Origin of the sequence: Caballeronia novacaledonica (assembly GCF_900258035.1) — a bacterium.
In the GTDB taxonomy this organism is placed as follows: domain Bacteria; phylum Pseudomonadota; class Gammaproteobacteria; order Burkholderiales; family Burkholderiaceae; genus Caballeronia; species Caballeronia novacaledonica.
In genome coordinates, this window is the sequence record NZ_OGTP01000006.1 from 57,672 (window position 1) to 113,394 (window position 55,723).

The window sequence follows — 55,723 nt, forward strand, 5'->3', positions numbered from 1 at the left end:
ACGCCGCCACGCTCGAAGCCGCGCAACTGGAAGTCGTCAAGGCGAACAATCTGGAAACCTGCTACATCCGCCCGATCATCTGGGTCGGCTCGGAAAAGCTCGGCGTGTCGGCGAAGGGCAACACGATTCACGTCGCCATCGCCGCGTGGCCGTGGGGCGCGTATCTCGGCGAAGACGGCCTCGCGAAGGGCATCCGCGTGAAGACGTCGTCGTTCACGCGCCATCACGTGAATGTGTCGATGGTCCGCGCGAAGGCGTCCGGCTGGTACGTGAACTCGATTCTCGCGAATCAGGAAGCCGTCGCCGACGGCTACGACGAAGCCCTGCTGCTGGATGTGGACGGCTACGTCTCCGAAGGCTCCGGCGAGAACTTCTTCCTCGTGAATAACGGCAAGATCTACACGCCGGACCTCGCCTCGTGCCTCGACGGCATCACGCGCGACACGGTCATCACGCTCGCGCGCGACTTCGGCATTCCGGTCATCGAGAAGCGCATCACCCGCGACGAGGTCTACACCTGCGACGAAGCGTTCTTCACCGGCACCGCCGCCGAAGTCACGCCGATCCGCGAACTCGACAACCGCACCATCGGCTCCGGCAAGCGCGGCCCGGTCACGGAGAAGCTGCAAAGCGCGTTCTTCGACGTCGTCGGCGGCAAGAACGAGAAGTACGCGAGCTGGCTCGCGAAGGTTTAACCGACCTCATGCGGCGCGGCGAGCCGAACGCTCGCCGCCCGCTGGACATCTGACAAGAGATAGCAATGAGCGACCTGAAGGAAATGCCGCTGGTGGAATTGTCGGCGAAAGATCTGCCCGCCTTCTGCCCGAACCCGAAGATGCAGCGCTGGAGCACGCATCCGCGCGTGTTCATCGACGTGACGCACGGCGAAGCGCGCTGCCCGTACTGCGGCACGCGCTACAAGCTGAAAGACGGCGAAGTGCTCAAGGGCGGTCACTGAAGCACCGCAGGCGCCGGCCGCGCCCTGCACTTTTGCGCTACGCAGCCGCCGGCGCATCTAACCCACACCCACCGACGACCCGCCCGAAGGCGGCGGGCCGCGTTTATTTTGAGATCGGATAACGACAGATGCGCCATGCGCTGGTAATAGCACCGAACTGGATCGGTGACGCATTGATGGCGCAGCCGCTCTTTACGCTCTTGCGCAAACTGCATCCGCGCATCGCGATCGATGCCGTCGCGCCCACCTGGGTCGCGCCGGTGCTCGAACGCATGCCGGAGATCCGCGACGTCTACGCGACGGACCTCGCTCACGGCAAGCTGCAACTGCTGCGCCGCTGGCAGCTCGCGAGCGATTTGCGCGATGTCGGCTACGACGCCGCCTACGTGCTGCCCAACTCCGTCAAATCCGCGCTGATTCCGTGGATGGCGGGCATCAACTTGCGCATCGGCTATACGGGCGAGAGCCGCTACGGGCTCTTGAACGTACGGCACGCGAATCCGCCGAAGACCGAGCGTCCGCCGATGACCGCGCATTACGCCGCGCTCGCCTACGCGCCCGGCGCGAAGCTGCCGTTCGTCGACAGGTTCGCTCAGCCCGAAGCGGCCGCGGCGCCCGAGGCGCAGACGCTTCCCGTGCCGCGTCTCGAATCCGATCCGAACGAAGCCGCGCGCGTCTCCGCGCGCTTCGATCTCGACACGCGGGCGCCGCTCGTCGTGTTCTGTCCCGGCGCGGAGTACGGTCCGGCCAAGCGCTGGCCGCCGGAGCATTTCGCGTCGCTCGCGCAGTTCATCGCGCAGTCGTTTCCGTATGCGCGCATCATCGCGCTCGGCTCGAACAAGGATGCGCCGATCGCGCAGGCCATCGCGGAGCGCGCGCCGATGGTCCGCAACCTGTGCGGCCAGACCTCGCTCGGCGAAGCGTGCGCGCTCATTTCGCGGGCGAGCGCGATCGTCACCAACGATTCCGGCCTGATGCACGTCGCGGCGGCGTCGCGCCGGCCGCTCGTCGCGGTCTACGGCTCGACCGATCCGCGCCACACGCCGCCCTTGTCCGATCTCGCAAAGGTACAATGGCTGCATCTTGAATGCAGTCCGTGCTTTGCCCGCGAGTGTCCGCTCGGCCATCTGAACTGCTTGCGCGAACTGTCGGCCGAACAGGTCTTCGGCGATTTGCGAGGGATGCTGCTCGCGCATCGCTGATGTTGCGCTCACGCGTCGAAAACGCGTGTCCAACTCGACGGTTCCAGCCGTGTGTGCGGGTGCGGACACGCGAATGTCTCCGAACGGAGGCATGCTTTGACCAATGACCGATGCAGCGCGCCGTTCCGTCTGCCGCCTTCAGCGGCTTCGCGCGGTGCGCAGCACCGAATGCCAGAGACCCACAAGCCATGCCACGTTTCGCCCGCCTCTTCGAAGCCGCCGCCGATACTCTCAACGCTTACTATCAGGCGGTCGCGGACAACAGCATCGACAGTGTGATGTCGTTGTGGATCGACGAGGAGTTCGCCACCTGCATCTGTGCGGACGGCACGCATCTGCACGGGCTGGAAAGCATACGCGCCGGTCTCGGCAAGCAATTCGAAACGCAGGCGGTGAACATCGAGCCGCTCGATATCCGCGTGTACGACAGTCTGGGAACGGTCGTGTATGCGATCGCCGAGGCGCATCAGCCGGCCGCGCCGGCGAGCGTGCCGCGCATGATCTACACGACCTATGTGATGGTCCACGAGCGCGGCGAGTGGCGCATCGCGCATATTCACGCGAGCGAGATGCCGCTGGAAACGGCGGGCCAGTTCGCGGCGAAGCTGCGTCACGGTCAGGGACCGCTGCACTAAAGATTTTGAAGCGCTGAAGAAGACGTCTGTCGGGGAGGGGCCATGAAGCGCGATCCGTTGTTGAAACACGATTCGTCATTCGTGGACAAAGCGCCTGCCGTGGCACTGAAGGCGACCGCGCGCATGCCGGGGCTGCCGGGCTCGGAATGGCTGTATGACGCCCCGCGCTGGCTGCCGACGAGCCACGCGCAGACCATCGTCCCGGCGCTCTTCGGCCGCAAGCCCGCCGTGCGCTACCGGCGCGAGCGCTGGAATACGCCCGATGGCGATTTCATCGATCTCGACTTCCTCGCGCACGATCCCGCCGACGAACCCGCCGCGAACGCCCCGCTCTTCGTGCTCTTTCACGGCCTCGAAGGCAATTCCGACTCGCACTACGCCCGCACGATGATGGCCGCCGCCCGCGCGCGCGGCTGGCACGGCGTCGTGCCGCATTTCCGCAGTTGCAGCGGGCCGCTCAACCTGCTGCCGCGCTTCTACCATCTCGCGGACAGCGCCGAAGTCGACTGGATCCTGCACCGGCTCGCGCAAACGCATGCCGGGCCGATCGTCGCGGCGGGTGTATCGCTCGGCGGCAACGTGCTGCTGCACTGGCTGTGTCAGAGCGGCAAGTCCGCGTCGATCGTCAGCGCGGCCGCGGCCATTTCCGCGCCGCTCGACGTCCACGCGGGCGGCCTTGCGATTTCGCAGGGCTTCGGCATGGTCTATACGCGCAGCTTCCTGAAGTCGCTGAAAAAGAAGGCGCTCGCGAAGCTCGGCCAGTATCCCGGTCTTTACGATCGCGACGCCGTGCTCGCCGCGCGCACGCTGTATGAGTTCGATAACGTCGTCACCGCGCCGCTGCACGGCTTTCGCGACACGAACCACTATTGGTCCACGGCGACCATCCGCGCGCATCTGAAGTACATCGAAGTGCCCGCGCTGCTGCTGAACGCGCGCAACGATCCGTTCCTGCCCGAGTTCGCGCTGCCGTCGGCGGCCGAGGTGTCGGAGCGCGTCACGCTCGATCAGCCGAATCACGGCGGGCACGTCGGCTTCATGACGGGACCGTTTCCCGGCCGGATCGACTGGCTGTCGCTGCGCGTGTTCGGTTATCTGGAGAACTTCGTTTCGTGAATCGACATGGATGAAATCGTCAGGCAGGCGCTCGCCAAATGGCCCAACGTTCCACATTGCACGGGCTGGCTGCTGCTCGACCGGCGCGGCCAGTGGCGCATGCGCGACGACGCCGCGCAGGCCGCCGGCGAACTCGGCACGCCGATCCGGCATGAAGCGCTGCTGGGCTTCATCAACCGCAACTACGAAAGCGATGCCGACGGCCAGTGGTTCTTTCAGAACGGTCCGCAGCGCGTGTATGTGGAGCTGACGTACACGCCGTGGATCGTCCGCCTTCATGCGACGGACGGCGCACTGCGCCTGACGGATCACTCCGGCGCGGCGTTCGAGCCTGCGCAGGCGTATCTCGACGACGAAGGCGGCATCCTCTTTGCCGACGATGCATCGCCCGCGCGCGTGGCCGCGCTGCACGACCACGATCTCGAAGTGTTCGCGAATCACGCGTCGCTCGACGATGCGGCCAACGGCGGTGTTTTCCACTGGCGCGATGGCGTCGATCTGCCCGTGCAGCCGGTGGCGCGCGCCGACGTCGAGACGCGCTTCGGCTTCGTCGCGAGTCCCGCCGCCCGCGCCGCCGCCAAAAAAGACTGACCTAGCTGTTCTTCTCCAGGTCGCGCTCTTCCTTGTAGCGCGTCTCGAAATCGCGCAGGCGCGCGGAAATCGTCGAGAGATCGTAGAAGCTCGCGGTCTTCACGTCGCGCGCCTCCTTCAGTTGCCGGATCGCGGATGGCCAGGCGCCGTCGAGCGCGAACTTCTCGGCCATCGCCTGATGCTGTTGCAGCGGATCGTTGAGACCCGCGCTCGCCTGCGCGAGATAAAACCACCAGTCGGGGCGCGTCGGTTCGGCGCGCGTTTCGCGGCGTGCGAGAACCTGCGCTTCGGCGAAACGGCGTGCGGAAAGCAGCGCTTGCAGATGCACGTCGATGGCCGCGTGCGATTCCGGCCAGCGTTTTTGCGCGATATCCGCGAGGCGGATCGCGTCGTCGTTGCGGCCCGCGCGGCGCGCGATGTCGGCCGCGAGCACGTCGAGGCTCGGCGTGCTGCGTAGCGCCGCCGGTGCGGGCGGCGCGGGCTGCGGTTTCGGCGGCGGCGATCGGCCTTCGACGTGAACCGTCGGGAGCGCGATGTCGCTCGCCACGCGAGCCGGCTGCGCCGGCGCCGGATCGGGCCGCGGCGCGTTGCCGAGATTCAGCGCCGCGCGCGCGTTGTCGAGCGGCGTCGCGGTCATCGACGCATCCAGGCTGCGCGGCGACGACGCGGGCGGTTTCGTCGCGACGACTTCCTTCGGCGTGCGCCCGCGATCCTCCTGCTGAACCTGCGCCGATGCCGCCGCCGCGCTCGCCTCCTCGCCCTCGAACAGCTTGCGCGCCTTGGCGAGCGCGTCGCTGGCGGCGTCGTAGTTGCCCATCAACGATTGCGCGAGCGCGATCCCGTACCAGTTCGACGCCGGATTCAGCGCGGTTTGATCTTCGATTTCCGATTTGAGCCGGCTCGCGACCTCGCGATAATCGCTCGCATAGTTCACCTGCAACACGCGCGCGCGGGCGCGCACGAACGCGTATTCGGCCGATTGGCGCGGCTGCCGGTACGGCACGCGCCGCGCCCGGCCTTCCATGTCGGCGATGCGATCGGTCGTGAGCGGATGCGTGCGCACGTAGGGCGGCACGCCGTTATCCGACATCGACGAGCGGTCGAGGCGCTCGAAGAACGCGACCATCGCGTACGGATCGTAGCCGGCGGCGGTGAGCATCTGGAAGCCGACGCGATCGGCCTCGTGCTCGGCCGCGCGCGAGAAGCGCAATTGATTGTCGACGGCGAACGCCTGCCCGCCCATCGCGATGCCCATGCCGAGGTCGCCGCTATGCGCGAGCAAACCCGCGAGCATGCCGGCGACCATCGCGGCGAGCGCCGCGTAGGTGCTCTTTTCCTGCGTGCCGAGCATGCGCGCGATGTGACGCTGAAGCACGTGCCCCATTTCGTGGCCGATCACCGACGCCAGCTCCGACTCGGTCTGCGTCACGGCGATCAAGCCCGTATTCACGCCGATGAAGCCGCCCGGCATCGAAAACGCGTTGATCTGCGGATCGCGCACGGCGAACAGGTCGAAATCGGGACGATAGCCGCCCAGATACTGCGTGGCCGCGGCGGCGGAGAGCTTCGACGAGATCGAATCGAGATAGTCGCGCAGCAGCCAGTCGTCGAGATAGTCGGGATCGGCGCGGACTTCGCGCATCATCCGCTCGCCGACCTTGCGCTCGGCCTGCGGCGTGAGCGCGCCGCCGGAGCCGTCGCCGAGATCCGGTAGCTGTACCGACGAAAGCGGCGCGCGCAGACCGGACATCGTGCCGGGCCGGTTCGCGAAACGGCTTTCGGCGCCGCCGTACACGCCGAACACGCCTTCCGCGACGTTCGCGGGCACGTCGTTGCCGGCGTTTTCCTGCGACGAACGCAGTTGCGACGCCGCGAGCGTGCCGGTCGCGTTGGCTGAAGACGAGCTCGATTGCGCCAGCGCCGCGGGCGGCATGGCGAGGACGATGCACAGCAGGGAAATGAGCACGCGGCTCGGACGTGTCGGATGCATGGCGCGAAACGGTCGAAGCGCCGATGGTCGGCTCGAAAACTAAAACCAGCTTATCGTATCAAGTGTGGCGAGTGTCGCGCGTGGGGCGTTTCGTGAAAAACTGCCCGAAATCACGCTGGTATGATAGGCGCCCATTCGAAGGAGACGCTATGTCCGGACTCACCCATTTCGATGCCGCCGGCGAGGCGCACATGGTCGATGTCGGCGCTAAGAGCGAAACGCGGCGCGTTGCCGTGGCGCGCGGCTCGATCGCGATGCTCGACGCCACGCTCGGGCTGATCCGCGAAGGCCGCGCGAAAAAAGGCGATGTGCTCGGCGTTGCGCGCATCGCCGCGATTCAGGGAGCAAAGCGCACCGCCGATCTGATCCCGCTGTGTCATCCGCTGGCGCTGACGCGTGTCGCGGTGGATTTCACGATCGATCAAGCGCTGCCCGGCGTGCATTGCGAAGTGCGTGTGGAGACGGTCGGGCGCACGGGCGTGGAAATGGAAGCGCTGACCGCCGTGCAGGTCGGATTGCTGACGATCTACGACATGTGCAAGGCCGTGGATCGCGGAATGACCATCACCAACGTGCGGGTGATGGAGAAGCATGGGGGGAAGTCCGGAGATTGGGTGGCGGACGATCACACACCGCCGACACCCTGATCTTCCTCACTCCTCGTCATCTTCCGACGAAGACTCCTGGCTCTGCGCCGGCACCCCATACAGTTTCACCAGATCCGCCCTGAACGGGGCCAGCGACGTGCCGGCCTCGTCCGCGAGATCGTAGACGGCGGCAAGCTGCTTCGGCCAGTCGTGCAATTGCGTTGCGAAAATCTTCAGGCGCGCCATCGTGTCGAGCGCTTCGGCGCGCTGTCCCGCCAGCGCCTGCAAAACCGCGTATCGGCGCAACACCGTTTCACCGGGCAGCAACGCGATCGCCTTCCGATGCGCGGCGAGCTTTTCCTCGACGTTCTGCGCGTTGATCGGCAGCAGCGTCGCCGCACCGTACTCGCCCCACGCCGTGAACAGGAACGAAGGATCGTCGCGATATTGCTCCGCCGGCCGCGAGCCGTAATAGAGCACTTCGGCGCGGTTGTAGTCGCGCATCGTCGGATAGAGCGCCGCAAGCCCGCCGAGCACGAGCACGACATACACGCCATACGACAGCGGACGCGCGACGAGCCGCAGCGGCCGCGTCTCCAGCAAGCCGATGACGAGCATCGCCGGCATCAGGAAGAACATGTACTGCTGCGGATACTCGACGAGCGCGTGCATCATCAGCACGCCGAGCAGCGACAGCCCGAAAATGCGCGCCGGCGTCTGCGGCGCGCGCAGCACGCGAATCAGCCAGAACACGATGCCCGCGACGAGAATCGCCATGCCGAGCGCACCGGTTTTCGCGAGCAGGTCGATGAAGATGTCGTGCGCATTGTTCGCGATCTCCACGCCGCCGAGATCGCGGACGAGATCGAACTGATAACGCGGAAACTCGCCCCAGCCGACGCCCAGCAGCGGATGCGTCTTGAACATCGTCCAGCCATATTTCCAGAGCGCGAGGCGCGGCGCGATCTGACTCGCTTCCTGCATGCGCTCCGCCGCCGATTGCGCGAGGCCGAAGTCGTAGCGCACGTTCGCCCAGCGCACCGCCGCGTTCACGGCGAAGAAGACGACCGCAAGCAGAATCGGGACGATCCACGCACGGACATCGCGCCGGCCCGGCCCGTCAAAGCCTTCGGACGCGACCGCACGCCCGAGCACGAACGCCATCCAGAATCCGGCGACGACGATCACAGCCGTCTGCAGCCACGGCCCGCGCGACACCGTGAGCGCGAGGCCGAGCGAATACACCGCCGACAAGATCACCCACAAGACGATCGGGAGCCGCCGCGTCTGCACGAAATACAGCGCACCCGCAAGCGCGAACGCAATCACGGTCGCGAGGTGGTTCGCCTGCGCCATGTTGCCGAACGGACGCCTTTCGACCATCACGTTGTACGCCACCACGATCGGCGAAAACTTCACTTCCAGATGCAGCAATTGCACGATCTGGCAGAAGACCGCGAACAAACCGCCGACCATCAGCGCCGCCGCGCCGACTCTCAGCGCCTTCTCCGCAAGCCCCGCGCGCACGAATCCGAAGCCCGTATGCACCGCGATGAACGACGCCAGCAGATACGCGCCACCGAGCCAGTTCATCGACGGTTGGGCGACCGGCAGCAACAGCGTCTGCGCGACGAGCAGCACGCCGAACGCAAGCGGCATCAGCGCGACGACCGGCGATGCGAACGACACCTTGGACTCCGATACACGCACGAGCAGCGCGACCGTCGCGCCGAGCGCCAGATAGAGCGCGAGCGCGCTGTATTCGGCGTAGAAAGTCGGAATCGGATACGTGTGGTTGACGACCGCGAAAGGAATCGTCAACGCAAGACACAGGACAGCAAAGCAGAGAATACGGGCGTATTGGGAAGGCATGAGGGACAGGGAACGTCGGCAACCGGCGCACTATACAAAACTTTGCCCGCGCTGTCCGTCGAACAGCCGGAATTGCTACGAATTCGCTGCTTTTCGCGCAAAAACGACGCTGCGACGACGCGGCGGCGCCGTAAATCGTGCCGCCGCGCCGTTCTCATACGTCGAGGTCTTTCGCACCGCTTACGTGCGGCACTCCGGCGGCGCGAGGCTCGCACGAAGCGTCGGCGCCTGCGCGGGCAACGGGCCGGCGCCCGGCGCGGGCAGCGACGAATCCGTCTTCGCAGCCGCAAAGCATTCCCATGTCACCGAGCCCGCTTGCACCGTGCCGCGACTGAGCGCGACGCGCGCGGTCGGGGCGTCCGCGTTATCGGGCGCCGAGGGGACGAGCACGAGCGTGTTCGAACCGGCGGGCGCGACGCGCGTCGTGTAGGCGATCGTGATCTGCCCCGTGTCGCTGTCGACGTGAATCGACTCGACGTTACGCGTGCCCGGCGGCGATGCAAATCCGCCCGAAAGATCCGCGCCGCTCGACGCGTTCTCCGCCACCGCGAGCCGCGCCCCGGCCGCGAGCGTGATGCCCTCGCCCACGCGACTGCGCGCGAGATAGTCCTGATAAGCGGGTATCGCATACGCCGCGACCACGCCGACGATCGCGAGCACGATCATCAGTTCGATCAGCGTGAAGCCGCGCGCCAGCGCTTCTTTCGCGCGCGTCCCGAACCACCATGCGCGCCGTTCGCGCGGCGCGTTCAAACCAAAAACCATCGTTGTCATTGCTGCTCCAGGAAAACAAGAAAGCGCCCTTCCGCGCAATGCGGTCAGGACGCTTCGATCGTATTCAAGGAGTGACGCAGCCGACAGTCAGCCGAACGGCCTAGGAGATTTCGCCAACGCGAACGGTCAGCCCGTCGCGCGGCTGCCGCCGGCGAGCGCGCGGCGCTTGAGCAGCCAGCCCAACGCAATGACGAAGAACGCCCCGGCGACGCGCGCCGCGTAAGCGGCGAACTCGGTGTTGAGCGCGGGCCATCGGTCGATGAACGGATCGTCGATGATGAGTCCGCCCGCGATCCAGCCGAGCAGACCCGCGCCGAGCAGCACGACGACCGGAAAACGGTCCAGCAGCTTCAGCACCAGCGTACTGCCCCACACGATGAGCGGAATGCTCACGATCAGCCCGAAGATCACCAGTGCGAGCCGATGACGCGGATCGGCGGCCTCGGCCGCGCCGGCGATCGCGATCACGTTGTCCAGGCTCATCACGGCATCGGCGATGATGATCGTCTTCACCGCCGCCCACAAACGGTCCGACGCGTTGATCTGATGCTCGTCATGGTCGGGCTGCATCAGCTTCACGCCGATCCACAGAAGCAGCACGCCGCCGCAGAACTTGAGAAACGGAATGTCGAGCAGCATCACGGCAAACGCGATCAGCACGACGCGCAGAATGATCGCGCCGAGCGTTCCGAACACGATGCCGCGCGTGCGCTGCCGGTCCGGAAGATTGCGGCACGCGAGCGCGATCACGACGGCGTTGTCGCCGCCGAGCAGGATGTCGATCACGATGATCTGGACGACCGCGCCCCAATGGAGCGTCGAGAAAAATTCGAACATGAGGCAAAAATAAAAAAAGCGAGGAAGCAATGCTCCCTCGCTTGGGTCGGCTTATACGAAAGGAATCAGTAAGAGTACCAAACCCTCGTGTACTTTGCCCGCTCGATGTCAGAGAACCGACTTCAAGAGACGCGCCATCTCCGAAGGATTCTTCGTGACCTTGATGCCGCACGCGTCCATGATTTCGAGCTTGGCGTCCGCCGTGTCCGCACCGCCCGAGATCAGCGCGCCTGCGTGGCCCATGCGCTTGCCCGGAGGCGCCGTGACGCCGGCGATGAAGCCGACGACCGGCTTCTTCATGTTGTCCTTGATCCAGTAAGCGGCGTTCGCCTCGTCCGGACCGCCGATCTCGCCGATCATGATGACGGCGTCCGTGTCCGGATCGTCGTTGAACATCTTCATCACGTCGATGTGCTTGAGACCGTTGATCGGATCGCCGCCGATACCCACCGCCGACGACTGGCCGAGGCCCAGCGCCGTCAGTTGGCCGACTGCTTCATACGTCAGCGTGCCCGAACGCGACACCACGCCGATGCGGCCCTTCTTGTGGATGTGACCCGGCATGATGCCGATCTTCAGCTCGTCCGGCGTGATCGTGCCGGGGCAGTTCGGTCCGAGCAGCAGCGTCTTGCGGTTTTCGCGGCGCATGCGGTCCTTGATTTCGAGCATGTCGCGAACCGGAATGCCTTCCGTGATGCAGATCGCGAGATCGAGATCGGCCTCGACGGCTTCCCAGATCGCGGCGGCTGCGCCCGCGGGCGGCACGTAGATCACCGAAACGGTCGCGCCGGTTTCGGCCTTCGCTTCCTTGACCGATGCGTAGATGGGAATGCCTTCGAAATCTTCGCCGGCCTTCTTCGGATTCACGCCCGCGACGTACGCCTCACGGCCGTTCGCGTATTCGCGGCACGCGCGCGTGTGGAACTGGCCGGTCTTGCCGGTGATGCCCTGCGTGATGACCTTCGTGTCTTTGTTGATCAGAATCGACATGTAGTGACCTCTGTTCGTTTGGCGTCGCCCGGGCTCGCGCCCGGCGACCGCCATTCGTATCTGGTGGAACGCTCTCTTAGGCTCGGTAAGCGAAAATGCGCTTACTTGCCTTCGGCTGCCGCGACGACCTTCTGCGCGGCTTCTTCCATGCTGTCCGCCGAGATGATCGGCAGGCCCGAGTCGGCCAGCATCTTCTTGCCGAGGTCTTCGTTCGTGCCCTTCATGCGCACGACGAGCGGCACCTTCAGGTCCACGGCCTTCGACGCCACGATCACGCCTTCCGCGATCACGTCGCAGCGCATGATGCCGCCGAAGATGTTCACCAGAATCGCCTTCAGGTTCGGGTTCTTCAGCATCAGCTTGAACGCTTCGGTCACCTTCTCCGTCGTCGCGCCGCCGCCGACGTCCAGGAAGTTGGCCGGCTCGCCGCCGAACAGCTTGATGGTGTCCATCGTTGCCATCGCGAGGCCCGCGCCGTTCACGAGACAGCCGATGTTGCCGTCGAGCGAGATGTACGCGAGGTCGAACTTCGACGCTTCGACTTCAGCCGGATCTTCTTCGTCCAGATCGCGATACGCGACGATTTCCGGGTGACGGAAGAGCGCGTTCGCATCGAAGTTGAACTTGGCGTCGAGCGCGATGACCTTGCCTTCGCCGGTCAGGATCAGCGGGTTGATTTCCGCGAGCGATGCGTCGGTTTCGAAGAACGCCTTGTACAGGCCTTGCAGGATCGCGCGCGCTTGCGGGATCGATGCGTCGGGAATGCCGATCTTTCGTGCGAGGTCATCGGCGTCTGCGTCTTGCAGGCCGGTCGACGGCTCGACGGCGAACTTGTGCAGCAGCTCGGGCGTCTTTTCCGCGACTTCTTCGATGTCCATGCCGCCTTCGCTCGACGCCATCACGACGATCTTCTGCGAAACGCGGTCGAGCACGAGGCCGACGTACAGTTCCTTCTTGATGTCCGCGCCTTCTTCGATCAGCAGGCGATTCACCTTCTGGCCTTCGGGGCCGGTCTGGTGCGTGACGAGCTGCATGCCGAGGATCTGGTTCGCGTATTCGCGGACCTGTTCGATCGACTTCGCGACCTTCACGCCGCCGCCCTTACCGCGGCCGCCGGCGTGAATCTGCGCCTTGACGACCCAAACCGGGCCGCCCAGCTCTTCCGCGGCCTTGACCGCATCATCCACCGAGAACACGGGTTTGCCGCGCGGGACCGCGACGCCGAATTTCCGCAGGATTTCCTTACCCTGGTACTCGTGAATCTTCATGCGTGATTCCTTCAGTCTGAGAGTTGGAGTGAACTTCTGTGTGCTTGAACCGCTGATTTTCGATTCTTCTTTGAATTCCGTGCGTGCGCGCACGCGCTGCCTGCGCGCTACGAGGCGGACTTTGTCTCCGGCCTGTCTTGTACCGTTGTGCCGCTATCCGTTTGCCCGGCCGGCGCGTGGCCGAACCAGCGCGGGTAATACTCCTTGACTGCGGGACCGTCGAAACGCAACGCGTGGCATCGGCCGAGCTGAAATGGCGGCTCGTCCGGCGTGGTCGCGGAGGGATCGGCGGCGTCGGAATGATTGAACGGATTGCCGTCCTCGATCTGCCAGACGTCGCCCGCGAATGCCTGAATGGCTGCGGTCGGCAGGACGCCACACAATTCGGTGAGATGCGTGCACCCGGCCGCGCCGCGCAGCAGCTTGCTGGCTTCGCGGCGAAAACTTTGGAGCAGGTTGAGCCCGATGAGCTTGCGATAGACCGGATTGGACTCGGCGCACAGCGCGCCATACGGCGACCAGTTCGACGATGCTTCGACGTCGACGATGGTGAGCTTGCGGTCGATGGTGATGCGCAGCCAGAGTTCATGGATCGGCAGGCCGTGTGGCCGGACGCCCGTCGCGAGGCGAAAGTCGCGCGGCTTCTCATCGGTTAGACAGGCTTCGATATCCCACAGGCTGTCGTCACGCTCGAACGCTTCCAGCCGAATCGCGCGACGATGGCGCAATTGTCGGGGAGCGGGAGGCGAGAGAGGCATGCTGGAAGTGAGCCGGTGCGGAGAAAACCATGGAATTTTAGCATATTGGGTATTTGGAGCCGGGCATGGACCTTGCCGCAGAGGGATCGGCGCTCAGTCGTCGACGATCTCTTCGCTCCAGTCTTCGTCGCCGCCCTTCAGGATCTTGCCGATCGTGCCGCTGGAAAAGCCGCGCGCGGCCAGGAAACGCGCATGCTTCGCCCGCTCGGCGGGCGTCTCCGGCGGCACGCCATACTTCTTCTCCCACACGGCCTGGGCACGCGCGGTTTCGGATTGCGCGAGTTTGTCGGCGGTTTCGCTGATGAGCGCATCGCCAACGGCATGGCGCTTCAGTTCGTTGATGATCCTGCTGCCGCCCATGCGCGACGCCCGCCGGTGCACCACGCTCTCGACGAAGCGCTCGTTCGACAGCCAGCCATCGCGTTCGAGGCTGTCGAGCAACGATTCGAGCGAATCGGCTTCTTCGACGTACGGACGCAACTTGCGCGACAACTCCGCGCGGCTGTACTCGCGCCGCGAGAGAAAAGCGAGCGCGCGCCCCTTCAATGAGCGTTGCGGGCGTTTGGGATTGCTGGCTTCGCTTGCCGACGTCTTTCGGGTGCGCTGGCTCGAGCGGCTATAGACCGGTTCGCCCGATTCGGCGCGTGGTGGCTCGGACGGCGCGCATTGCTCGAACGGCTCGAAAGGATCGGCGTCTTCGGATGGGTCGGTGAAGTGATTGGGTTCGGAGGGCTTGCTTGGTGCGGAACGCGCTTTCGGCTGCTCGCTGGCCTGCTTCATCAAAGCGCGCGCTTGCTCCAGTCGCGCGGCGCGATCGCTCGCGTTCGCACCGCCGTCGCCGTCTTTGGCAGGCTCAAAAACGCGACGCGCCGACGCGAATGAATTCGCGTCGGCGCGTCGCCTATTACCGTGTTTGAGGCCACCGGGCTTCGACGATGCACCACGTCGCTCGCTGCTTCGTTCGTAGCGATCGGCGGACTCGGAACCGTTGTCGGCTCCGTCATCCGCCGTGTCAGCCTTCGATCCGAACCGACGCTTCTGCATCGCCCTTCAAGCCCGATGTTTATTCGTCGTCAGCCGTTTCGGCGCGTGCGACGACCGCCTCGCCCAACGCGGCCACACCCAGCGATGCGCGAATCTTGTTCTCGATCTCGCGTGCGATGTCCGGATTCTCACGCAGGAATTCGCGCGCGTTGTCCTTGCCTTGACCGATGCGGTCGCCGTTGTAGCTGTACCAGGCGCCGGCCTTGTCGACCAGCTTCGCCTGCACGCCGAGATCGATGATTTCGCCCTGACGCGAGATGCCTTCGCCGTAAAGGATGTCGAAGATGGCTTCGCGGAACGGCGGCGACACCTTGTTCTTCACGACCTTCACGCGCGTTTCGTTACCGATGACTTCGTCGTTCTTCTTGATCGAGCCGATACGGCGGATATCCAGACGCACCGACGAATAGAACTTGAGCGCGTTACCGCCCGTAGTGGTTTCCGGGTTGCCGAACATCACGCCGATCTTCATGCGGATCTGGTTGATGAAGATCACGAGGCAGTTCGTGCGCTTGATCGTGCCGGTGAGCTTGCGCAGCGCCTGCGACATCAGACGCGCTTGCAGACCCGGGAGCGAGTCTCCCATTTCGCCTTCGATTTCCGCCTTCGGCACGAGCGCCGCCACGGAGTCGATGACGATCATGTCGATGGAGCCGGAGCGCACCAGCGCATCCGCGATTTCCAGCGCCTGCTCGCCCGTGTCCGGCTGCGAAATCAGCAGTTCGGGCACGTTCACGCCGAGCTTGCCCGCGTATTGAACGTCGAGCGCGTGTTCCGCGTCGATGAACGCCGCCGTGCCGCCGACCTTCTGCATCTCCGCGATCACCTGCAGCGTGAGCGTGGTCTTGCCCGACGACTCGGGACCGTAGATTTCCACGACACGGCCGCGCGGCAAACCGCCGACGCCGAGCGCGATGTCCAGTCCGAGCGAACCGGTGGAGACCACCTGAATGTCTTCGACCGCCTCACCTGCGCCGAGCCGCATGATCGACCCTTTGCCGAATTGCTTTTCGATCTGCGAGAGCGCGGCGGCCAGGGCCTTGCTCTTTTCCGCAGTCATTCCAGCCGGGCCTTTCTTGCTTTCTTCCATGAATCGTCCTTTGCTATGATGAACGGCGTCTGAGGCAGTGTTCACGGGTCTTTCCGTTGCTCGATCGAGCATACAAAACCGCGCTTACCACTCACGCAGACACTGTATAAAAAAACAGTAGTTTTTGCAAGCATGTCACGACGTGGCGCGGCTTTTTTTCCACGCCGCGCACGCCGCGCGAAAACTACAAAACACCTGGAGACCGCCGCGCCGGGCGACAAACGGTGCCGGCAATATAAGGCGCACACGACGATGCGAATCCTCATTGCCGAAGACGACAGCATACTCGCGGACGGCCTCGTCCGATCACTCCGCCAATCGGGATACGCCGTCGACCATGTGAAGCATGGCGTCGAAGCGGACACCGCCCTTTCGCTGCAGACGTTCGACCTGCTGATACTCGATCTCGGCCTGCCGCTCATGTCCGGCCTCGAAGTCCTGCGCCGCCTGCGCGCGCGCAACTCGCAGATGCCCGTGCTGATCCTGACCGCCGCCGACAGCGTCGATGAACGCGTCAAAGGCCTCGATCTCGGCGCGGACGACTACATGGCCAAGCCCTTCGCGCTGAACGAGCTCGAAGCACGCGTGCGTGCGCTCACACGGCGCGGCGCGGGCGGCGGCCCGACGGTCGTGAAGCACGGCTCGCTGTCCTTCGATCAGGTCGGGCGGATCGCGACGATCGGCGGTCAGGTCATCGATCTGTCGGCGCGCGAGCTCGGCGTGCTCGAAGTGCTATTGCAAAGAACCGGCCGGCTCGTGTCGAAGGAACAGCTTGTGAATCATCTGTGCGAGTGGGGCGAAGAAGTCAGCAACAACGCGATCGAGGTCTACGTGCATCGGCTGCGGAAAAAGATCGAGCCGAGCGGCGCGAAGATCATCACGGTACGCGGCCTCGGTTACACGCTGGAGAAAGCGGGCGCGGCGAACGGCGCGGGCACGCAACACGCCGGCGAGTCCGCCAGCCATCACTATAAGTAGGCCGCATGGCGTCGCCCGTTTCCCACGAAACTCAGCGAAACGCGCAAGCGAACGACGATTCCGACGCCCTGCGCGACGCGCGCTACGCCAATCCCTTCGCGCCGCCCGACGAACTCGAACCCGACAGCGAGACGCATCCGCGCTCGCTCTTCGGCGAGATTCTCGACTGGATGCTCGCGCCGCTTCTGCTGCTCTGGCCGATGAGCATCGCGGTGACGTATCTCGTCGCGAAATCGATCGCGAACGGGCCCTTCGACCGCGCGCTCGAAGCCGACGCCTATGTGCTCGCGCGCCAGATTCAGCCGGTCAACGGCGTCGCCGAATTGCGCCTGCCCGATGCGACGCGCGATTTCCTGCGCGCCGATAACGTCGACAGCGTGTTCTTCCAGGTGCTCGGCACGCGCGGCGAGCTGGTCGGCGGCGACCGCGACATGCCCTTGCCGCACGACGACGATCGTCCGCAGCCGGGCATCGTCGAATTTCGCGACGACGTGCTGCGCGGCAACGACATTCGCGTCGCGTACACGACGGTCGATCTGCCCGATCTCGCGCCCGGACGCGATCCGGGCAGCACGCAGCCGGTGCTCGTGCAGGTCGCCGAAACGCTCGACAAGCGCAGCCAGCTCGCCAACGACATCATCAAGGGCGTGATCCTGCCGCAGTTCGTGATCCTGCCGCTCGCCATCATCCTCGTATGGTTCGGGCTGTCGCGCGGGCTCGCGCCGCTGCATGCGCTGCAGTCGAACATCCGCGCGCGCCGCCCCGACGATCTCTCGCCGCTCCAGGCGGGCAGCGCGCCGCCGGAGATCGCGCCGCTCGTCGCGTCGTTCAACGATCTGCTCACGCGCCTCGAACAGAACATGGAGTTCCAGAAACGCTTCATCGCCGATGCCGCGCATCAGATGAAGACGCCGCTCGCGGGCCTGCGCATGCAGGCGGAACTGGCGATGCGCCAGGACGTGTCGGCGGAAGTGCAGCGCTCGCTCGAACAGATCGCCACGAGTTCCGAGCACGCCGCGCGCCTCGTGACGCAACTGCTCGCGCTCGCGCGCGCCGAGAATCGCGCGACGGGGCAGATATTCACGCCCATCGTGCTGACGGATCTCGCGCGCCTCGCCGTGCGCGACTGGGTGCAGGCCGCGCTCGCCAAGCGCATGGACCTCGGTTACGAAGAGCCGCCGTTTCCGGTCGAAGTGGAAGGCAACGTGGTGATGCTGCGGGAGATGCTGTCGAACCTGATCGACAACGCGATTCGCTACACGCCGGCGGGCGGTCGCATCACGGTGCGCGTGCGGACCGACGACACCGATCTCGATCTCGTGCATCTCGAAGTGGAAGACACGGGCCTGGGCATTCCGGCGGCCGAGCGCGCGCGCGTGGTCGAGCGCTTCTACCGCATTCTCGGGCGCGAGGGCGACGGCAGCGGGCTCGGGCTCGCGATCGTCAAGGAGATCGCGACGATGCATGGCGGCGCGCTCGCCATCGAGGATCACGTGTATCAGCAGAGCCCGAAACTCGCCGGAACCCTTGTGCGGGTCAGCCTCCAGCGGGTTTTTCCTGCCCGGGACAAACCCTGAGCGCAAGCGTCGCGGGATCTTTTTCGTCGCGCAAGAAGAGCGACATTAGAAGAATTTAGACGAACGTTCGAATAACATGGCGATCAGTTCCGCGCAAATCGCCTTATAACACTGAATTTGCCCGTTTATGCGCCGCGTCAGAACGCCGTAAGTTTTCGTTCCAATAATCTTTGCACCGGAGCCGCCTAGTTGCGGACCGATGTATTCGAAAATTCAAATCAGGAGACGATACATGGCTACGGTTGAGGGGCGCGTGTCACACGCACCGATGACGGCGGAGGAGAAGAAAGTCATCTTCGCCTCGTCGCTCGGCACGGTGTTCGAATGGTATGACTTCTATCTGGCGGGCTCGCTCGCCGTCTACATCAGCAAGACCTTCTTCTCGGGCGTCAACCCGACGGCCGGCTTCATCTTCACGTTGCTGGGTTTCGCGGCGGGCTTCGCGGTGCGTCCGTTCGGCGCGATCGTGTTCGGCCGGCTCGGCGACATGGTCGGGCGCAAGTACACGTTCCTCGTGACCATCGTGATCATGGGTCTGTCGACGTTCCTGATCGGCTTCCTGCCGGGATACGCGACGATCGGCATCGCGGCGCCGGTCATCTTCATCGCGATGCGCTTGTTGCAGGGGCTCGCGCTCGGCGGCGAGTACGGCGGCGCGGCGACGTATGTGGCAGAGCACGCGCCTTCGAACAAGCGCGGCGCGTGGACGGCGTGGATCCAGACCACGGCCACGCTCGGCCTGTTCATCTCGCTGATCGTGATTCTCGCGGTGCGCACTGCCGTCGGCGAGGAACAGTTCGGCGCGTGGGCGTGGCGCATTCCGTTCCTCGTGTCGATCCTGCTGCTCGCGATCTCCGTGTGGATTCGCATGAAGCTGCACGAGTCGCCGGTGTTCGAGCGCATCAAGGCGGAAGGCAAGACCTCCAAGGCGCCGCTCACGGAAGCGTTCGGCGAGTGGAAGAACCTGAAGATCGTGCTGCTCGCGCTCTTCGGTCTGACGGCGGGCCAGGCGGTCGTGTGGTACACGGGCCAGTTCTATTCGCTCTTCTTCCTCACGCAGACGCTGAAGGTCGATGGCACCAGCGCGAACATCATGGTCGCGGTGGCGCTCCTGATCGGCACGCCGTTCTTCGTGTTCTTCGGCTCGCTCTCGGATCGTATCGGGCGCAAGCCGATCATCATGGCGGGCTGCCTGATCGCCGCGCTCTCCTTCTTCCCGCTCTTCAAGGCGCTCGCGCACTACACGAACCCGACGCTCGAAGCCGCGACGCAGAAGTCGCCGATCGTCGTGATCGCGAATCCGGACGAATGCTCGTTCCAGTTCAATCCGGTGGGCACGTCGAAGTTCACGTCGTCGTGCGATATCGCGAAGAGCGCGCTGTCGAAGGCGGGCTTGAACTATGAGAACGTGGCGGCGCCGGCGGGCACGCTCGCGCAGATCAAGGTCGGCGAGACGGTGGTGAACACGTACGACGGCAAAACCACCGATGCCAAGGCGCAAGGCGCGGCGTTCGACAAGACGCTGGCGGGCACGCTGAAGAGCGCGGGCTATCCGGCGAAGGCCGATCCTGCGTTGATCAACTGGCCGATGGCGATCGTCGTCCTGACGATCCTCGTGATCTTCGTGACGATGGTGTACGGCCCGATCGCGGCGATGCTGGTCGAGATGTTCCCGGCGCGGATCCGCTATACGTCGATGTCGCTGCCGTATCACATCGGCAATGGCTGGTTCGGCGGCTTCCTGCCGGCGACGGCCTTCGCGATCGTCGCGGCCAGGGGCGATATCTACTCGGGCTTGTGGTATCCGATCGTGATCGCGCTGGCGACGTTCGTGATCGGCATGTTGTTCGTGAAGGACACGCGCAAGTCGAATGTCTATCACGAGGATTGATCGGCGTTCGGCGAGGATCTTTTAACAAATCGCGTAGAAGGGGTTGACAGCCCGTTCGCCGCTCGCCATAATCTCGTTCTGTTTCGGCGAATTAGCTCAGCCGGTTAGAGCGACGGAATCATAATCCGCAGGTCCGGGGTTCGAATCCCTGATTCGCCACCAAGTTGTTAAAAAAGCCGCTGTTTCTCACGAAACAGCGGCTTTTTGCTTTCCCCTCTCTCGCGCGTTCCCCGCCGCGCTCATGCTTAAATAGCACGTCCGCCTCATCCCGACTCCAACGTGCCCACCTTCGACCAACTCGCCGCGTCCATCCGCGACCGTTTCCCCGGCCTGAGCCCGCAGTTCCAGGCCGGCGCCGCGTTTCTGCTCGACTATCCCGATGAGGTCGCCGTCCTCTCGATGCGCAAGGTCGCCGAACGCGCGAAGGTGCAGCCCGCCGCGATGGTCCGCCTCGCGCAACAACTCGGCTTTCCCGGCTGGAACGAACTGCGCGAGATCTTCGTCAGCCGCGTGCGCACGCGTCCCGAACCGCTGACGACGCGCGCCCGCTCGCTCGTCAAAAGCGGCGCCGACAATCATCTGGGCCGCGATCTCGCTCAAGCGCAGTCGCACAATCTCGACCTCACGCTCGCGCAAAACGCCGAGAGCGTCGTCGACGCGGCGAAGGCATTGAAGAAAGCGCCGCATGTCCACGTCGCGGGCTTTCGGTCGTGCTATCCGGTCGCGTTCAGCCTGCTCTATGGTTATCGCTTGTTCCGTCCGTCCGTGAGCCTCGTCAGCGGTGAAGCCGGCACGCTCGAAATGCAGTTGCGCGGCATCGAAAAGCGGCACGCCGTTGTCGTCGTCAGCTTCGCGCCGTATTCCGTCGAAGCGGTGCGCGTCGCGCAGGCGGCGAGCGAGCGCGGCGCGAAACTCGTCGCGCTCACGGACAGCGCCGTGTCGCCCATCGCGTTGAACGCCGATCACACGCTGATCTTCTCGCACGAATCGCCGTCGTTCTTTCCGTCGCTCGTCGCGGCGTCGGCGCTGGCGGAAATGCTCGTCGCGCATCTGCTCGCGCTCGAAGGCAAGGACGCGGTCGCCAATCTCGAGCAGGCCGAAGCCGCGCTGCATTCGCAAGGCGCCTACGCGGCGAGCTAGCCTTTTGACAACATATGTTGTTTTCGAGCTAGAATGACGCATCGCGTGTTGCGAACACATTCAAGAGGCACGAGCCATGTCCACGGTATTTCATCGCGCGCCGCGCGCCAAGCTTCCTGTCGCCGTGCGCGGCGACGGCATCGAGATCGTCGATTCGACGGGCAAGCGCTACATCGACGCATGCGGCGGCGCGGCCGTCTCGTGTCTCGGTCACAGCCATCCGCGCGTGATCGGCGCCATCCAGCGTCAGGTTCAGCAATTGCCCTACGCGCACTCGTCGTTCTTCACGACCGAACCCGCGGAAGCACTCGCGGATCTGCTCGTCGAGCAAGCGCCGAAAGATCTCGGTCACGTCTATTTCGTCTCCGGCGGTTCGGAAGCGATGGAAGCCGCGCTCAAGCTCGCGCGTCAGTATTTCGTCGAGAAGGGAGAGCCGCAGCGGCGGCATTTCATCGCGCGTCGCCAGAGCTATCACGGCAATACGCTCGGCGCGCTCGCAATCGGCGGCAACGCATGGCGGCGCGAACCGTTCCTGCCGATGCTGATCGAAGCGCATCACGTCACGCCCTGCTTCGCATATCGCGAGCAGCAGGCGGGCGAATCCGATGAAGCCTTCGCGCAACGCCTCGCCGACGAACTCGAAGCGAAAATTCTCGAACTCGGCGCGGAATCGGTGGCGGCGTTCGTCGCGGAAACGGTCGTCGGCGCGACGGCGGGCGCGGTGCCGCCGGTGCGCGAGTACTTCCGCAAGATCCGCGCGGTCTGCGACAAGTACGGCGTGCTGCTGATCCTCGACGAAGTGATGTCCGGCATGGGCCGCACCGGCTATCTGTTCGCGTGCGAGGAAGACGGCGTGTCGCCCGATATTCTCACGATCGCGAAAGGTCTCGGCGCGGGCTATCAGCCGATCGGCGCGACGCTCGTCAGCAACGCGATCTTCGACACGATCGTCGGCGGCTCGGGCTTCTTTCAGCACGGTCACACGTATATCGGCCACGCGACGGCGTGCGCGGCGTCGCTCGAAGTGCAGAAAGTGATCGCCGAAGACAGGCTGCTCGACAACGTGAGAGCGCGCGGCGAGCAACTGCGCGCGCTGCTGCGCGAGCGCCAGGTGAATCATCCGTTCATCGGCGACGTGCGCGGGCGCGGCCTTCTCACCGGCGTCGAACTCGTGAAAGATCGCGAGAGCAAGACGCCGTTCGATCCGAAGCACAAACTGCACGCCGTCATCAAGCGCGAGGCGATGAAGCGCGGCCTCATGGTCTATCCGATGGGCGGCACCGTCGATGGCCGGACCGGCGATCATGTGCTCATCGCGCCGCCGTTCATCACGACGGGCGATCAGATCGAGACGATCGTCGAGCGGCTTTCCGACGCCATCGACGGCGCGCTTTCCACCATTGCATGAGAATGATCATGAGCAAACGGCTTCCCGACTTCGACAGCGCCACCGCCTCGGACGAACAAAAAGCGGTGCTGCACGACATCCTGAGCGGCCCGCGCGGCAGTCTCAACGGCCCGTTTCTCGGCTGGATCTTCAGCCCGGAACTCGCGCAGAACGCGCAAAAACTCGGCGCATTCTGCCGCTACAAGACGGGCCTGCCGCTGCGGCTTTCCGAACTCGCGATTCTCGTGACCGCGGCGCGCTGGCGCTCGCAGGCGGAATGGCATATTCATCAGCCGATCGCGCTCGATGCCGGCGTGCCCGCCGATCTCGCCGAAGCCTTGCGCACCGGCCAGACGCCCGTTTTCGCCGACGCCGACGACAAGCTCATCTTCGATTTCGCGACCGAACTCTACGATACGAAGCGCGTAAGCGACACAACGTACGACGCCGCCGTCGCGCGCTTCGGACATACGGTCGTGGTAAATCTCGTCGGCTTGCTGGGCTATTACGCGCTCGTCGCGATGACGCTCAACACTTTCAACATGCGCGCCGAAGGGCAGACGGCGCTGCCCTTCGCGGATTGAGCCTCACTCGAACGCCTTGTCGTTCGGCTGGGCATAGAGTTTCTGCGTCGTCTCGCTCATCGGAAAATCGAAGTTGATGTTCTTCGGCGGGACGGGCTTCATGAACCACTTGTCGTAAATCGTTTTGATCTCGGCGCTCTTCATCACCTGGCTCATCGCGTCATCGACGAGCTTTTTGAATTCCGGATCGTCCTTGCGCATCATGAAGCCGTACGCCTCCGACGACTGCGGCGTGCCGACGAGCACCCAGTCCGACGGCTTCGCAGTCAGCGAGCGCGTGCCCGCGAGCAGCACGTCATCCATCATGTAGGCGACCGCGCGGCCGGTTTCGAGCGTCGCGCGCCCTTCGCCGTAGTCCTTCGCGCTGATGATGCTCATGTTCATCTTCTTCTCTTCGTTCATCTTGCGCAGAAGGCGCTCGGACGTCGTGCCCTGATTCGTCACGACGGTCTTGCCCGCGAGATCCGGAAAATCCTTGATGCCGGAATCTTTCTTCGTGAGCAGGCGCGTCGTCGCGACGAAGAACGTGTCGGAAAACGCGACCTGATTCTGCCGCGACGTGAGATTAGTCGTCACGCCGCATTCGAGATCGACCGTGCCGTTCTGCACGAGCGAAATACGGTTCTGCGACGTCACCGGAATGAAGCGCACGCGCAAATCCGGATGCTTCGTCTTCGCCTTGACCGCGTCGATCACCTTGTTGCACAAATCCTGCGAAAAGCCGACGACGTCGTTGTTCGCATCGACATACGAGAACGGCACCGACGTTTCGCGATGGCCGATCGCGATCAGGTTGACGCTCTGAATCTTGGCGAGCGTCGGCTGTCCGTCCTGCCCGTAGCTCGTTCCGACGACGAGCGACAACGCGGCGAACGCGACAGACGATGCGAGCAGCGACGTGGATTTCATGACGACCTCGTTCCATGTGAATTGATACATATGTTGCCATCAACAAAATATTAGCAACATATGTATTCGCCCTAATCCTCACCGAAACCACGCGCGTCGCGACGATTGCTTACAAATGTCACAGCAATCGCGTACACCGTCCGCGCCGGGCGGCGTTATAGCTGGCAGGCACCCACAGGAGTCGCTGTCATGAACGCCGTTCGCGAGATCGCAGTTTCAATTACGAAGCCGCGCGCGGCGATCGGCTGAGCGAGCGCGGCGCGCCTTAAGACAAACCTAATTTTCCGGTGCGATGATGCTTCCCACGTCAAACGCATCCAGCGATACAGCGCCCCGGCGCAACAGACAGCCCCGGCCCGCGCGAACACCTCTTTCGGGAGTACTGCCGTGAAGAAGAAATCGACGAACATGAAATCCGCCCGTCCCGCGATGTCGCCGCTGCTGCGCGCGCTGACGTACAGCCGCGCCACGCGCGAACCGATGGTCGATGCAATGCTGCTGCGTTGTTATGTGGCGCTCGACGCGTTTCATCGCGGACACGGCTCGCAGCCGCTCTTCATGACGCTGTGCCGTCACATGCTGGTCGCGGAAGAACTCTGCCAGCTCGGCCACGCGCCTGAATGCGAAGACGTCATCACGCTCGCACACGAGGCGCTGGTGGAACTCGATGCGCGTCATTCGGCCGACGCTGTCTGGACGCTCGACGCCGATGAACACGCGCGGCTTTGCACCGCACTCGCCGTGTTCTCGCTGCAACTGGAAGACGCGACGCTCGAACACATCGCGCAGGCCGAAGCGCGCATGGTCACGCAATCGCTCGTCGCGGCGAACATGCGTTCGGGCATCGGACGCGCGCAAGCGGTTTCGTCGGCAGGCTGAAGATCGCACGGGTTCGGTGCTTACCCTCAATGCGCTTATCAATTGCGCATGTGTTTGCGAGCGTACATTCTTAGGAATGGCCTTTGGCAATACTTATTTCAGCGCACGGGGGGAAGCAGTAAAACGCGCCGAGAGACCGACGAAACAGGATGGGCAGCACTCGAGCGGGTGGCGGGAAGAAACACAGCGCGACAACTAAAACCAAAGCGCGCGTTTTTGCCGACGACACGACGAGTAGCAGGCGAAGGAGGCCAGCGCCCCGACAAAGAAGCTCAAAAGCCGGCAGCCGCCGGCTTTTTCTTTTGCCGCGTCAGGTGCGCCGCACGCTTCGGATGCCGTTACGCCGCACGCGAAATGCAAGTCCGCGAAACGATCAGCGGAAGTCCGCGAAGACGGTCTCGGCGCATTCGACGCACCAGCGACGGCTCACCTTGCCGGGAAGCTCGTCCCACACGTGGCCGTGTGCGCATTGCCAGCGCAGTGGCGTCGCGGCGTCGACATAGGCGCGCGAGAGCAACGCGCCGCCGCGCACCTGCGCCACTTCGCGCAGGCGCTTCGTTTCCAGTTCGAGCCGCTCGGACGCGCAATTCATGCAGCGCACGTTCTGCGCGACGCCCAGCGTCTTGTCCCAGCGATGCCCACGGTCGCAGTCCCAGCGAGTGATCGCTTTCTCGCCGGCGTCGCACTGCGCGTCGTCGCGATAGCGCGACGCCTCGTCCATCAGACGAAGGCGCGTGTTGCTGATGACGTAATCGCTCATCGTTCCAGTGCTTCTAAGTCAGCGTTGACCGCCGCGGATCGCTTCGGAGCGCGAGGTCGTCACCACGATGCCGTCGGGCCCGAAATGCGCGTTGAACATCGCGTCCTGATTGACGCCGTCTTCCAGCCAGTGCCAGCTCCAGACGCGTTCCTTCTTCAGCCGATATTCCGCGATCTCGGTCGGCTTGCCGAGCAGTCTGCGCACTTCATCCATCGTCATGCCGGGCCGCACCTTCGCGAAATTTTCCGCGGTCAGCACCTGCGTCGCGGAGACGAAGAGGCCGTCCGAATCGAGATCGACCATATAGGTAGTCGTTCCCGCCGGCCCGCGCGGATACTCCAGGCGCTTGCTGCCGTCGGTGAACGCGCGCTCGGTCTCCGGCTCGCCCATCTGATCGCGGATTTGCGCCTCGGTCGTGACGCCGGGCTGCAGATTCTTGAGCAGCAGATTGTCCGGCTTCACTGCATTGAAAAATGCCTTGAGCTTGTTCAATCCTTCCTCGCTCTGCTGCTGGTCGCATCCCGAAAGCAGCGATGTCAACGAAACCGCGGCCAGCGCGGCAACTACGATCTTCTTCACCTTCCATCCCCTTCCTGCATGCATCGCATCAGCCGCCCGCGGCGCCGAGCAGCGGGAGCGGGTCCACGGCCGCACCCGACTTTCTCACTTCGAAATGCAGCACCGGCGTGCCGGTCGGCCCGGTGCCCATGTCCGCGATGGTGGCGCCCTGCTTCACCGTATCGCCTTCCTTCACGAGCAATTTATCGTTGTACGCGTAGGCGGTCAGATAGTCGTTGCCATGCTTGACGATGATCATGCGCCCGTACGAACGCAAGCCGTTGCCCGCGTACACCACCTTGCCCGGCGCGGCCGCCTTGACAGGCTGTCCGACCTTGCCTTCGATATCGATGCCCTTGTTGCCGCTCGCGCCGAACTTGCGCACGACTTCGCCGCGAACGGGCCAGACGAAGGTGCCCTTCGACGCGCTCGCGGCAACGGCCGGCGGCGGTTCTTCGTTCGCCGCGGCCGGCTTTTGCGCCGTCGATTTATCCGGCGTCGGCAAGAGCGGCGGCTGCGCCGTCTTCGATGTGACCGACGCGCCCGAAGCCGTCACCGATGCACCCGGCGGCACGACACGCAACACCTGCCCGACGTTCACCTGATTGTTTTCCGGTAGCGTGTTCCACCGGGCCAGATCGGCGGGCTTCTGCCTGAAGGTGCGCGAAATGGCAAAAAGCGTGTCGCCCGGCTTCACGCGATAGAAGCCGGGTTCGACCGGCGCGGCGGTCGTCGGTCCGAGCGGCACGACCGGTGCGGGCGTCACGCCCGGCGATGCGCCCTGCACGACCGGCGGCGCGTTCAACGCCGAATTCTCGACGATCGGCGCGGGCGTGCGCGGCGTCGACGTACAGCCGGCCAATGCCGCTGCCATCGCCGCCACGAGCGCCATGCCCGCGATCGCCCCGCGCGAGTCGGATCCGAAACCTTCCTTATGCATCACCGCCAGCTTTCTCATGCTTGTCGTCTTGAACTTTTTTACTCGCCGGCGGTTCGTCCGCGCGACGTCTTCGTTATGCGCAGACATTGATCGCTACGCTCTAATACTGAAAAAACACGATCCCGCCAGCATAAAACATTACAGAAACAAATTCGCCTCAGTCACCTAAACGACACACCAGGCGAAATCGCCGACCTAACCCTTTGGCGTTCTAAATTTTTGACGAAATGCCCACGGCTACGCGTCATCCGTCGGCCGGGTATCGGCGCCGGGACGCGTTGACAATCCTTGACATTCGACAGGCCCTTGCAAGGGCCATTTCCGCTACATTGCCCGCGCTCGGATGCGGATTTCGCCTGCATCCCGCCCCCCTTAATCTGAAAGGAGTCTCAGCCCATGGAACTCATGCATCACGGAATCATCCTCAGCCTGATCATCGGCGGCGTGGCCGGCTGGCTCGCCGGTCTCATCATGAACGGCAGCGGCTTCGGCGTGATCGTCGATATTCTCGTCGGTATCGTCGGCGGCGTGATCGGTGGATGGATCTTCGGCACGCTCGGCCTCTCATTCAACGGCATCCTCGGCACACTGCTGACGGCCGTCATCGGTGCAGTGGTGCTGCTCTTCATCATCCGCCTGTTCCGCCGCGCCTGACCCGCGAGTCAACAGCGCAGCGCCCGCGAAGCCGGCATCCGGCAGCTTCGCGGGCGTAATTCTTCTCAAGCCTTCGAATTGCGCCGGCTCATTTTCCAGAGCGCGCCGATCGCGACCGGCACGATCGCGGCGCCAATCCCCACCAGCACGATCACGTTCAGATACTGCTTGATGAACGGAATGTTGCCGAAGAAATAGCCGAGCAGCACCAGCAGCAGCACCCAGACGAGCGCGCCCAGAATATTGAAGAACTGGAAGCGCGTGTGACTCATCGACGATACCCCCGCGACGAACGGCGCGAAAGTCCGCACCACCGGCACGAAACGCGCGATCACGATCGTCTTGCCACCGTGCTTCTCATAGAAGTTGTGCGTCTTCTGCAGCGCGGCCCGGTCGAGAAAGCGTTCGAGCACGGGAATGTTCGTATCGAAGACTTTCGGCCCGATGGCGCGGCCGATCCAGTAATTCACCGTGTTGCCGGTCACCGCCGCAATGAGCAGCAGCACGATCAGCGCGAACAGATCCATTTCGTGCGACGCGGCGAACGCGCCGCCGATGAACAGCAGCGAATCGCCCGGCAGGAACGGAAACACGACGAGCCCCGTTTCGCAGAACACGATCAGGAACAACACCGCGTAGACCCAGGCGCCGTAATTCTGGATGAAGACACCGAGCGACTTGTCGATGTGAAGGATGAGTCCCAGGAATTGCAGCAACGTGTCCAAAAATCTTTCCTCAAAAAGTTGAGCCCGCGCCGGAAAAGCGGCGCATCGGCATCGAAGGCGGGAGTCGCGCCATGATACCGAAGTGGTACGTCGAACCGGTTAAAAAACCCGTAATCAGGCGCCATCGTGCAGCATGATGGCGAAACGTTGCGAATCGTTATAATTTCGCCATGTCCGAACTCAACGAAACTTCCGCTGGCGATTTGACCGCCGACGGCGCACGCCGTTCGCGCGCCATCGCCCCGCTGCCCGACCAGCTCATCAGCCAGATCGCCGCGGGCGAGGTGGTGGAGCGGCCGGCCTCGGTCGTCAAGGAACTGCTGGAAAACGCGCTCGACGCGGGCGCGACGACGTTGCGCATCACGCTCGACGAAGGCGGCGTGAAACGCATCGTGGTCGCCGACGACGGCCTCGGCATTCCGCCGACCGAGCTTCCCCTCGCGCTGATGCGCCACGCGACGAGCAAGATCCGCTCGCTCGCCGAGCTGGAAGCCGTCGCCACGTTGGGGTTTCGCGGGGAAGCGATCGCGTCGATCGCATCGGTTGCGGAGTTGTTCATCACGAGCCGCACGGAAAGCTGCCCGCACGCCACGCGCATCGACGCGCAGACCGGCGTGATCTCGCCGGCGGCCGGCACCGTCGGCACGACGATGGAAGTGCGCGAGCTGTATTTCAACACGCCCGCGCGCCGCAAGTTCCTGAAGAGCGAGCAGACCGAACTCGGGCATTGCCTCGACGTGATCCGCCGCACGGCGCTCGCGCGGCCCGACGTCGCGATTTCGGTGATGCATAACGGCAAGGCGGTCGAGCACTGGAACGCGAGCGATCCGCAAACGCGCGTCGCGAAGATTCTCGGCGAAGTGTTCGAAACCGCGCATCTGCCGCTCGACGAGCGCGCCGGGCCGCTCGCCGTCTACGGTTGCGCAGGCCTGCCGACCGCGAGCCGCGGCCGCGCCGACCAGCAGTATTTCTTCGTGAACGGCCGCTTCGTGCGCGACAAGCTGCTCACGCACGCCGTGCGCGCCGCGTATGAAGACGTGCTGCACGGCAACCGCTATCCGGCGTACGTGCTGTTTCTCGATCTGCCGCCCGAATCCGTCGATGTGAACGTGCATCCGTCGAAGATCGAAGTGCGCTTCCGCGATTCGCGCTCGATTCATCAATACGTCTTCCATGCCGTGCAGCGCGCGCTCGCGCGGCACGCGGGCGCTTCGCCGGAGACGACATCGGGCGGACACGCGGCGCAGTTGCAGCCGACCGGACCCGCGTCGTTCAGCGCAAAGCCATTCGCCGGCGCGCCGGACACGCTGCATCTGAAAAGCGAGAACGGCACGAACTGGATGCGCCAGTCGCGCATGACCCAAGGCACGCTGCCGGTCGCGCAGCCGCTCGCGCTGTATGACGCGCTGTTCGGCCGCAAGGACACGGGCGCGGGCACGCCGAACGCGACGACTTCCGCCGACACGCCTTATCCGGGCGTGAACGAGCGGCCATCGGCGCCGGTCATGGCGAGCGACAGCGCGCTCGATCACGCGCACGAACAGCCGCTCGGTTTCGCCGTCGGGCAGATTCACGGCATCTACGTGCTGGCGCAAAACGCGCGCGGTCTCGTGATCGTCGACATGCACGCCGCGCACGAGCGCATTCTCTACGAGCAGTTCAAGCACGCGCTCGCGGATCGCGCGATCGCGGTGCAGCCGCTGCTGATTCCCGTGTCGATGACGGCGGAACCGGTCGAGATCGGCATTGTCGAGGAAGAGCGCGACACGCTCGATGCGCTCGGCTTCGATCTCGCGGTGCTGTCGCCGACGTCGATCGCGATCCGCGCCGTGCCCGCGTTGCTGAAGGACGCCGATCTGCAATCGCTCGCGCGCGCCGTGCTGGCCGACCTGCACGCCTACGGCGGATCGCGCGTGCTCACCGAGCGCCAGCACGAATTGCTGGGCACGCTCGCGTGCCACAACGCGGTGCGCGCGAATCGCCGGCTCACGCTCGACGAGATGAACGCGCTGCTGCGCCAGATGGAAGCGACCGAGCGCGCCGATCAGTGCAATCACGGCCGGCCGACGTGGTATCAACTCACGCTCGCCGATCTCGACCGCCTTTTCATGCGCGGACAATGAGCGAGTCCGCTTTGCGTGTGGCCTGTCTGCTCGGGCCGACGGCGTCGGGAAAAACGGCGGCGGCGCTCGCGTTCGCGGCGCGGCATCCGGTCGAGATCGTCAGCGTGGATTCGGCGCTCGTCTACCGGGAGATGGACATCGGCACGGCCAAGCCGGACGCGGCCGAGCGCGCGGCGGCGCCGCATCATCTGATCGACATCATCGATCCCGCCGAGAGTTATTCCGCCGCGCAGTTTCGCGCGGATGCGCTGCGGCTCGCCGGCGAAATCATCGCGCGCGGGAACGTGCCGTTGCTGGTCGGCGGCACGATGCTTTACTACAAGGCGCTGACGCACGGCCTGAACGATCTTCCCACCGCCGACGCCGGCGTGCGCGCCACGCTCGACGCCGATGCGGAGCGCGACGGCTGGCCTGCGCTGCACGCGCGCCTCGCGGCGGTCGATCCGCAAACGGCCGCGCGGCTCGCGCCGAACGACTCGCAGCGCATCCAGCGCGCGCTCGAAATCTTCATGCTGACCGGACAGCCGATGTCCGCGCTCCTCGCCGCGCCGCGCACCCAGCATGTCGATGCGCCGTATCGCTTCGTGCCGGTCGCGCTGGAGCCGTCGGATCGCGCGGTGCTGCATGCGCGTATCGCCGCGCGCTTCGATGCGATGCTCGCGCACGGTTTCATCGACGAAGTGCGCGCCTTGCGTGCGCGCGGCGACCTGGATCTGTCGATGCCGTCGATGCGCTGCGTCGGTTATCGGCAGGCGTGGGAATACCTCGACGGCGCAACGGGCTACGACGAGATGCGCGACAAGGGCATCTTCGCGACGCGGCAGTTGTGCAAGCGGCAGTTGACGTGGTTGCGGGCGATGCCGGAGCGCGTCGTGGTGGATTGCTGCGCGGCGGATGCGACCGAGCAGGCGGTCAAGGCAATCGAACAGGCAACGCGAACGTAGTGTTCAAACGCAAAAAACCCTCGCACTCGGCGAGGGTTTTTTCAGCTTTTTCAGCAACACACGGCGAGATCAAACCACGACCGTCTGCGCCTCTCCTTCCTTGCTCTCGCGCACGACGCCGATCTTCCACACCTGCTCGCCCGCGCCCGACAGCAATCCGATAGCCGCTTGCGCATCTTCCGCCGCGACGATCACCGCCATCCCGATGCCGCAATTGAACACGCGATGCATCTCCGCATCCGCGACGCCGCCGTGCTTCTGCAGCCACGCGAACAGCGGCGGCAGCGGCCACGCGCGATGATCCAGCTCGGCGGTGAGCCCTTCGCGCAGCACGCGCGGAATATTCTCGACGAGACCGCCGCCCGTGATATGCGCCATGCCCTTCACGGTCACGCTTTGCATCGCTGACAGCAGCGGCTTCACGTAGATGCGCGTCGGCGCCATCAGCGCGTCGGCGAGCGAGCGGCCGTCGAAGTCGGCGTTCAGGTCGGGATTCGCGCGCTCGATGATCTTGCGCACCAGCGAATAACCGTTCGAATGGATGCCGCTCGATGCCAGCCCGAGCACCACGTCGCCCGGCTTGATCGTGCTGCCGTCGATGATCTTGCTCTTTTCCACCGCCCCGACCGCGAAGCCCGCGAGGTCGTATTCGCCATCGGGATACATGCCCGGCATTTCCGCCGTCTCGCCGCCGATCAGCGCGCAGCCCGCCAGTTCGCAACCCGTCGCGATGCCTTTCACGACGTCGGCGGCGGTGTCGACGTCGAGCTTGCCGCAGGCGAAGTAATCGAGGAAGAAGAGCGGCTCGGCGCCCTGCACGAGGATGTCGTTCACGCTCATGGCGACGAGATCCTGGCCGACGGTGTCATGCCGGTTCAGCGTGAAGGCGAGGCGCAGCTTTGTGCCGACGCCGTCCGTGCCCGACACGAGCACCGGTTCCTTGTACTTCTTCGGCACTTCGAACAGCGCGCCGAATCCGCCGATGCCGCCCAGCACGCCGTCGCGCAACGTCTTCTTGGCAAACGGCTTGATCCGGTCGACGAGCGCGTCGCCCGCGTCGATGTCCACGCCCGCGTCGCGATACGACAAACCCTGGGCGTCCGGAGCGGATTTCGGTTGATTCATGGGGAGGGATGCGAGAAGGTCGGTAAAATGCGATTTTACCCGATGATGACCCGGCGACAGTCGGCAGGCCGGATTTTCCCGCGTTCGCAGAAACCACGAAGGCGTTCATTTCGAGATTGAAGGCTTTCTCGAAAGCGCCCGAGCCATTCGCGTACAGGGCGCTCCGCTGCGGCTTTGCGCGTATACCCGCGGCTCATCCGGCAGATTTCAAGATATGCCCGACTCAAGGCCCGACGACACCGATCTCCCGTGCAACGCCAACTGACGCTCGATCTGGGCACGCCGCCGCCCGCCACCTTCGACAATTTCTTTGCCGCCGGCAATCACGAGCTGATCGCGCGGTTGCGCGAGCTCGAAGGCGCACTCGCGGCCGGGCCGGTCGCCGACCGCACGTTCTACGTGTGGGGCGAGCCGGGCAGCGGCCGCAGCCACTTGCTGCAGGCGCTCACATACGAGGCCGCGGGCCACGCGCGCTACCTGAGCCCGCAAAGCGCGCTCCACGCATTCGGTTTCGATCCGCGCGTGTCGCTCTACGCCGTCGATGACTGCGACCGTCTGTCGGCCGCGCAGCAGATCGCGCTCTTCAATCTCTTCAACGAAGTGCGCGCGCACCCTACAAGCGCGCTCGTCGCGACCGGCAACGACGCGCCGCTCGCGCTCACCGTGCGCGAAGACCTGCGCACGCGGCTCGGCTGGGGCCTCGTGTTTCATCTGCAGCCGCTTTCCGACGAAGCGAAGGCGTCGGTGCTGAAGCACGCGGCGCGCGAACGCGGCATCGTGCTCGCCGAGGACGTGCCCGGCTATCTGCTCACGCACTTCCGGCGCGACATGCCGAGCCTCATGGCGCTGCTCGACGAGCTCGACCGCTTCTCGCTGGAGCAAAAGCGCGCGGTGACGCGAGCGCTCCTGCGCACGATGCTCCAGCAAAGCGGCCGCGCCGCGCCGCTCGTTCCCATGACGGCGCAAGACCGGACACCCGGCGATCCGGGCGGCCCCGAATCCGGCCCGGCCACGCCCGACAACGCTCCGACCCGCTTCAAGTAAAATGCGCACCCATGAACCTCGCCCTCTTTGATCTCGACCACACGCTCATTCCCACCGACAGCGACCACGAATGGGGCCGCTTCATGGTGAAGCTCGGCATCGTCGACGCGGATTCTTTCGCGCGTCAGAACGACGCCTTCTATGCCGATTACAAGGCGGGCGTGCTCGACATCAACGCGTATCTGCACGCGATGCTCGCACCGCTCGCGAAATACTCGCGCGAGCAGCTCACCGACTGGCACGCGCAGTTCATGCGCGAAGTGATCAATCCGCGCATCGTGCCGGCCGCCGTCACGCTGGTGCGCGAGCATCAGGACAACGGCGATCTCTGCTGCCTCGTCACCGCGACCAACGCGTTCATCACCGGGCCGATCGCTGAAGCGTTCGGCATCGAAACGTTGATCGCATGCGAGGTGGAAACGGTGGACGACCATCCGCAAGGCGCGCTCACCGGCCGTCCGGCGGGCACGCCGAGCTATCGCGAAGGCAAGATCGTGCGGGTCGAGCAATGGCTCGCATCGATCGGCAAGAAGCTGTCCGATTTCAAGCACAGCTATTTCTATAGCGACTCGCACAACGACATCCCGCTCCTCGAGCGCGTCACCGATCCGGTCGCGACCAACCCCGACGACACCCTGCGCGCGCATGCGCAAGCCAAAGGCTGGCGCATCCTGAACCTGTTCGACACACGTGATTAAAAAACTCATCCGCAAGCTGTTCGGGCAAGAAAGCGCCGACTCCGACGAAAGCGCAACCAACGACACGCCGGCTGCTTCGCCCGACACCAAGCCTGCCCGCAAGAGCACGCGCAAGAAAGCCGCCGCGCCCGCGAAGCGCGATCCGAACGTGCCAGTCATCCTGTCGTCGGACGTTCACGGCATCGATCCGTCGCTGATCTCGAAGAACGCGGTCCGCGTGACCGACGGCCTGCAGCACGCGGGGCATCGCGCGTTCATCGTCGGCGGCGCGGTGCGCGATCTGCTGCTCGGCGTCGCGCCGAAAGATTTCGACGTCGCCACCGACGGCACGCCCGATCAGGTGCAAAAGCTCTTTCGCCGCGCGCGCATCATCGGGCGGCGCTTTCAGATCGTGCATGTGCAGTTCGGGCAGGAGATCATCGAGACGTCCACGTTTCGCGCGTTGATGGACGCGCCGCCCGAGCCGTCCGCCGAACCGCCGCGACGCCTCAGGCGCGGCGAACTCGATAGCCGCACGCATGCCGTCGATGCGAGCGGCCGCGTCTTGCGCGACAACGTCTGGGGCGAGCAGCACGAAGACGCCACGCGCCGCGACTTCACCATCAACGCGATGTACTACGATCCGGCCACGCAAACCGTGCTGGACTATCACGACGGCATGGCCGACATCCGCGCGCGCCTGTTGCGCATGATCGGCGATCCGGCCACGCGTTATCGCGAAGATCCGGTGCGCATGCTGCGCGTCGTGCGTTTCGCGGCGAAGCTCGGCTTCGAGATCGACGAAGCCACGCGCGCGCCGATCAAAGACCTCGCCGATCTGATGAACAACGTGCCGGCCGCGCGTCTCTTCGACGAGATGCTGAAGCTGCTCTTGTCCGGCCATGCGCTCGCGTGTCTCACGCGGCTGCGTCAGGAAGGCCTGCATCATGGCGTGCTGCCGCTGCTCGACGTCGTGCTCGAACAGCCGCACGGCGAGAAGTTCGTCACGCTCGCGCTCACGAGCACCGACGAGCGCGTGCGCGCGGGCAAGCCGGTTTCGCCGGGCTTTCTCTTCGCCACGCTCCTGTGGCACGACGTGCAGACGCGCTGGCAGCAATACACCGCGAACGGCGAATTTCCGGTGCCCGCCTTGCATCGCGCGATGGACGATGTCCTCGACATGCAGACCGAGAAACTCGCGATTCACAAGCGCTTCTCCTCGGACATGCGCGAGATCTGGAGTCTTCAGCATCGGCTGGAAAAGCGCGGCCGCAGCGCGCTGAAGCTGCTGGAACACCAAAGATTCAGAGCGGGGTATGATTTCCTGCTACTGCGTTGCGAATCGGGCGAGCTCGATGCGGCCATCGGCCAGTGGTGGAGCGACTTCATCAGCGGCGATCACGCGGGGCGCGAAGTGCTGCTGTCGCAAGGCGGCAAGGAGAAGAGCGGCCCGAAGAAGCGGCGGCGCCGCAGCAACGCGAAGCGCCGTTCGGGCGAATCGGGTGCGCCATCCGAGCAGGCCGAACAGGGAAACGATGGCGACGCGATCTCGAGCGCGGCGAGCAAGCGCGAAGGCGCCGACAACGAGTAACGCCGGTTTTGGTTACAGTAGCGAAGAGCGATTTCGCTTTCCCGCTTTTCGCTGTGACCCACGCGTAGGACTTCTGCCATGACGATTGCTTATCTGGGCCTGGGGGCGAATCTCGGCGATGCGCGCCAGACCCTGAAAGACGCAGTCGTGTGTCTCGCCCAGCAGCACACGATCACCGTGCTCGCGAAGTCGAGCCTCTATCGCACCGCGCCTGTCGATGCATCGGGCGACGACTACTTCAATTGCGTCGTCAAGCTCGAAACGAGCCTGCCCGCGCGTTCGCTTCTGCGTTTGTGTCATCACATCGAGGAGCAGTTCGGTCGCGAGCGGCCGTATCGCAATGCGCCGCGCACGCTCGATCTCGACATCCTGCTGTACGGCGCATCGAGCATCGACGAAGCGGATCTCGTCGTGCCGCATCCGCGCATGACGGAGCGCGCCTTCGTGCTCGTGCCGCTCGTCGAACTGGAGCCGGATCTCATTCTTCCCCAACGCGGCCGCGCCAATGCGTTCGTCGCGGGCGTCGCCGATCAACGCATCGAGAAAGTCGCGACGTGCCAGTGCATGGTCGCGGCCACGCCGCGCGACGCCGGCGCAAGCGCCCCTTCTTCTTCCAACGACAAGACAGACTGCCGATGAGCGTTCCGCCACTCACCGTGACCGCGCCGCAACTGCGGCCGCCGCATCGTTATATCGCGATCGAAGGGCCGATCGGCGTCGGCAAGACGACGCTCGCGACGCTGCTCGCCGAACGCTGGTCGATGCGCACGCTGTTCGAACGTCCGCAGGACAATCCGTTTCTCGAACGCTTTTATCGCGACACCACGCGTCACGCGCTCGCCACGCAATTGAGCTTCGCCTTGCAGCGCGCATCGCAGACACAGGAAGCCGCCGATATCGTGACGAGCGGCGCCGCGCTGATGACCGACTTCGTCACGCAGAAGAGCGAGCTTTTCGCGCGTCTCACGCTGCCCGACGACGAGTTCCAGTTGTACAGGGAGGTCGCCTCGCGCGTCCGTTCGAGCGGCCCCGCGCCCGAGCTCGTCGTCTATTTGCAGGCGAGTCCCGAAGTGCTCTTCTCGCGCATTCAGAAACGCGCGCTGCCGATGGAACTGCAAATCTCCGATTCCTATTTGCGCGCGCTCTGCGACGCCTATAACGAGTTTTTCTATCACTATGACGCGACGCCGTTGCTCACGGTGAACGCGGAACACCTGAATCCGCTCGCATCGGACGACGATCTCGCGCTGCTCGTCGAGCGCATCGAATCGATGCGCGGACGCAAGGAATTCTTTGTCAAAGGCGTCTCGGTCTAAGCGCCGCGCGGCCACGCCCTCTTTAGCGACTCTTTAGTGAAACGATCATGACGTATCTGCAGGAAACGAATCGCTCGACGATCACCGTCCCCAAGCTTCAATCCATGCGCGAGGCCGGCGAGCGCATCGCGATGCTCACGTGCTACGACGCGAGTTTCGGCGCGCTGCTCGAACGCGCGGGCGTCGATGTCATGTTGATCGGCGATTCGCTCGGCAACGTGCTGCAAGGCCACAGCACGACGCTGCCCGTCACGCTCGCCGACATCGCGTATCACACGGCTTCGGTCGCGCGCGTGAACCGGAGCGCGCTGATCGTCGCGGACATGCCGTTCGGCACGATCGGCTCGAAGGAAGATGCCTACGCGAACGCCGTGCAACTGATGCGCGCGGGCGCGCAGATGGTGAAGATCGAAGGCGGCGAATGGCTCACGGAGACCGTGCGCTTTCTCGTGGAGCGCTCGATTCCGGTGTGCGGGCACGTCGGCCTCACGCCGCAATCGGTGCACGCGTTCGGCGGCTTCAAGGTGCAGGGCAAGTCCGAAGCGGCGGCCGAGCAGATGAAGCGCGACGCCATCGCGCTGCAGGACGCGGGCGCGCAACTGCTCGTGATCGAAGCGGTGCCCACGCTGCTCGCGCGCGATGTGACTGAGGCGCTCGCGATTCCGACCATCGGCATCGGCGCGGGCGTCGACTGCTCCGGACAAGTGCTCGTGCTGCACGACATGCTCGGCATTTTCCACGGCAAGCGGCCGCGCTTCGTCAAAGATTTCATGCAGGGCCAGCCGAGCATTTTCGCGGCCGTCGAAGCCTATGTGCGCGCCGTGAAGGACGGCAGTTTCCCGGGCCCCGAGCACACTTTCTGAACGAGCGCGGGCCGCGCTTCACGATCTGCGTTTTCTCGTACATACTGGCGAGCTTCTTGCGCGTACGCTTGCCAATAGTCACTAAAAGAGCGAGAACGAATCATGTGGCACGTCCTTCCCGATGAATACGTCCGAGCCCAACTGGCCGTGGGCTCACTCGTCGCGCTGGGCGTCGCGCGTGTCGTGGCGGCGGGCATCGGCGCGCAGCACAACTGGCGCATCGCGGCGGTGACGCGCTGGTTCATCGGCGCGGCGTTCGTGTTCTGCCTGCCGCAATTGCTCGAAGTCGTCTTCGTCGCCGACTCGCATACGGCCTTCGTCGAGCTGCAAGGCAAGATCATCGGCTGCGCGGTCGCGCTCTTTTGCGCGCCGATCGTCTCTCACAAACTCGGCTACGAATAAGCGCGCGGTTTCAGCCCGCAAGCGCCGATCCCGGCACGCTGTGCGACAGCACGGCGGCCGCCGCGAACACGCCCGCCATCATCACGGCTTCGATGCGCATCACGTTGATGACCGTGTGGGCGTCCATCGTCGATGCCGAACGTTGCAGACGCGGCAACGCCGACCATCGGTTCAGCGCGCCGAATGCGAGCGCCGCCGCGACGAGTGCGAGCTTCGCGATCAGCGCGTGACCCCAGGCGCTCGCGGTGAGCGCCGCGAGCGAGCCGCCGACGCCGCGCCACGCGTTGAACAGACCCGTCAGAATCACGAGCGCGACCGCGGCCGACGCTGCTTTCGACATGCGCGCGACCGTGCGGATCAGGACCGCGCGCGCCACGGACGTATCGAGCGCCGGCAACACGAACGCCCCCGCGATGACGATGCCGCCCCACGCCGCGGTCGCGAGCAGATGCAGCGTTTGCACGCCTTCCGCGACGGAGAACGCGCCCGCGTCGGCTGCGTGACCGATCGCCGACTTGCCCGCCGCGACGATCAGCGCGGCCAGCGCCGCCGATCCGATCCGCGACATCGATAGCGGCGCGCCGCTCGCCGCGAGCAACAAAGGCACGCTGCCCGCGAGCGCGACCGACCAGCCGATGCCCGCGTGCGTGCCCGTCGCGACGAGCCACAGCGACGCGCCCGCTTCCAGGACCGGCGCGCCGCTCATCGCGGCCGACTGCAGCCACAGGCAAGCGAAGTTGCACGAGACCAGCGCGATCGTGGCGATCGAACAGCCGCGAGCGGCGCGCCGCCAGCCAGGCTGCGCGAACGTCTGTTCGCGTGCCAGCCATGCGTTCAGGAGCAGCGTGCCGAGCGCGCAGGCAAAGGCGAGATCGGCGAGCGCCGCGAAGGCCGTCTGCGCAAGCCAGAGAGGATCGTCGTTCATCATGCGGGACGGGGCGCGGCGGAGGTTCATCGAAGGAAGTCTGCGGAGTCTAAACGAATGTCCACGGTGCAGCACAGCATCGAACGTCGTCGAAACGCCTTGAATTTTTGCCGGGCGCTTCCGAAACTGCTGGAAGCACATCGGTCGAGCGTCTCGCACCGGGTCGAATATTTGTCGATAGGCCGTGGACGAGTTGCGTCTATAAAGTTCGTCTCGGGCGGTCAATAGACGCGTGGCAAATTGTCGCGAATGCGCTGCAGCGGGACTTAGAGCGAGATTGTGTCAAATAGTCATCATCATGCATCGATGATAGAATGCCGCGTCGCATCAGAGGCTCGTCGAGCCGCTGTGGCCGTGGTCCGCCACCCACCGCCCCCTGCGTGGCCGTGGTTCGCCACCTTCGCACCGAGCCGTACGAAGCTCGGCAGGTCCCCGAATTTCATGGAGTGTCGCGTGTTTTCAAGACGCATTTTTCGTCCGCTGCTCGCTATGGCGTTTGCCTCGGCCCTGATCGGCAGCGCGGGCGTTTTCAGCTCCGCCGCGCAGGCGCAGAACCAGCCGATCGCACCGGACACGATGGCCGCGCGCGTGCAAGGCTGTACGGCGTGCCACGGCGTTCATGGTGAAGGCACGGACAACGACTACTTCCCGCGTCTGGCCGGCAAACCGGCCGACTATCTGTACAACCAGCTCCAGAATTTCCGCGAAGGCCGGCGCAAGTACCCGCCGATGAACTACCTCGTCACGTATCTCTCGGACGATTATCTTCATCAGATCGCGACGTACTTCTCGAACCAGCGTCCGCCGTATCCGCCGCCCGCCAAGTCGAATGTCTCGGCAACGACGCTCGCGCGCGGCCAGCAGATCGTGCTGAACGGCGATGCATCGAAGAACATTCCCGCGTGCGCGGCTTGCCACGGCAAGGGCCTGACCGGCATGCAGCCGGCCATTCCGGGTCTCGTCGGCCTGCATTCGGACTACATCAGCGCGCAAGTCGGCGCATGGAAGTCGGGCACGCGTCACGCGAAGGCGCCCGACTGCATGCAGCAGATCGCCTCGCGCCTGACGGACGACGACGTGACCGCCGTCGCCGCATGGCTGTCCACGCAAACCGCACCCGCCAACCCGGTGCCCGCGCCTGCTGGCTCGTTGAAGATGCCGCTCAAGTGCGGCAGCGAACTGCAATAAGGCGTCTGGAGCGACAACATAATGAAACGCAAGTCCCTGTTCGCACTTTCCTCGGCTGTCGTGGTGGCAGCCGTCGCAGCCGGCGCCGTCCTCTGGTCGGGCGGCGACAATCTGCATTCGGGCGGCGCCGTCGCGGCGACGCCGGCCGACAAGGCCGCGCTCATCAAGCAAGGTGAATACCTCGCGCGCGCCGGCGACTGTATCGCGTGCCACACAGTGCGCGGCGGCAAGCAATTCGCGGGCGGCCTGCCGATGGCCACGCCGTTCGGCACGATGTTCACGCCGAACATCACGCCCGACGATCAATACGGCATCGGCAAGTGGACCTCCGACGACTTCTATCGCGCGATGCACACGGGCCGTTCGAAGGACGGTTCCCTGCTCTATCCGGGCTTCCCGTTCACGAGCTACACGAAGGTCACGCGCGCCGACTCCGACGCGATCTACGCGTATCTGCGTTCGGTCACGCCGGTTTCCGAGCCGAGCCGTCCGCATGAACTGCGCTTCCCGTTCAATAACCGCAACCTGTTGATCGGCTGGCGTACGCTGTTCTTCAGCGAAGGCGAGTACAAGCCGGATCCGACCAAATCGGTCGAATGGAACCGCGGCGCGTATCTGGTCGAAGGCCTCGGCCACTGCGCCATGTGCCACACGTCGATCAACGCGATGGGCGGCCCGGTCAGCTCGGCGGCCTTCGCCGGCGGCCTGATCCCGCTGCAGAACTGGTACGCGCCGTCGCTTACGTCGAACAAGGAAGCGGGCCTCGGCGACTGGGACCTGAAGGACATCAACGACCTGTTGAAGACCGGCGTGTCGCAGCGCGGCGCGGTGTTCGGCCCGATGGCCGAAGTGGTCCACAACAGCCTGCAGTACATGACCGACGCGGATGTCAACGCGATCTCGACGTATCTCAAGTCGATCCCGCAGAAGAAGGAAGCGCCGGAAGTCATGCAGTTGGAGACCTCCGAGAAGTTCGGCGGCGAGCTGCTCACGCTGGGCAAGAAGGTCTACACCGAAAACTGCGCGAAGTGCCATCAGGAAAACGGCCTTGGCAAGCCGCCGGCTTATCCGCCGCTCGCCAACAACCAGTCGATCCAGATGCCTTCCGCCGTCAACCCGATCCGCATGACGCTGAACGGCGGCTATCCGCCGAGCACGGAAGGCAACCCGATGCCGCACGGCATGCCGCCTTTCGCACAGGCGCTGTCGGATACGGAAGTGGCCGCGGTCGTGACGTACATCCGTATGTCGTGGGGCAACCACGGCACGCCGGTGTCGCCGCAGCAGGTGAGCAACCTGCGTTCGGCACCGCTCGACTGAGGTCCGCAGCGGTCATCCGCCAGGAGAGCGTACAATACGCGTTTGGGGCGCAGCCTTCGCAGTTGGGGCCGCGCCCCTTGTCTTTTGGCGGATCGAATTCATGCACGCAGGCGAGCGTTTCAACAGCATCAGCCATCTGATCGGCGCGGTGCTGTCGGTGGCGGGACTGGCGGCGCTCGTCACGATGGGCGCGCTCGACGGCGACGCCTACAAGGTGGTCAGTTTCGCGGTGTACGGCGCAATGCTCTGCGCGCTCTATATCGTCTCCACGGTGTATCACTGCGCGCGCACGCCGCGCATGAAAGCCATACTGCAGAAGTGCGATCACTCGGCCATCTACTTGTTGATAGCCGGCAGCTACACGCCGTATACACTAGTGACCTTGCGTGGCCCTTGGGGCTGGTCCCTCTTCGGTGTGAGCTGGGGACTTGCGGCGCTCGGCATCACGCAGGAACTGACGCTCGGGCGGCGAACCCGCAGCGTATCGATGGTGCTGTACGTGTTGATGGGATGGCTCGCGCTCGTAGCCATTCATCCGCTCGTGACGGCGCTGCCGCCCGCGGGTACCGCGTGGCTGGTGGCGGGCGGCGTTGTGTACACCGCGGGCATCTGGTTTTTCATCAACGACGAGCGCATCCGGCACGGACACGGAATCTGGCATCTGTTCGTGCTGGCAGGCAGCCTGTGTCAGTTCGTGAGCGTCGCGCGCTACGTCGCGTGAACGTGGGCTGGAACGGGCGCCGCCGCGTCGAAGTGTCCATCGATGCAACTTAGCGCCAGATGACGTGTCTTGATAGCACGTCGAACCTCGCGGCAACGTGCGGCGATCGCTGATCGCCAATGACCCGCCGCCCGATTTTTCGTCGAGCGATGCACATGCGCTCTGCCGGCCGAAGCCTGATTCGCCGCGGCCTGAGTCGCATGCGCGCCATTCGACACAACGAATAAGTATCCCATTTATGTCTTTCGATTCACTCGGTCTGTCGGAACCACTGCTGCGCGCAGTCAACGAACTCGGCTATTCCAGTCCCACACCCATCCAGCTTCAGGCGATTCCCGCCGTTCTGAAGGGCGGCGATCTGCTCGCGGGTGCGCAGACCGGCACGGGCAAGACCGCCGGCTTCACGCTGCCGATCCTGCAACGCCTGTCGCAACTCGCACCGGCTGCGGGCGGCGCGAAACGCCCGGTGCGCGCGCTGATCCTCACGCCTACGCGCGAACTCGCCGCGCAGGTCGAGGAAAGCGTCCGCGCGTACGGCAAGTACCTGAAGCTCAAGTCGACGGTGATGTTCGGCGGCGTCGGCATCAATCCGCAAATCGACGCGCTGCGCCGTGGCGTGGATATCGTCGTCGCGACGCCGGGGCGTCTGCTCGATCACATGCAGCAAAAGACGATCGACGTTTCGCAGCTCGAAATTCTCGTGCTCGACGAAGCCGATCGCATGCTCGACATGGGCTTCATCCACGACATCAAGCGCGTGCTCGCGCGCCTGCCGGAGAAGCGTCAGAATCTGCTGTTCTCGGCCACGTTCTCCGACGAGATCAAGGCGCTCGCGGACAGCCTGCTCGATTCGCCCGCGCTGATCGAAGTCGCGCGCCGCAATACGACCGCAGAGAAGGTCGAGCAGAAGATTTATCCGGTCGATCGCGACCGCAAGCGCGAACTGCTCACGCATCTCATCCGCGGCAACAACTGGTTTCAGGTGCTCGTGTTCACGCGCACGAAGCACGGCGCGAATCGTCTCGCCGAGCAATTGACGCGCGACGGCATCAGCGCACTCGCGATTCACGGCAACAAGAGCCAATCGGCACGCACGCGCGCGCTCAGCGAATTCAAGGCCGAAACGCTGCAGGTGCTGGTTGCGACCGATATCGCGGCGCGTGGCATCGACATCGATCAACTGCCGCACGTCGTCAACTTCGATCTGCCGAACGTGCCGGAAGATTACGTGCATCGCATCGGCCGCACGGGACGCGCGGGCGCGGAAGGCGAAGCGGTGTCGCTGGTGTGCGTCGACGAGCATCAACTGCTCAAGGACATCGAGCGGCTTATCAAGCGGCCGATTCCGCATGAAGTGATTCCGGGCTTCGAGCCGGATCCGAACGCCAAGCCGGAGCCGATCCAGCGCCGCAGTCAAGGGCGCGGTCAGGGACAAGGCCAGAGTCAGGGGCGTCAAAATCCGCGCAACGGCGAAGGGAAAGGTCGGCCGAATGGCGAGGCTCGCCGCGAAGGCGGCCGTCCCAGCGGTGAGGCGCGTGGCGCGCGTCCGGCGAAAACAAACAACGGCGGCGCACAGCCTTCTCGCGAAGCGCGCAACCCTAACAAGCCAAACGCGAACCCGAATCCGAATCCGGCGCCGCGACGTCCTGAGCCGGTGCAGGCGGGTCATGCCGCGAATTCGCGCAAACCGTCGGGCAATCCGGGCGCGTTGCTCGGCGGCCGGCGAGATGCGCTGCGATCGGGCGACCGCAGCCGCTAAGGCGATATTTCAGGCGGCGGCGCTCGCCGCCCGCTTCAGCCAATCGAGTTGCTCGCGCCATCGCGCGAGCGCCGATTGCGCATCAGTCAGTTCGAAGACGATTCCGTTCGTGAGTCGCGCATACCCCACCCGCTGAATTTCACCGCTCTCGATCGTGCCGACGAAGCACGTCAACGGCACGTCGTCGAGCGGCACGCGGCGCGCATCCAGATGCACCTGATAGAACGCGTCGTCGAATACGAAAGCAAGCGTTGCGCGCCCGGTTGCGATGACGGACTGCGCGGTTCGCGACGACGGCCAAAGCGCGAAGGCGAGCGTGCGCGCATCGGGCGCGAGCAATTCACCGGCGCCGAGCAGCGCGGTTCGCACACGATGAGCGCGATCGGCCGCGCATAGCGACGCGGTGAAACCGGTATTGGCGATGGCAAGCGTGCCGTCGAAAAGCGCGCGCAACTCGGGCGGCCACTCGTCGAAAACGGTCTGCGAAGAGAGCGACGGCTGCGGCGCGTTGTGATCGGACATGGAAGGATGCCGGCTGTGAACCGGCATCGTTGGGCGAGGTTAGCGGAAGAACAACTGCGTCATTTTCGAAAGCGGATAGTGCACGCCGGGCTGTATGCGCGCGGGCAAATCGAGCGGCTTCAGCAGCATCTTGATGGCCTGATCCGCGGACAGATTGCGCCGCACGAGCGCATTCACACGCGCGGAAAGCTCGCGGTTGTACTCGGCATCCTGCGCGCGCTCAGGATAACGAATGGCGAAGACGTGCCGCAACGCGATCTCCGAATCCTCGCTCTTCAACTCCACCACGCGCCGCACGAGCGCGCCGAGCACGGCGATACGGCCATTGCCTTCGATCTTGTTCCACTTCTTGAAGAAGTGAAAGAAGTGCTTGTAGTGCCGCACTTCGTCCGTGCGGATGTTGTCGGTGATTTCTTTCAGCACCGGCTCGTCCGAACAATCGTTGATTGCGCGATAAAGCGTGGCGGTTCCCGTCTCGACGACGCAGCGCGCCACCATTTCGAGCGCGCGCTTCTTCTCGAATGCCTCATAGGAGCAGGTGAGCGAGTATTCGTCGAAGAAATTCCTGAACGCCGTGTCCCAGTCGAACTCCGGCCACACGTGATTGATGTATGTCTTGAGCGCCCGGCCGTGCTGCATTTCTTCGGGCTCCCATTCATTGTTCAGCCACGCCGAAATCTCGGGGTCGTCGTGAAAATACTTGCTGAGGTTGCTCGTATAAAGATCGGTGCCGCTTTCGATAAACGAGCAGGCGCACAACAACAAGAGAAGATGCTCGTTCGCTGCCGCCTTCTGCCGATCGATCCTGGATAGATCGATGTCTTCGATGCGCCAAGGCATCACGTGTGTACTGTCTGTATGCATATATCGCGCTCCCAAGCTGGACTGAACGCGCCATCGGCCAACAAAGACGGCCGAGGTTCAGGCGACGCCGTGAACGGTTCGGTCCTGGCGTCCTCTACTTCAAGTGTTAGCGGCTTGTTTTTCCATCTTAGCCGCCCTGCAACGAGTTTGCAGACATGGGGACAGACTCACGCGCGGCGCGCCGGTTCCTTGCGTGCCGAATTCTTACACTCAGGCGAGCATAGTTGATGCGAAATCGCAAAAAACGTGCCGACGAAGCATCACGACATCGCGCGGCGTGCCGCATGCATGCGCCAGGCGACGATCGCCAGCGACACCCCCGACATCACCGCGGCCAGCAACACGTAGTAACTGGGCGCGAGCTTGTCGCCGGTGAAGTGAATGAACGCCTCGACGATCGTCGGCGCGAAGCCACCGAACAGCGTGACACCGAGCGCATAAGCGATCGACAGGCCGGTCGAGCGCACACGCGTCGGGAAGATCTCGGACATGAGCGCGGGCATCGGACCGGAGTACGCCGCCTTCAAGATTCCCGCTACCGCTTGCAGCACGACGAGCGACGCGACGGTCGGATGCGCCTGCAGCCAGGCAAACATCGGATAAATTGTTACGCCCATGAAGATCGACGTGCCCAGCATGATGCGAATGCGCCCGAGCCGGTCGGAGAGCGCGCCCATCAACGGCGAGAAAATGAACTGAAGTCCGCCGTTGAGCACGACGACGGCGAACGATGCCGTCGCCGGAAGATGCAACTGCTTGACCGCGTACATCGGCATGTAGAGTTGCAAGACATACACGCCCACGGTCGATTGCGCCACGATGCCCACGGCCAGCAGCAGATTCAGCCATTGATTCGAGAACGAGACGCCGGGAGCATGTGCCTTTCTCTCGGAGCGCGTCGCCAGAAATTCCGGCGTTTCGTCCAGATGCGAGCGGATGTAGTAGCCAACCGGCCCGACGAGCAAACCGAAGACGAACGGAATGCGCCAGCCCCAGCTTTCGAGTTGCGGCTGCGGCAACCAGGCGCTCAGAACGGAGCCGAACGCCGCCGCCATGATCGCGGCGAGCCCCTGGCTCGCGAACTGCCAGCTCGCGTAATAGCCGCGCCGCGCCTCGCTGTGCTCGACCATGAACGCGGTCGCGCTGCCGAACTCGCCGCCGACCGCGAAGCCTTGAACGAGGCGCGCGAGCAGAATCAGCAGCGGCGCGGCGACACCGATGTGCTGATATGAAGGCATCACGGCCATCGTGAGCGTGCCGACCATCATCAGCAGAATGGCGAGCGTGAGCGCGGCCTTGCGACCTTTGCGATCGCCGTAGACGCCGAGCACGATCGCGCCCAGCGGCCGCATCAGGAACGAAATGCCGAACGTGCCGATGGCCAGCATGGTCGACAGCCATTCGTCGTGCGACGGAAAGAACGCCTTCGCGATGACCGTCGCGAAATAGCCGTAGACGAGAAAGTCGAACCACTCGAGCGCGTTGCCGATCGACGACGAGAACACGATGCGGCGGATCATCGCCTTCGACGGCGCGGCCGGAGCGGCACTCGCTACCGTGGCGCTCCGGGTATCGGGCGCTTCATACGCGCGTTCGTTCATGACTTCTCCTCCCTGCTTCCGTGTCGTGGATACAGGCGTGCGCATCCCCGTCGCCTGCAAGATTGCAGCGACCGATGCAGTTTTCTTATGAAGGGAGACCGGCGACGGCCGGCCTCCGATGGTGGCGCTAGAACCCCGCCGCGAGTCCGTCGCGCCGGCTGTCGCTCGCCGCGACATAGCCACGCTCGGGATCATTGCGATCGAGCTTCCAGATGTATTGGCCCGAGCCGAAGTCCATATACGGGTCGTCGACAGACTTGATCGTGTGGCCAAGGGCTTCGAGCGCACGCGCGGTCTCGAGATCGAGCGTGGCTTCGATGTCGATCGTGAAATCGCGATTCACCTTCCAGCGGGGTGCGTCGCACGCTGCCTGCGGCTGCTGGCCGTAGTCGAGCATGCGCACGATCGATTGCAGGTGCCCTTGCGGCTGCATGTCTCCGCCCATGACGCCGAAGCTCATGACGGCTTCGCGCTTGCCCTCGACTTCCTGTGTCAGGAACGCCGGGATGATCGTATGGAACGGACGCTTGCCGCCTTCGACCACGTTCGCGGACTTCGGATCCATCGAGAAACCGCAGCCACGGTTTTGCAGCGAAATGCCGGTATCCGGCACGACGACGCCCGAGCCGAAACCCATGTAATTCGACTGGATGAAGCTCACCATCATGCCGCGCTCGTCGGCCACCGACATGTAGATGGTGCCCCCCGCCTTGGGCATGCCGAAATCGAACTGCGTCGCCTTCGACGGATCGATGAGCTTCGCGCGTTCCGCCAGATAGGCGTCATCGAGCATCTGTTCGGGCGTGACTTCCATCGAGCGCGGATCGGCGACGTTGCGATAGACGTCGGCGAAGGCGAGCTTCATCGCCTCGATCTGCAAATGCTGCGATTCGATGCGATCGACGCTCAGCGCGCTCACGTCGAACTTGTCGAGAATGCCGAGCGCGATCAACGCCGCGATGCCCTGCCCGTTCGGCGGAATCTCGTGTACCGTGTAGCCGCGATAGTCCTTGCTGATCGGCTCGACCCAGTCCGCGCGATAGTTGCGCAAGTCGTTCATGGTCAGCGCGGCACCGCCCTCGCGCGCGAACGCGGCGATGCGCTCGGCGATCTCGCCTTCGTAGAAAGCGCGCGGGCCGTGCTGCGCGAGCAGGCGCAGCGTTTTTGCATGGCCGGGGAAGCGCACGAGTTCGCTCACTTCGGGCGCGCGGCCGTGCGGCATGAACACATCAGCGAAGCCTGGCTGATCCTTGAGCTCGGGCACCGCCGCCGCCCACTTGTACGCGACGATGCTCGCCACCGCATGCCCGCGTTCGGCGATCTCGATGGCCGGTTCCATCAGGTCCGCGAACGGCAGGGAGCCGAACTTCGAGTGCAGCGCCTCCCATCCGGCGATGACTCCGGGCACCGTCACCGCATCCCAGCCGCGCTTCGGTTGACGGGCGAGTCCGTTCTCTTCGCCGTACTTGCGCCGAAAATAGTCGACGTTCCATGCCGCCGGCGACACGCCCGATGCATTGAGACCGTGCAGCTTCCGGCCGTCCCAGACGAGCGCGAACGCATCGCCGCCCAAGCCGCATGACACGGGTTCGACCACGGTGATGGCGGCCGCCGCGGCGATCGCTGCATCGACGGCATTGCCGCCTTTCCAAAGCATGCGCAATCCGGCTTGCGCGGCCAGCGGATGCGACGTCGAAACGATATTGCGGGCGAACACCGGCAGGCGCGGCGTGGGATAGGGGTTTTGCCAGTTGAAGCGAGTCATTGAATGAAGTCCGAAATACGAGCGGGCAGAACATGCCGGGCGGATTTGCTGGCGAGCCGGGCAAAAGAGGAATATTGCATTGTCCGCTTAATCCAAAACAAATTCATTTATCGTATAAATTAATGAAAACAGCGCATGAATTGGTCGCACGCATTCGGACTACTTCGCGCGTCTTCAGGTGTCGCATGTTTGTGTGCACCGCCGCACGAACTTCAGGTTGATTCTCCGAGTTCACGCCGATGACGGACCGCTTCCACGGCGGGAAAAAGTCAAAGCCAAAATTTTCAACGCGGATTTGGCACTTGTCAGACGCTTGCCTACAATCCCAATTCCCGGCATCCGCGGCACACAATCGACGCGTTTGCCCGGCGGTTTTTCAGTTTCCCCGTACAACGTTTCGAAGCAAAAAGATCCGGCTTACAAAGCCGGCTGCTTATGCCGTTCGGTCGTCATGGAGAACACAATGCTGAGTCCGCACGAATTTGCCACGCTGCTACTGGTTCAGGAAGCGCCCAATCAGGTCGACATGGAACGCCAGGAGCTCGACGCTCTGCTCGAACGTCAGCTCGTTCAACTCGAAAATCTCACATCCGGACGCCAGCAATGGCGCCTCACCGCCACCGGCGATTCCACCGTCAAGGCTTTCAAGCGCTACTCGTAGCTCGCGCAGCAGGACTCGGGACGCGGCCCGTGGCCGCGTCCGATTCACCTCTTCCAATACTCTTCATCAAGCGACTTCAGCCGGCACGCAGTGTCGGATCGACTGCGGCGCGCCAGCTCAGCGCCTGCGCTCGCTGATCCAGGAAGAAGCTCGCCCACGCGCTTTGCGCCTCGGGGCCAGGATTCGCCCGATACGTGCGATAACGCTCGGCGATCGCCGTCTGGAACGCGCAGAAGCGCTCCCTGGACAGCCCGCCGCGCCGCTCGGCCACATAGGCGTCGTAGAAAGTCGAATAGACCGATTGCGCGTCCGCGCCGTAATCGACCGGCGACGTCCCGCACATGCCCTGCAGCGCCTCGAATGTGGGCGCGCCCATCGATCCGTCCAGACTCGGCGTTCCCACGCAGCCCGCCAGCAACGCCGCACTCAGCACACCGGAAACCCACAACATTCGCATCGCATTCACCTTCGATCGACTTCGTGCCGCCAGTATCGGACGAACGGAATCGGCGCGCCACTCGGCCAAATGGCATAGGCCAAACGACATTCGAGCGAAAATGTGTCAAATGGCTTATGCCATTCGGCCAGGTTGTCCGCGCCGCCTCGCTCCGATAGATTGCGCAAACGGACATCGGCTGGCGTTGCACGAGGCGTCGATGTCGGCTCAAATCGGAGGAGACCATGCCGGATCAGTACATTCTCGCACTCGACCAAGGCACCACCAGTTCGCGCGCCATGCTGTTCGACAGAAACGGCAACGTCGTGTCCGTGGCGCAGAAGGAGTTCCAGCAGATCTATCCGGAAGCAGGCTGGGTCGAGCACGATCCGCAAGAAATCTGGTCGACGCAGGCAGGCGTCGCCGCCGAAGCCGTCACGCGCGCCGGCGCGCGCGCTTCGTCGATCGCTGCGGTCGGCATCACGAATCAGCGCGAAACCACGATCGTCTGGGACCGCGAGACAGGCAAGCCGGTCTACAACGCGATCGTCTGGCAAGACCGTCGCACGGCCGGCTTCTGCGACGAGCTCAAATCGCGCGGACTCGAAGGCATGGTGCGCGCGAAAACCGGTCTGCCCATCGACGCGTATTTCTCCGCGACCAAGATCCGCTGGATTCTGGACAACATCGAAGGCGCCCGCGACAAGGCGAAGCAAGGACGGCTCGCGTTCGGCACCGTGGATAGCTGGCTCGTGTGGAATTTCACGCGGCGCGGCCTGCATGTCACGGACGTCACGAATGCATCGCGCACCATGCTGTTCAACATTCACGAGCGGCGCTGGGACGACGATCTGCTCGACGCGCTCGACATCCCGCGCAGCATGCTGCCCGAAGTGCGCAGTTCGTCCGAGGTGTATGGCACGACGCAAGGCACGGTGTTCGCGTCGGACGTCCCGCTCGCCTCGCTCGCCGGCGATCAGCACGCGGCCCTCTTCGGCCAGATGTGCACGGATTCCGGCATGGTGAAGAACACCTATGGCACCGGCTGCTTTCTCGTCATGAATACGGGCGACAAACCGATCGAGTCGCGCAACAATCTCGTCACGACGATCGCCTGGCAGATCGGCGATCAGGTCAATTACGCGCTCGAAGGCAGCATCTTCATCGCGGGCGCGGTCGTGCAATGGCTGCGCGACGGCATCGGGCTCATTCGCCACGCAGCCGAGATCGAGACACTCGCGGAAGGCGTGCCGCATAGCGACGGCGTCTATCTCGTGCCCGCGTTCGCCGGCCTCGGCGCGCCGCACTGGAACGCGCGTGCACGCGGCACGCTCTTCGGCGTCACGCGCGGCACCACGTCGGGTCATATCGCGCGAGCGGCGCTCGATTCGATCGCGTATCAGTCGTTCGACGTGCTTAAGGCGATGGAAGCGGACTCGGGCATGCGCATCGGCGAATTGCGCGTCGATGGCGGCGCCTGCGCGAACAATCTTCTGATGCAGTTTCAGGCAGACATTCTCGGGGTCGATGTCGCACGTCCGCGCATCGCGGAAACGACGGCGCTCGGCGCGGCGTATCTCGCGGGGCTCGCGGTCGGCTACTGGAAGGATCTCGCGGAACTCAAAGCCCAGTGGCAACTGGAGCGCCGCTTCAGTCCGTCGATGCCGAAACAGGAGATCGAGTCCTGTCTCGCCGGATGGCAACGCGCGGTCAATGCGGCGAAGTCATGGGCGGACAATTGACATCATTTTCCGGAACCACCCGCCATGCGGCGGTGCAAAAAACCGCCGCGTGCGTTATCCTAAAAAAGCTGACGGGTCATTCGGCCCGGCGGCATTCAGTACGTCTTCAGGGCGGGGTGCAATTCCCCACCGGCGGTATGTGGCGAGGCCTCGCGGCTAGACCACGAGCCCGCGAGCGCCCGCGCCGGCAGCATGCGCGGGGTCAGCAGATCTGGTGAAACGCCAGAGCCGACGGTCACAGTCCGGATGAGAGAAGATGTGCAGATGGTCATGTCCGTTCCCCCTGGCGTTTTTTGCATCGCGCCGAACCGGACGACGCCGCGCCTTCGGGCGTGTCGCCGTGGGGTGTCGTTCTGTCTGTTTGCAATGCCCTGAAACGTTTTTCGCCTAATTTCTCCGCGAGAGCGTTTCACATGTCTCAAACTCAAACCAGCAGCAGCCTGTCGTTCGCCGCACCCGCCGTCATCGCCGACGACGCCTTTGCCGATCTTCCCCAACTCGCTTCGTTCGACGTTCCGCCGCGCATCGCCGCAGCGCTTCACGCCATGCGCGAAGGCCGTCCCGTCGTCCTGCAAGACGATGACGATCGCGAGAACGAAGCCGATCTGATCGTCGCCGCCGAGAAGCTCACCGACGCCACCATGGCCCTTCTGATCCGCGAATGCAGCGGCATCGTTTGTCTGTGCCTGCCCGACGACAAAGTGCGCGCGCTCGAACTCCCGCCGATGGCCGCCGCCAACGGCAGCCGCTACGGCACCGCGTTCACGGTGTCGATCGAAGCGCGCGAAGGCGTGACCACGGGTGTATCGGCGGCGGATCGCGTGACGACGATCCGCGCGGCCATTGCCGATCATGCGAAGCCGGGCGATATCGTCCGGCCCGGCCACGTCTTTCCGCTGCGCGCGATGCCGGGCGGCGTGCTCGCGCGGCGCGGCCACACGGAAGGCACCGTCGATCTCGCGATTCTCGCGGGGCTCAAGCCCGCAGGCGTGTTGTGCGAACTGATGAACGCGGACGGCACGATGACGCGCGGCGAGCAAGTCGAGCGCTTCGCGCGGGAACATAGCCTGCCGATGCTGACCATCGCGGAACTCGTCGAATTCCGCGCGGCGCTCGCAGCGGCACGCGAGTCCGTGGAGGAAGCGGCCTGAGTCGAAAAGCGCTCAGGACAGCACGTCGCCGAAATCTCCTCGCACGCCCGCCGCGACGAGCGCGGGCAGTTCGTCCATATGCTCCATGATCCGTGTAATGCCGGTTTCGCGGAGCACCTGCGCGTAGCCTAACGGAATATGGCTCGCGCCGACGAACGCGATGGTCTTCATGCCCGCCGCGCGCGCCGCCGTCAGTCCGGCGACGCTGTCTTCAACGACGAGACAGCGCTCGGGCGCGACATCGAGCGTGCGCGCCGCGAGCAGGTAGACATCGGGATAAGGCTTCGGCCGCTCGACCTGTTGCGCACTGAACACGCGCGCGCCGACGACTTCGTCCAGTCCCGCGCGCCGCACCGACGCCCGCACGCGCTCCAGACGGCTGTTCGAGACCACCGCGACCGGCAAGCCGCACGCTTCGAGCGCGGCGCGCACGCCGGCGATCGGTCCGACCGAGCGCGCGAGTTCAACGGAGACACGCGCCTCGATCGTGTTGACGAAATCCGGCGGCATCACGATGCCGAACTTCGTTTCCAGATGGGTCAGGAAGCGCGAGGTCTGCTGCCCGAAAGCCGTCTTGACGACCGGTTTGAAGTCGATGCCGGGAAACGTCTCGCTCAGGACGTCCAGCATCACGCGATCCGCGATGACTTCGCTATCGACGAGCACGCCGTCGCAATCGCAGATGAGATGATCGATCATGTTGGCTCGAATTACGTTGAGCCAACATGATAAGCGTTCAGCAAGCGTCGGCTGCTTTTACTTCGGACGGAATGCGCGGCGCATCCAGCCGCGCAGCGAACCCCGTCACAGCAAGGGCCGCGAGCGCGACCACGGCGGCGGCCCACGGAAGCGCGTCGAGACCGTGGCCGTGCGTCAGCACCGCGCCGCCGAGCCACGCGCCGCCCGCATTGCCGACGTTGAACGCGCCGATATTGAGCGTCGAGGCGAGATTCGGCGCGTCTTTCGCCTTCTCGACGACGCGTGCCTGCAAGGGCGGCACCGTCGCGAACGCCGCGATGCCCCACACGAAAATCGTGACGATCGCGCCGGTCTGACTGTGGCTCGTGATCGCGAACACGGCCATGACGATCGCGAGCGCGAAGAGAATGCCCATCAGCGAGGGCATCAGCGCGCGGTCGGCCAGCTTGCCGCCGATCGTATTGCCGATCGTGAGCCCGACGCCGAACAGGACCAGAATCAGCGTGACGGCGCGCGGCGAGAAGCCGCCAACCTGTTCGAGAATCGGCGCGATATAGGTGAACACGACGAACACGCCGCCGAAACCGAGCACGGTCATCGTGAGCGCGAGCCAGACCTGGCCGTCGCGCAGCACGCGCACTTCGCGTCCGAGTCCGCTCGGCGCGGCATCGTGGCGATTTGGCACGAGCGCGGTCACGCCGAGCGCGGAGAGCACGCCCAGTCCGGCGACGATCCAGAACGTCGCGCGCCAGCCCAGTTCCTGACCGACGAACGTCCCGAACGGCACGCCCAGCACGTTCGCGAGCGTGAGCCCGGTGAACATCAGCGCGATGGCGCTCGCGCGCTTGTCCGCCGGCACGAGCGACGCGGCCACGACCGCGCCGATGCCGAAGAACGAGCCGTGCGCGAACGACGTCACGACACGCGCGACCATCAAAAGGCCATAGTCCGGCGCGACCGCGCACAGCACGTTGCCGACGATGAACACGAGCATGAGCCCTTGCAGCGCGAGCTTGCGCGGCAATTTGCTCGTCAGCACGGCGAGCAGCGGCGCGCCGACCGCGACGCCGAGCGCGTAACCGGTGACGAGCAGGCCCGCCGACGGAATCGATACGGAGAGGTCGTGCGCGACGTTGGGCAAAAGGCCCATGATGACGAATTCCGTCGTGCCGATGGCGAATGCGCTGATCGCCAGCGCGAGAAGTGGAAGAGGCATGGTGGCTCCAGATCAAATTTGAGCGGTCACGAATTCGACGACCACGTTCGGGCTCAGCCGCACGAAAAGCTGACGCTCGCGGGCGAGCGGCACTTCGGCGGACTGCCAGGCATAGCCGTGGTATTCGAGACGTTCGTGCAGTGCGCGCCATTCGGCTTCGTCGTCGATACGCAGCGCCAGATGGTCGATGCGCGTCGCGTGTGGCCGTTCAGCCGGACGCGAATCCGCGACGCCCGAGGCGATCAGATGCACCGCCGGCCGCGCGCCGAGATACAGCCAGTAGCCGCCGACACCGAAAGGCGGCCGCGGCCCGACCCGCATTCCCGCGATATCGACGAAAAAGCGCATGAACGCATCGCAGTCGGGCGCGACGA

The 55,723-nt window shown here is 64.4% G+C and carries 55 protein-coding genes, 1 tRNA gene and 1 riboswitch (2 of these 57 only partly in view); of the genes, 32 read left to right on the plus strand and 24 right to left on the minus strand.

Features of this window, described 5'->3' with window-relative positions:
- From NOV72_RS11230 to NOV72_RS11255, 6 genes are all read left to right on the plus strand, one after another.
- Positions 1-695, plus strand: partial view of a branched-chain amino acid transaminase gene (locus tag NOV72_RS11230; protein ID WP_106854667.1) — the 3' portion only. Its footprint begins 226 nt before the window's first position; 695 of the gene's 921 nt are visible here — the last part of the coding sequence; its start codon lies off the left edge, out of view; the stop codon is at positions 693-695.
- A 65-nt stretch (positions 696-760) separates the two neighbouring features.
- On the plus strand, positions 761-958 hold the full coding sequence (locus NOV72_RS11235) for a zinc-finger domain-containing protein (RefSeq protein WP_008351333.1): 198 nt from the start codon (positions 761-763) through the stop codon (positions 956-958).
- Between the two features lie 128 nt (positions 959-1,086).
- On the plus strand, positions 1,087-2,160 hold the full coding sequence (gene waaF, locus NOV72_RS11240; protein ID WP_106854668.1) for a lipopolysaccharide heptosyltransferase II: 1,074 nt from the start codon (positions 1,087-1,089) through the stop codon (positions 2,158-2,160).
- A gap of 188 nt (positions 2,161-2,348) precedes the next feature.
- On the plus strand, positions 2,349-2,795 hold the full coding sequence (locus NOV72_RS11245) for a nuclear transport factor 2 family protein (RefSeq protein ID WP_106854669.1): 447 nt from the start codon (positions 2,349-2,351) through the stop codon (positions 2,793-2,795).
- A 123-nt stretch (positions 2,796-2,918) separates the two neighbouring features.
- Positions 2,919-3,911 carry a YheT family hydrolase gene (locus NOV72_RS11250; protein WP_245932996.1) on the plus strand — a complete coding sequence of 331 codons (993 nt, stop codon included), beginning with the start codon at positions 2,919-2,921 and terminating at the stop codon, positions 3,909-3,911.
- A gap of 6 nt (positions 3,912-3,917) precedes the next feature.
- A complete protein-coding gene (locus NOV72_RS11255) occupies positions 3,918-4,502 on the plus strand; it encodes a DUF2946 family protein (protein WP_106854671.1) in 585 nt (194 codons plus the stop codon).
- 1 nt (position 4,503) lies between these two features.
- Here NOV72_RS11255 and NOV72_RS11260 read toward each other — a convergent pair whose 3' ends face one another.
- On the minus strand, positions 4,504-6,492 hold the full coding sequence (locus NOV72_RS11260) for a M48 family metalloprotease (RefSeq protein WP_106854672.1): 1,989 nt from the start codon (positions 6,490-6,492) through the stop codon (positions 4,504-4,506).
- 149 nt (positions 6,493-6,641) lie between these two features.
- Here NOV72_RS11260 and moaC point away from each other — a divergent pair, with 149 nt between their 5' ends.
- Positions 6,642-7,139 (plus strand): cyclic pyranopterin monophosphate synthase MoaC, encoded by a 498-nt coding sequence (gene moaC / locus NOV72_RS11265; protein ID WP_106854673.1) that lies wholly within the window; start codon positions 6,642-6,644, stop codon positions 7,137-7,139.
- Positions 7,140-7,145: 6 nt separating this feature from the next.
- Here moaC and NOV72_RS11270 read toward each other — a convergent pair whose 3' ends face one another.
- The 8 genes from NOV72_RS11270 to recA all read right to left on the minus strand — a co-directional run bounded on the left by NOV72_RS11270 (position 7,146) and on the right by recA (position 15,712).
- Positions 7,146-8,951, minus strand: coding sequence for a PglL family O-oligosaccharyltransferase (locus tag NOV72_RS11270; protein WP_106854674.1), 1,806 nt, complete (start codon positions 8,949-8,951; stop codon positions 7,146-7,148).
- A 180-nt stretch (positions 8,952-9,131) separates the two neighbouring features.
- Positions 9,132-9,725: a pilin gene (locus NOV72_RS11275; protein ID WP_106854675.1), complete on the minus strand. Its 594-nt coding sequence runs from the start codon at positions 9,723-9,725 to the stop codon at positions 9,132-9,134.
- A gap of 126 nt (positions 9,726-9,851) precedes the next feature.
- A complete protein-coding gene (locus NOV72_RS11280; protein WP_106854676.1) occupies positions 9,852-10,562 on the minus strand; it encodes a TerC family protein in 711 nt (236 codons plus the stop codon).
- 108 nt (positions 10,563-10,670) lie between these two features.
- Positions 10,671-11,552, minus strand: a complete 882-nt coding sequence (gene sucD, locus NOV72_RS11285) for a succinate--CoA ligase subunit alpha (RefSeq protein ID WP_035497975.1) — start codon at positions 11,550-11,552, stop codon at positions 10,671-10,673.
- A 101-nt stretch (positions 11,553-11,653) separates the two neighbouring features.
- Positions 11,654-12,835 carry an ADP-forming succinate--CoA ligase subunit beta gene (sucC, locus tag NOV72_RS11290; protein ID WP_342753393.1) on the minus strand — a complete coding sequence of 394 codons (1,182 nt, stop codon included), beginning with the start codon at positions 12,833-12,835 and terminating at the stop codon, positions 11,654-11,656.
- 92 nt (positions 12,836-12,927) lie between these two features.
- Complete coding sequence (locus NOV72_RS11295; protein ID WP_106854678.1) at positions 12,928-13,578, minus strand: DUF2889 domain-containing protein; 651 nt, start codon at positions 13,576-13,578, stop codon at positions 12,928-12,930.
- Between the two features lie 93 nt (positions 13,579-13,671).
- Entirely contained in the window at positions 13,672-14,622 is a 951-nt protein-coding gene (gene recX / locus NOV72_RS11300) for a recombination regulator RecX (protein WP_106854679.1), read from the minus strand.
- Between the two features lie 19 nt (positions 14,623-14,641).
- Positions 14,642-15,712 carry a recombinase RecA gene (gene recA / locus NOV72_RS11305; RefSeq protein WP_106854680.1) on the minus strand — a complete coding sequence of 357 codons (1,071 nt, stop codon included), beginning with the start codon at positions 15,710-15,712 and terminating at the stop codon, positions 14,642-14,644.
- Positions 15,713-15,964: 252 nt separating this feature from the next.
- On the opposite strand from recA, the gene NOV72_RS11310 reads away from it, so the two are divergent.
- The 7 genes from NOV72_RS11310 to NOV72_RS11340 all read left to right on the plus strand — a co-directional run bounded on the left by NOV72_RS11310 (position 15,965) and on the right by NOV72_RS11340 (position 23,269).
- Positions 15,965-16,690 carry a response regulator transcription factor gene (locus tag NOV72_RS11310; protein ID WP_106854681.1) on the plus strand — a complete coding sequence of 242 codons (726 nt, stop codon included), beginning with the start codon at positions 15,965-15,967 and terminating at the stop codon, positions 16,688-16,690.
- A 5-nt stretch (positions 16,691-16,695) separates the two neighbouring features.
- Complete coding sequence (locus tag NOV72_RS11315; RefSeq protein WP_245932990.1) at positions 16,696-18,267, plus strand: sensor histidine kinase; 1,572 nt, start codon at positions 16,696-16,698, stop codon at positions 18,265-18,267.
- A 232-nt stretch (positions 18,268-18,499) separates the two neighbouring features.
- Entirely contained in the window at positions 18,500-20,158 is a 1,659-nt protein-coding gene (locus NOV72_RS11320; protein WP_106854682.1) for an MFS transporter, read from the plus strand.
- An 85-nt stretch (positions 20,159-20,243) separates the two neighbouring features.
- Positions 20,244-20,320: transfer RNA gene (locus NOV72_RS11325), tRNA-Met, on the plus strand.
- A 117-nt stretch (positions 20,321-20,437) separates the two neighbouring features.
- The gene (locus NOV72_RS11330; protein ID WP_106854683.1) at positions 20,438-21,298 is read left to right on the plus strand and encodes a MurR/RpiR family transcriptional regulator; all 861 of its coding nucleotides are present in this window, start codon (positions 20,438-20,440) and stop codon (positions 21,296-21,298) included.
- A gap of 76 nt (positions 21,299-21,374) precedes the next feature.
- Positions 21,375-22,706 (plus strand): aspartate aminotransferase family protein, encoded by a 1,332-nt coding sequence (locus NOV72_RS11335; RefSeq protein ID WP_106854684.1) that lies wholly within the window; start codon positions 21,375-21,377, stop codon positions 22,704-22,706.
- An 8-nt stretch (positions 22,707-22,714) separates the two neighbouring features.
- Positions 22,715-23,269: a carboxymuconolactone decarboxylase family protein gene (locus NOV72_RS11340; protein ID WP_106854857.1), complete on the plus strand. Its 555-nt coding sequence runs from the start codon at positions 22,715-22,717 to the stop codon at positions 23,267-23,269.
- Positions 23,270-23,272: 3 nt separating this feature from the next.
- Here the strand turns inward: NOV72_RS11340 and NOV72_RS11345 are convergent, their stop codons facing one another.
- On the minus strand, positions 23,273-24,178 hold the full coding sequence (locus NOV72_RS11345) for a glutamate/aspartate ABC transporter substrate-binding protein (protein ID WP_106854858.1): 906 nt from the start codon (positions 24,176-24,178) through the stop codon (positions 23,273-23,275).
- Between the two features lie 387 nt (positions 24,179-24,565).
- Here NOV72_RS11345 and NOV72_RS11355 point away from each other — a divergent pair, with 387 nt between their 5' ends.
- Positions 24,566-25,057, plus strand: coding sequence for a hypothetical protein (locus tag NOV72_RS11355; protein ID WP_106854686.1), 492 nt, complete (start codon positions 24,566-24,568; stop codon positions 25,055-25,057).
- 373 nt (positions 25,058-25,430) lie between these two features.
- Here NOV72_RS11355 and NOV72_RS11360 read toward each other — a convergent pair whose 3' ends face one another.
- The 3 genes from NOV72_RS11360 to NOV72_RS11370 are packed head-to-tail and all read right to left on the minus strand — an operon-like array spanning position 25,431 to position 27,333.
- Positions 25,431-25,817, minus strand: coding sequence for a hypothetical protein (locus tag NOV72_RS11360; RefSeq protein ID WP_106854687.1), 387 nt, complete (start codon positions 25,815-25,817; stop codon positions 25,431-25,433).
- An 18-nt stretch (positions 25,818-25,835) separates the two neighbouring features.
- Entirely contained in the window at positions 25,836-26,396 is a 561-nt protein-coding gene (gene bamE / locus NOV72_RS11365) for an outer membrane protein assembly factor BamE domain-containing protein (RefSeq protein WP_106854688.1), read from the minus strand.
- Between the two features lie 28 nt (positions 26,397-26,424).
- Entirely contained in the window at positions 26,425-27,333 is a 909-nt protein-coding gene (locus NOV72_RS11370; RefSeq protein WP_106854689.1) for a peptidoglycan DD-metalloendopeptidase family protein, read from the minus strand.
- A gap of 387 nt (positions 27,334-27,720) precedes the next feature.
- Here NOV72_RS11370 and NOV72_RS11375 point away from each other — a divergent pair, with 387 nt between their 5' ends.
- On the plus strand, positions 27,721-27,969 hold the full coding sequence (locus NOV72_RS11375) for a GlsB/YeaQ/YmgE family stress response membrane protein (protein ID WP_106854859.1): 249 nt from the start codon (positions 27,721-27,723) through the stop codon (positions 27,967-27,969).
- A 65-nt stretch (positions 27,970-28,034) separates the two neighbouring features.
- Here NOV72_RS11375 and NOV72_RS11380 read toward each other — a convergent pair whose 3' ends face one another.
- Positions 28,035-28,694 (minus strand): DedA family protein, encoded by a 660-nt coding sequence (locus NOV72_RS11380; protein ID WP_106854690.1) that lies wholly within the window; start codon positions 28,692-28,694, stop codon positions 28,035-28,037.
- A gap of 170 nt (positions 28,695-28,864) precedes the next feature.
- On the opposite strand from NOV72_RS11380, the gene mutL reads away from it, so the two are divergent.
- Together mutL and miaA are read left to right on the plus strand one after the other, a co-directional pair.
- Positions 28,865-30,817: a DNA mismatch repair endonuclease MutL gene (gene mutL / locus NOV72_RS11385; protein WP_106854691.1), complete on the plus strand. Its 1,953-nt coding sequence runs from the start codon at positions 28,865-28,867 to the stop codon at positions 30,815-30,817.
- Positions 30,814-31,761: a tRNA (adenosine(37)-N6)-dimethylallyltransferase MiaA gene (gene miaA, locus NOV72_RS11390; RefSeq protein ID WP_106854692.1), complete on the plus strand. Its 948-nt coding sequence runs from the start codon at positions 30,814-30,816 to the stop codon at positions 31,759-31,761. Before mutL ends, miaA begins: the two co-directional genes overlap by 4 nt.
- A gap of 69 nt (positions 31,762-31,830) precedes the next feature.
- On the opposite strand, the gene purM is transcribed toward miaA, so the two are convergent.
- Positions 31,831-32,886: a phosphoribosylformylglycinamidine cyclo-ligase gene (gene purM, locus NOV72_RS11395; protein WP_106854693.1), complete on the minus strand. Its 1,056-nt coding sequence runs from the start codon at positions 32,884-32,886 to the stop codon at positions 31,831-31,833.
- Positions 32,887-33,135: 249 nt separating this feature from the next.
- Between purM and hda the strand changes: the two genes are divergently transcribed.
- The 7 genes from hda to NOV72_RS11430 all read left to right on the plus strand — a co-directional run bounded on the left by hda (position 33,136) and on the right by NOV72_RS11430 (position 38,779).
- Positions 33,136-33,930, plus strand: a complete 795-nt coding sequence (hda, locus tag NOV72_RS11400; RefSeq protein ID WP_106854694.1) for a DnaA regulatory inactivator Hda — start codon at positions 33,136-33,138, stop codon at positions 33,928-33,930.
- Positions 33,931-33,941: 11 nt separating this feature from the next.
- On the plus strand, positions 33,942-34,628 hold the full coding sequence (locus NOV72_RS11405; protein WP_106854695.1) for a histidinol-phosphatase: 687 nt from the start codon (positions 33,942-33,944) through the stop codon (positions 34,626-34,628).
- Positions 34,621-36,198 carry a polynucleotide adenylyltransferase PcnB gene (gene pcnB / locus NOV72_RS11410; protein WP_106854696.1) on the plus strand — a complete coding sequence of 526 codons (1,578 nt, stop codon included), beginning with the start codon at positions 34,621-34,623 and terminating at the stop codon, positions 36,196-36,198. The genes NOV72_RS11405 and pcnB overlap by 8 nt, the downstream gene beginning before the upstream one ends.
- 78 nt (positions 36,199-36,276) lie before the next feature.
- Positions 36,277-36,837, plus strand: a complete 561-nt coding sequence (folK, locus tag NOV72_RS11415) for a 2-amino-4-hydroxy-6-hydroxymethyldihydropteridine diphosphokinase (RefSeq protein ID WP_106854697.1) — start codon at positions 36,277-36,279, stop codon at positions 36,835-36,837.
- Positions 36,834-37,514 carry a deoxynucleoside kinase gene (locus NOV72_RS11420; protein WP_106854698.1) on the plus strand — a complete coding sequence of 227 codons (681 nt, stop codon included), beginning with the start codon at positions 36,834-36,836 and terminating at the stop codon, positions 37,512-37,514. The genes folK and NOV72_RS11420 overlap by 4 nt, the downstream gene beginning before the upstream one ends.
- 47 nt (positions 37,515-37,561) lie before the next feature.
- Positions 37,562-38,377, plus strand: coding sequence for a 3-methyl-2-oxobutanoate hydroxymethyltransferase (gene panB / locus NOV72_RS11425; protein WP_106854699.1), 816 nt, complete (start codon positions 37,562-37,564; stop codon positions 38,375-38,377).
- Between the two features lie 102 nt (positions 38,378-38,479).
- A complete protein-coding gene (locus NOV72_RS11430) occupies positions 38,480-38,779 on the plus strand; it encodes a hypothetical protein (RefSeq protein ID WP_106854700.1) in 300 nt (99 codons plus the stop codon).
- A gap of 10 nt (positions 38,780-38,789) precedes the next feature.
- On the opposite strand, the gene NOV72_RS11435 is transcribed toward NOV72_RS11430, so the two are convergent.
- A complete protein-coding gene (locus NOV72_RS11435) occupies positions 38,790-39,704 on the minus strand; it encodes a CopD family protein (RefSeq protein WP_106854860.1) in 915 nt (304 codons plus the stop codon).
- Between the two features lie 441 nt (positions 39,705-40,145).
- Between NOV72_RS11435 and NOV72_RS11440 the strand changes: the two genes are divergently transcribed.
- From NOV72_RS11440 to NOV72_RS11455, 4 genes are all read left to right on the plus strand, one after another.
- Complete coding sequence (locus NOV72_RS11440) at positions 40,146-40,892, plus strand: c-type cytochrome (RefSeq protein ID WP_106854701.1); 747 nt, start codon at positions 40,146-40,148, stop codon at positions 40,890-40,892.
- Positions 40,893-40,913: 21 nt separating this feature from the next.
- Positions 40,914-42,212: a c-type cytochrome gene (locus NOV72_RS11445; protein WP_106854702.1), complete on the plus strand. Its 1,299-nt coding sequence runs from the start codon at positions 40,914-40,916 to the stop codon at positions 42,210-42,212.
- Between the two features lie 100 nt (positions 42,213-42,312).
- Complete coding sequence (trhA, locus tag NOV72_RS11450) at positions 42,313-42,933, plus strand: PAQR family membrane homeostasis protein TrhA (RefSeq protein WP_106854703.1); 621 nt, start codon at positions 42,313-42,315, stop codon at positions 42,931-42,933.
- Positions 42,934-43,171: 238 nt separating this feature from the next.
- Positions 43,172-44,692 (plus strand): DEAD/DEAH box helicase, encoded by a 1,521-nt coding sequence (locus tag NOV72_RS11455; RefSeq protein WP_106854704.1) that lies wholly within the window; start codon positions 43,172-43,174, stop codon positions 44,690-44,692.
- A 9-nt stretch (positions 44,693-44,701) separates the two neighbouring features.
- Here the strand turns inward: NOV72_RS11455 and NOV72_RS11460 are convergent, their stop codons facing one another.
- The 4 genes from NOV72_RS11460 to ggt all read right to left on the minus strand — a co-directional run bounded on the left by NOV72_RS11460 (position 44,702) and on the right by ggt (position 49,444).
- Complete coding sequence (locus tag NOV72_RS11460) at positions 44,702-45,214, minus strand: hypothetical protein (protein WP_106854705.1); 513 nt, start codon at positions 45,212-45,214, stop codon at positions 44,702-44,704.
- A gap of 39 nt (positions 45,215-45,253) precedes the next feature.
- Positions 45,254-46,078 carry a ferritin-like domain-containing protein gene (locus tag NOV72_RS11465; protein ID WP_106854706.1) on the minus strand — a complete coding sequence of 275 codons (825 nt, stop codon included), beginning with the start codon at positions 46,076-46,078 and terminating at the stop codon, positions 45,254-45,256.
- Between the two features lie 260 nt (positions 46,079-46,338).
- On the minus strand, positions 46,339-47,679 hold the full coding sequence (locus NOV72_RS11470) for an MFS transporter (RefSeq protein ID WP_106854707.1): 1,341 nt from the start codon (positions 47,677-47,679) through the stop codon (positions 46,339-46,341).
- A 127-nt stretch (positions 47,680-47,806) separates the two neighbouring features.
- Positions 47,807-49,444 (minus strand): gamma-glutamyltransferase, encoded by a 1,638-nt coding sequence (gene ggt, locus NOV72_RS11475; RefSeq protein WP_106854708.1) that lies wholly within the window; start codon positions 49,442-49,444, stop codon positions 47,807-47,809.
- 463 nt (positions 49,445-49,907) lie between these two features.
- On the opposite strand from ggt, the gene NOV72_RS11480 reads away from it, so the two are divergent.
- Positions 49,908-50,105, plus strand: a complete 198-nt coding sequence (locus NOV72_RS11480; RefSeq protein ID WP_106854861.1) for a hypothetical protein — start codon at positions 49,908-49,910, stop codon at positions 50,103-50,105.
- A gap of 76 nt (positions 50,106-50,181) precedes the next feature.
- On the opposite strand, the gene NOV72_RS11485 is transcribed toward NOV72_RS11480, so the two are convergent.
- Positions 50,182-50,562, minus strand: a complete 381-nt coding sequence (locus tag NOV72_RS11485; RefSeq protein WP_106854862.1) for a hypothetical protein — start codon at positions 50,560-50,562, stop codon at positions 50,182-50,184.
- 224 nt (positions 50,563-50,786) lie between these two features.
- On the opposite strand from NOV72_RS11485, the gene glpK reads away from it, so the two are divergent.
- Both glpK and ribB read left to right on the plus strand, forming a co-directional pair.
- Positions 50,787-52,283, plus strand: a complete 1,497-nt coding sequence (gene glpK, locus NOV72_RS11490; RefSeq protein ID WP_106854709.1) for a glycerol kinase GlpK — start codon at positions 50,787-50,789, stop codon at positions 52,281-52,283.
- A 98-nt stretch (positions 52,284-52,381) separates the two neighbouring features.
- Positions 52,382-52,545: riboswitch (FMN riboswitch) on the plus strand.
- 151 nt (positions 52,546-52,696) lie between these two features.
- Positions 52,697-53,434 (plus strand): 3,4-dihydroxy-2-butanone-4-phosphate synthase, encoded by a 738-nt coding sequence (gene ribB, locus NOV72_RS11495; protein ID WP_106854710.1) that lies wholly within the window; start codon positions 52,697-52,699, stop codon positions 53,432-53,434.
- Between the two features lie 12 nt (positions 53,435-53,446).
- Here ribB and NOV72_RS11500 read toward each other — a convergent pair whose 3' ends face one another.
- The 3 genes in view from NOV72_RS11500 to NOV72_RS11510 are tightly spaced (at most 37 nt apart) and all read right to left on the minus strand, a layout consistent with a single transcriptional unit that may run on beyond the window.
- Entirely contained in the window at positions 53,447-54,133 is a 687-nt protein-coding gene (locus NOV72_RS11500; RefSeq protein ID WP_106854711.1) for an HAD family hydrolase, read from the minus strand.
- 37 nt (positions 54,134-54,170) lie between these two features.
- On the minus strand, positions 54,171-55,349 hold the full coding sequence (locus tag NOV72_RS11505; protein ID WP_106854712.1) for an MFS transporter: 1,179 nt from the start codon (positions 55,347-55,349) through the stop codon (positions 54,171-54,173).
- Positions 55,350-55,361: 12 nt separating this feature from the next.
- Positions 55,362-55,723, minus strand: partial view of a VOC family protein gene (locus tag NOV72_RS11510; protein ID WP_106854713.1) — the 3' portion only. The gene runs 22 nt beyond the window's last position; 362 of the gene's 384 nt are visible here — the last part of the coding sequence; its start codon lies beyond the right edge, outside the window; its stop codon occupies positions 55,362-55,364.

What these genes read in the sequence shown, in the direction of transcription:
- NOV72_RS11295 (WP_106854678.1), bottom strand. Translation starts at nt 13,578, where the DNA reads ATGCCTCTCTCGCCTCCCGCTCCCCGACAATTGCGCCATCGTCGCGCG.
- NOV72_RS11485 (WP_106854862.1), bottom strand. Translation starts at nt 50,562, where the DNA reads ATGCGAATGTTGTGGGTTTCCGGTGTGCTGAGTGCGGCGTTGCTGGCG.
- NOV72_RS11465 (WP_106854706.1), bottom strand. Translation starts at nt 46,078, where the DNA reads ATGCATACAGACAGTACACACGTGATGCCTTGGCGCATCGAAGACATC.
- waaF (WP_106854668.1), top strand. Translation starts at nt 1,087, where the DNA reads ATGCGCCATGCGCTGGTAATAGCACCGAACTGGATCGGTGACGCATTG.
- NOV72_RS11405 (WP_106854695.1), top strand. Translation starts at nt 33,942, where the DNA reads ATGAACCTCGCCCTCTTTGATCTCGACCACACGCTCATTCCCACCGAC.
- sucD (WP_035497975.1), bottom strand. Translation starts at nt 11,552, where the DNA reads ATGTCGATTCTGATCAACAAAGACACGAAGGTCATCACGCAGGGCATC.
- NOV72_RS11235 (WP_008351333.1), top strand. Translation starts at nt 761, where the DNA reads ATGAGCGACCTGAAGGAAATGCCGCTGGTGGAATTGTCGGCGAAAGAT.
- NOV72_RS11480 (WP_106854861.1), top strand. Translation starts at nt 49,908, where the DNA reads ATGCTGAGTCCGCACGAATTTGCCACGCTGCTACTGGTTCAGGAAGCG.
- NOV72_RS11310 (WP_106854681.1), top strand. Translation starts at nt 15,965, where the DNA reads ATGCGAATCCTCATTGCCGAAGACGACAGCATACTCGCGGACGGCCTC.
- NOV72_RS11320 (WP_106854682.1), top strand. Translation starts at nt 18,500, where the DNA reads ATGGCTACGGTTGAGGGGCGCGTGTCACACGCACCGATGACGGCGGAG.
- NOV72_RS11250 (WP_245932996.1), top strand. Translation starts at nt 2,919, where the DNA reads ATGCCGGGGCTGCCGGGCTCGGAATGGCTGTATGACGCCCCGCGCTGG.
- purM (WP_106854693.1), bottom strand. Translation starts at nt 32,886, where the DNA reads ATGAATCAACCGAAATCCGCTCCGGACGCCCAGGGTTTGTCGTATCGC.
- NOV72_RS11435 (WP_106854860.1), bottom strand. Translation starts at nt 39,704, where the DNA reads ATGAACGACGATCCTCTCTGGCTTGCGCAGACGGCCTTCGCGGCGCTC.
- NOV72_RS11270 (WP_106854674.1), bottom strand. Translation starts at nt 8,951, where the DNA reads ATGCCTTCCCAATACGCCCGTATTCTCTGCTTTGCTGTCCTGTGTCTT.
- NOV72_RS11260 (WP_106854672.1), bottom strand. Translation starts at nt 6,492, where the DNA reads ATGCATCCGACACGTCCGAGCCGCGTGCTCATTTCCCTGCTGTGCATC.
- NOV72_RS11445 (WP_106854702.1), top strand. Translation starts at nt 40,914, where the DNA reads ATGAAACGCAAGTCCCTGTTCGCACTTTCCTCGGCTGTCGTGGTGGCA.
- NOV72_RS11335 (WP_106854684.1), top strand. Translation starts at nt 21,375, where the DNA reads ATGTCCACGGTATTTCATCGCGCGCCGCGCGCCAAGCTTCCTGTCGCC.
- NOV72_RS11460 (WP_106854705.1), bottom strand. Translation starts at nt 45,214, where the DNA reads ATGTCCGATCACAACGCGCCGCAGCCGTCGCTCTCTTCGCAGACCGTT.
- NOV72_RS11420 (WP_106854698.1), top strand. Translation starts at nt 36,834, where the DNA reads ATGAGCGTTCCGCCACTCACCGTGACCGCGCCGCAACTGCGGCCGCCG.
- NOV72_RS11500 (WP_106854711.1), bottom strand. Translation starts at nt 54,133, where the DNA reads ATGATCGATCATCTCATCTGCGATTGCGACGGCGTGCTCGTCGATAGC.
- NOV72_RS11455 (WP_106854704.1), top strand. Translation starts at nt 43,172, where the DNA reads ATGTCTTTCGATTCACTCGGTCTGTCGGAACCACTGCTGCGCGCAGTC.
- NOV72_RS11275 (WP_106854675.1), bottom strand. Translation starts at nt 9,725, where the DNA reads ATGACAACGATGGTTTTTGGTTTGAACGCGCCGCGCGAACGGCGCGCA.
- mutL (WP_106854691.1), top strand. Translation starts at nt 28,865, where the DNA reads ATGTCCGAACTCAACGAAACTTCCGCTGGCGATTTGACCGCCGACGGC.
- miaA (WP_106854692.1), top strand. Translation starts at nt 30,814, where the DNA reads ATGAGCGAGTCCGCTTTGCGTGTGGCCTGTCTGCTCGGGCCGACGGCG.
- NOV72_RS11375 (WP_106854859.1), top strand. Translation starts at nt 27,721, where the DNA reads ATGCATCACGGAATCATCCTCAGCCTGATCATCGGCGGCGTGGCCGGC.
- NOV72_RS11255 (WP_106854671.1), top strand. Translation starts at nt 3,918, where the DNA reads ATGGATGAAATCGTCAGGCAGGCGCTCGCCAAATGGCCCAACGTTCCA.
- NOV72_RS11370 (WP_106854689.1), bottom strand. Translation starts at nt 27,333, where the DNA reads ATGAGAAAGCTGGCGGTGATGCATAAGGAAGGTTTCGGATCCGACTCG.
- ggt (WP_106854708.1), bottom strand. Translation starts at nt 49,444, where the DNA reads ATGACTCGCTTCAACTGGCAAAACCCCTATCCCACGCCGCGCCTGCCG.
- NOV72_RS11505 (WP_106854712.1), bottom strand. Translation starts at nt 55,349, where the DNA reads ATGCCTCTTCCACTTCTCGCGCTGGCGATCAGCGCATTCGCCATCGGC.
- glpK (WP_106854709.1), top strand. Translation starts at nt 50,787, where the DNA reads ATGCCGGATCAGTACATTCTCGCACTCGACCAAGGCACCACCAGTTCG.
- recA (WP_106854680.1), bottom strand. Translation starts at nt 15,712, where the DNA reads ATGGAAGAAAGCAAGAAAGGCCCGGCTGGAATGACTGCGGAAAAGAGC.
- folK (WP_106854697.1), top strand. Translation starts at nt 36,277, where the DNA reads ATGACGATTGCTTATCTGGGCCTGGGGGCGAATCTCGGCGATGCGCGC.
- NOV72_RS11440 (WP_106854701.1), top strand. Translation starts at nt 40,146, where the DNA reads ATGGAGTGTCGCGTGTTTTCAAGACGCATTTTTCGTCCGCTGCTCGCT.
- NOV72_RS11340 (WP_106854857.1), top strand. Translation starts at nt 22,715, where the DNA reads ATGAGCAAACGGCTTCCCGACTTCGACAGCGCCACCGCCTCGGACGAA.
- recX (WP_106854679.1), bottom strand. Translation starts at nt 14,622, where the DNA reads ATGCAGAAGCGTCGGTTCGGATCGAAGGCTGACACGGCGGATGACGGA.
- NOV72_RS11360 (WP_106854687.1), bottom strand. Translation starts at nt 25,817, where the DNA reads ATGAGCGATTACGTCATCAGCAACACGCGCCTTCGTCTGATGGACGAG.
- moaC (WP_106854673.1), top strand. Translation starts at nt 6,642, where the DNA reads ATGTCCGGACTCACCCATTTCGATGCCGCCGGCGAGGCGCACATGGTC.
- NOV72_RS11315 (WP_245932990.1), top strand. Translation starts at nt 16,696, where the DNA reads ATGGCGTCGCCCGTTTCCCACGAAACTCAGCGAAACGCGCAAGCGAAC.
- NOV72_RS11280 (WP_106854676.1), bottom strand. Translation starts at nt 10,562, where the DNA reads ATGTTCGAATTTTTCTCGACGCTCCATTGGGGCGCGGTCGTCCAGATC.
- panB (WP_106854699.1), top strand. Translation starts at nt 37,562, where the DNA reads ATGACGTATCTGCAGGAAACGAATCGCTCGACGATCACCGTCCCCAAG.
- trhA (WP_106854703.1), top strand. Translation starts at nt 42,313, where the DNA reads ATGCACGCAGGCGAGCGTTTCAACAGCATCAGCCATCTGATCGGCGCG.
- NOV72_RS11245 (WP_106854669.1), top strand. Translation starts at nt 2,349, where the DNA reads ATGCCACGTTTCGCCCGCCTCTTCGAAGCCGCCGCCGATACTCTCAAC.
- ribB (WP_106854710.1), top strand. Translation starts at nt 52,697, where the DNA reads ATGTCTCAAACTCAAACCAGCAGCAGCCTGTCGTTCGCCGCACCCGCC.
- NOV72_RS11470 (WP_106854707.1), bottom strand. Translation starts at nt 47,679, where the DNA reads ATGAACGAACGCGCGTATGAAGCGCCCGATACCCGGAGCGCCACGGTA.
- NOV72_RS11345 (WP_106854858.1), bottom strand. Translation starts at nt 24,178, where the DNA reads ATGAAATCCACGTCGCTGCTCGCATCGTCTGTCGCGTTCGCCGCGTTG.
- NOV72_RS11430 (WP_106854700.1), top strand. Translation starts at nt 38,480, where the DNA reads ATGTGGCACGTCCTTCCCGATGAATACGTCCGAGCCCAACTGGCCGTG.